Annotated in this window: 56 protein-coding genes, 1 pseudogene and 1 riboswitch (1 of these 58 running past the window's edge); of the genes and pseudogenes, 38 read left to right on the forward strand and 19 right to left on the reverse strand. The window is 73.6% G+C overall.

Translation table 11 applies throughout. The annotated features are described in order from the left end of the window. The first annotated feature begins 222 nt into the window (after positions 1-222). From AB0H83_RS15895 to AB0H83_RS15920, 6 genes are all read left to right on the forward strand, one after another. A complete protein-coding gene (locus tag AB0H83_RS15895) occupies positions 223-705 on the forward strand; it encodes a DsbA family protein (RefSeq protein ID WP_360093302.1) in 483 nt (160 codons plus the stop codon). Positions 706-835: 130 nt separating this feature from the next. Beyond that, a complete protein-coding gene (locus AB0H83_RS15900; protein ID WP_360093305.1) occupies positions 836-1,885 on the forward strand; it encodes an acyltransferase in 1,050 nt (349 codons plus the stop codon). A gap of 67 nt (positions 1,886-1,952) precedes the next feature. Beyond that, positions 1,953-2,756, forward strand: a complete 804-nt coding sequence (locus AB0H83_RS15905) for a hypothetical protein (protein WP_360093308.1) — start codon at positions 1,953-1,955, stop codon at positions 2,754-2,756. A 46-nt stretch (positions 2,757-2,802) separates the two neighbouring features. After that, positions 2,803-3,930, forward strand: a complete 1,128-nt coding sequence (locus tag AB0H83_RS15910; RefSeq protein WP_360093311.1) for a hypothetical protein — start codon at positions 2,803-2,805, stop codon at positions 3,928-3,930. A 71-nt stretch (positions 3,931-4,001) separates the two neighbouring features. Further along, positions 4,002-5,489, forward strand: coding sequence for a hypothetical protein (locus AB0H83_RS15915; protein WP_360093314.1), 1,488 nt, complete (start codon positions 4,002-4,004; stop codon positions 5,487-5,489). After that, complete coding sequence (locus AB0H83_RS15920) at positions 5,486-6,784, forward strand: AAA domain-containing protein (protein ID WP_360093317.1); 1,299 nt, start codon at positions 5,486-5,488, stop codon at positions 6,782-6,784. Before AB0H83_RS15915 ends, AB0H83_RS15920 begins: the two co-directional genes overlap by 4 nt. 469 nt (positions 6,785-7,253) lie before the next feature. Here AB0H83_RS15920 and AB0H83_RS15925 read toward each other — a convergent pair whose 3' ends face one another. After that, on the reverse strand, positions 7,254-7,571 hold the full coding sequence (locus AB0H83_RS15925) for a GGDEF domain-containing protein (protein ID WP_360093748.1): 318 nt from the start codon (positions 7,569-7,571) through the stop codon (positions 7,254-7,256). Here AB0H83_RS15925 and AB0H83_RS15930 point away from each other — a divergent pair. From AB0H83_RS15930 to AB0H83_RS15950, 5 genes are all read left to right on the forward strand, one after another. Next, on the forward strand, positions 7,476-7,718 hold the full coding sequence (locus AB0H83_RS15930) for a hypothetical protein (protein WP_360093320.1): 243 nt from the start codon (positions 7,476-7,478) through the stop codon (positions 7,716-7,718). The genes AB0H83_RS15925 and AB0H83_RS15930 overlap by 96 nt on opposite strands. Further along, complete coding sequence (locus AB0H83_RS15935) at positions 7,691-8,107, forward strand: hypothetical protein (RefSeq protein WP_360093323.1); 417 nt, start codon at positions 7,691-7,693, stop codon at positions 8,105-8,107. Before AB0H83_RS15930 ends, AB0H83_RS15935 begins: the two co-directional genes overlap by 28 nt. Positions 8,108-8,481: 374 nt before the next feature. Beyond that, entirely contained in the window at positions 8,482-9,132 is a 651-nt protein-coding gene (locus AB0H83_RS15940) for a winged helix-turn-helix domain-containing protein (protein WP_360093326.1), read from the forward strand. Continuing rightward, on the forward strand, positions 9,095-10,963 hold the full coding sequence (locus AB0H83_RS15945; protein WP_360093329.1) for an endonuclease/exonuclease/phosphatase family protein: 1,869 nt from the start codon (positions 9,095-9,097) through the stop codon (positions 10,961-10,963). The genes AB0H83_RS15940 and AB0H83_RS15945 overlap by 38 nt, the downstream gene beginning before the upstream one ends. A gap of 52 nt (positions 10,964-11,015) precedes the next feature. Continuing rightward, a complete protein-coding gene (locus AB0H83_RS15950; protein ID WP_360093332.1) occupies positions 11,016-11,324 on the forward strand; it encodes a hypothetical protein in 309 nt (102 codons plus the stop codon). A gap of 371 nt (positions 11,325-11,695) precedes the next feature. Here AB0H83_RS15950 and AB0H83_RS15955 read toward each other — a convergent pair whose 3' ends face one another. Next, positions 11,696-12,484, reverse strand: a complete 789-nt coding sequence (locus tag AB0H83_RS15955) for a thioesterase family protein (RefSeq protein WP_360093335.1) — start codon at positions 12,482-12,484, stop codon at positions 11,696-11,698. Between the two features lie 28 nt (positions 12,485-12,512). Here AB0H83_RS15955 and AB0H83_RS15960 point away from each other — a divergent pair, with 28 nt between their 5' ends. From AB0H83_RS15960 to AB0H83_RS15975, 4 genes are all read left to right on the forward strand, one after another. Next, on the forward strand, positions 12,513-13,478 hold the full coding sequence (locus tag AB0H83_RS15960) for a magnesium transporter CorA family protein (RefSeq protein ID WP_360093338.1): 966 nt from the start codon (positions 12,513-12,515) through the stop codon (positions 13,476-13,478). After that, positions 13,475-14,866 carry a dihydrolipoyl dehydrogenase gene (gene lpdA, locus AB0H83_RS15965; RefSeq protein WP_360093341.1) on the forward strand — a complete coding sequence of 464 codons (1,392 nt, stop codon included), beginning with the start codon at positions 13,475-13,477 and terminating at the stop codon, positions 14,864-14,866. Before AB0H83_RS15960 ends, lpdA begins: the two co-directional genes overlap by 4 nt. 67 nt (positions 14,867-14,933) lie before the next feature. Continuing rightward, entirely contained in the window at positions 14,934-16,328 is a 1,395-nt protein-coding gene (locus tag AB0H83_RS15970) for a class II 3-deoxy-7-phosphoheptulonate synthase (RefSeq protein ID WP_360093344.1), read from the forward strand. Beyond that, the gene (locus AB0H83_RS15975) at positions 16,321-17,355 is read left to right on the forward strand and encodes a GntG family PLP-dependent aldolase (RefSeq protein WP_360093347.1); all 1,035 of its coding nucleotides are present in this window, start codon (positions 16,321-16,323) and stop codon (positions 17,353-17,355) included. The genes AB0H83_RS15970 and AB0H83_RS15975 overlap by 8 nt, the downstream gene beginning before the upstream one ends. A gap of 147 nt (positions 17,356-17,502) precedes the next feature. Here AB0H83_RS15975 and AB0H83_RS15980 read toward each other — a convergent pair whose 3' ends face one another. Next, positions 17,503-18,348 (reverse strand): deoxyribonuclease IV, encoded by an 846-nt coding sequence (locus AB0H83_RS15980; protein WP_360093751.1) that lies wholly within the window; start codon positions 18,346-18,348, stop codon positions 17,503-17,505. A gap of 137 nt (positions 18,349-18,485) precedes the next feature. After that, complete coding sequence (locus AB0H83_RS15985) at positions 18,486-20,462, reverse strand: PASTA domain-containing protein (RefSeq protein ID WP_360093350.1); 1,977 nt, start codon at positions 20,460-20,462, stop codon at positions 18,486-18,488. A gap of 95 nt (positions 20,463-20,557) precedes the next feature. Between AB0H83_RS15985 and AB0H83_RS15990 the strand changes: the two genes are divergently transcribed. The 4 genes from AB0H83_RS15990 (at position 20,558) to AB0H83_RS16005 (ending at position 22,163) form a co-directional block, all read left to right on the forward strand. Then, entirely contained in the window at positions 20,558-21,037 is a 480-nt protein-coding gene (locus AB0H83_RS15990; protein WP_360093353.1) for a hypothetical protein, read from the forward strand. Positions 21,038-21,136: 99 nt separating this feature from the next. After that, a complete protein-coding gene (locus AB0H83_RS15995; protein WP_360093356.1) occupies positions 21,137-21,493 on the forward strand; it encodes an Rv2175c family DNA-binding protein in 357 nt (118 codons plus the stop codon). A gap of 2 nt (positions 21,494-21,495) precedes the next feature. Continuing rightward, positions 21,496-21,831 carry a lycopene cyclase domain-containing protein gene (locus tag AB0H83_RS16000; protein ID WP_360093359.1) on the forward strand — a complete coding sequence of 112 codons (336 nt, stop codon included), beginning with the start codon at positions 21,496-21,498 and terminating at the stop codon, positions 21,829-21,831. Next, positions 21,828-22,163, forward strand: a complete 336-nt coding sequence (locus AB0H83_RS16005; RefSeq protein WP_360093362.1) for a lycopene cyclase domain-containing protein — start codon at positions 21,828-21,830, stop codon at positions 22,161-22,163. Before AB0H83_RS16000 ends, AB0H83_RS16005 begins: the two co-directional genes overlap by 4 nt. Here the strand turns inward: AB0H83_RS16005 and AB0H83_RS16010 are convergent. Both AB0H83_RS16010 and AB0H83_RS16015 read right to left on the reverse strand, forming a co-directional pair. Further along, positions 22,099-23,166 (reverse strand): polyprenyl synthetase family protein, encoded by a 1,068-nt coding sequence (locus AB0H83_RS16010; protein ID WP_360093365.1) that lies wholly within the window; start codon positions 23,164-23,166, stop codon positions 22,099-22,101. The two genes, AB0H83_RS16005 and AB0H83_RS16010, sit on opposite strands and share 65 nt — an antisense overlap. A gap of 281 nt (positions 23,167-23,447) precedes the next feature. Continuing rightward, positions 23,448-25,220 (reverse strand): helix-turn-helix transcriptional regulator, encoded by a 1,773-nt coding sequence (locus AB0H83_RS16015; RefSeq protein WP_360093368.1) that lies wholly within the window; start codon positions 25,218-25,220, stop codon positions 23,448-23,450. Positions 25,221-25,405: 185 nt separating this feature from the next. Between AB0H83_RS16015 and metF the strand changes: the two genes are divergently transcribed. Both metF and AB0H83_RS16025 read left to right on the forward strand, forming a co-directional pair. Next, positions 25,406-26,323: a methylenetetrahydrofolate reductase [NAD(P)H] gene (gene metF / locus AB0H83_RS16020; RefSeq protein ID WP_360093371.1), complete on the forward strand. Its 918-nt coding sequence runs from the start codon at positions 25,406-25,408 to the stop codon at positions 26,321-26,323. Next, entirely contained in the window at positions 26,304-26,993 is a 690-nt protein-coding gene (locus AB0H83_RS16025; protein ID WP_360093374.1) for a CDP-alcohol phosphatidyltransferase family protein, read from the forward strand. The genes metF and AB0H83_RS16025 overlap by 20 nt, the downstream gene beginning before the upstream one ends. Before the next feature lie 63 nt (positions 26,994-27,056). On the opposite strand, the gene crtI is transcribed toward AB0H83_RS16025, so the two are convergent. The 8 genes from crtI to AB0H83_RS16065 all read right to left on the reverse strand — a co-directional run bounded on the left by crtI (position 27,057) and on the right by AB0H83_RS16065 (position 34,085). Beyond that, positions 27,057-28,517, reverse strand: a complete 1,461-nt coding sequence (gene crtI / locus AB0H83_RS16030; protein WP_360093377.1) for a phytoene desaturase family protein — start codon at positions 28,515-28,517, stop codon at positions 27,057-27,059. Between the two features lie 34 nt (positions 28,518-28,551). After that, positions 28,552-29,772, reverse strand: coding sequence for a glycosyltransferase (locus AB0H83_RS16035; protein ID WP_360093380.1), 1,221 nt, complete (start codon positions 29,770-29,772; stop codon positions 28,552-28,554). Then, a complete protein-coding gene (locus AB0H83_RS16040; RefSeq protein WP_360093383.1) occupies positions 29,754-30,491 on the reverse strand; it encodes a carotenoid biosynthesis protein in 738 nt (245 codons plus the stop codon). The genes AB0H83_RS16035 and AB0H83_RS16040 overlap by 19 nt, the downstream gene beginning before the upstream one ends. Next, positions 30,488-31,024: a GNAT family N-acetyltransferase gene (locus tag AB0H83_RS16045; protein ID WP_360093386.1), complete on the reverse strand. Its 537-nt coding sequence runs from the start codon at positions 31,022-31,024 to the stop codon at positions 30,488-30,490. The genes AB0H83_RS16040 and AB0H83_RS16045 overlap by 4 nt, the downstream gene beginning before the upstream one ends. Beyond that, entirely contained in the window at positions 31,021-31,620 is a 600-nt protein-coding gene (locus tag AB0H83_RS16050) for a monooxygenase (protein ID WP_360093754.1), read from the reverse strand. The genes AB0H83_RS16045 and AB0H83_RS16050 overlap by 4 nt, the downstream gene beginning before the upstream one ends. A 50-nt stretch (positions 31,621-31,670) precedes the next feature. Next, positions 31,671-32,165 (reverse strand): YbaK/EbsC family protein, encoded by a 495-nt coding sequence (locus tag AB0H83_RS16055; RefSeq protein ID WP_360093390.1) that lies wholly within the window; start codon positions 32,163-32,165, stop codon positions 31,671-31,673. 10 nt (positions 32,166-32,175) lie between these two features. Next, positions 32,176-33,120: an EamA family transporter gene (locus AB0H83_RS16060; protein ID WP_360093393.1), complete on the reverse strand. Its 945-nt coding sequence runs from the start codon at positions 33,118-33,120 to the stop codon at positions 32,176-32,178. 65 nt (positions 33,121-33,185) lie between these two features. Beyond that, positions 33,186-34,085, reverse strand: a complete 900-nt coding sequence (locus AB0H83_RS16065) for a class I SAM-dependent methyltransferase (RefSeq protein ID WP_360093396.1) — start codon at positions 34,083-34,085, stop codon at positions 33,186-33,188. 47 nt (positions 34,086-34,132) lie between these two features. Here AB0H83_RS16065 and AB0H83_RS16070 point away from each other — a divergent pair, with 47 nt between their 5' ends. From AB0H83_RS16070 to AB0H83_RS16090, 5 genes are all read left to right on the forward strand, one after another. Continuing rightward, the gene (locus AB0H83_RS16070) at positions 34,133-34,717 is read left to right on the forward strand and encodes an XRE family transcriptional regulator (protein WP_360093399.1); all 585 of its coding nucleotides are present in this window, start codon (positions 34,133-34,135) and stop codon (positions 34,715-34,717) included. 409 nt (positions 34,718-35,126) lie between these two features. Then, on the forward strand, positions 35,127-35,660 hold the full coding sequence (locus tag AB0H83_RS16075; RefSeq protein ID WP_360093402.1) for an SAV_6107 family HEPN domain-containing protein: 534 nt from the start codon (positions 35,127-35,129) through the stop codon (positions 35,658-35,660). An 886-nt stretch (positions 35,661-36,546) separates the two neighbouring features. Continuing rightward, on the forward strand, positions 36,547-37,206 hold the full coding sequence (locus AB0H83_RS16080) for a hypothetical protein (RefSeq protein ID WP_360093757.1): 660 nt from the start codon (positions 36,547-36,549) through the stop codon (positions 37,204-37,206). Positions 37,207-37,590: 384 nt separating this feature from the next. After that, complete coding sequence (locus tag AB0H83_RS16085; protein ID WP_360093405.1) at positions 37,591-39,210, forward strand: DNA polymerase Y family protein; 1,620 nt, start codon at positions 37,591-37,593, stop codon at positions 39,208-39,210. Beyond that, positions 39,210-42,530 carry an error-prone DNA polymerase gene (locus AB0H83_RS16090; RefSeq protein ID WP_360093408.1) on the forward strand — a complete coding sequence of 1,107 codons (3,321 nt, stop codon included), beginning with the start codon at positions 39,210-39,212 and terminating at the stop codon, positions 42,528-42,530. Before AB0H83_RS16085 ends, AB0H83_RS16090 begins: the two co-directional genes overlap by 1 nt. Here AB0H83_RS16090 and AB0H83_RS16095 read toward each other — a convergent pair. Continuing rightward, positions 42,527-42,940, reverse strand: a complete 414-nt coding sequence (locus AB0H83_RS16095; RefSeq protein WP_360093411.1) for a hypothetical protein — start codon at positions 42,938-42,940, stop codon at positions 42,527-42,529. The genes AB0H83_RS16090 and AB0H83_RS16095 overlap by 4 nt on opposite strands. Next, on the reverse strand, positions 42,933-43,298 hold the full coding sequence (locus AB0H83_RS16100) for a hypothetical protein (RefSeq protein ID WP_360093414.1): 366 nt from the start codon (positions 43,296-43,298) through the stop codon (positions 42,933-42,935). The genes AB0H83_RS16095 and AB0H83_RS16100 overlap by 8 nt, the downstream gene beginning before the upstream one ends. A 290-nt stretch (positions 43,299-43,588) precedes the next feature. Here AB0H83_RS16100 and AB0H83_RS16105 point away from each other — a divergent pair, with 290 nt between their 5' ends. Then, on the forward strand, positions 43,589-44,017 hold the full coding sequence (locus tag AB0H83_RS16105; protein ID WP_360093417.1) for a hypothetical protein: 429 nt from the start codon (positions 43,589-43,591) through the stop codon (positions 44,015-44,017). Positions 44,018-44,068: 51 nt separating this feature from the next. Here the strand turns inward: AB0H83_RS16105 and AB0H83_RS16110 are convergent, their stop codons facing one another. Further along, complete coding sequence (locus tag AB0H83_RS16110; RefSeq protein ID WP_360093420.1) at positions 44,069-45,043, reverse strand: aldo/keto reductase; 975 nt, start codon at positions 45,041-45,043, stop codon at positions 44,069-44,071. Between the two features lie 18 nt (positions 45,044-45,061). Here AB0H83_RS16110 and thiE point away from each other — a divergent pair. From thiE to AB0H83_RS16155, 9 genes and pseudogenes are all read left to right on the forward strand, one after another. Beyond that, positions 45,062-45,658: pseudogene (gene thiE, locus AB0H83_RS16115) on the forward strand (thiamine phosphate synthase); the annotation flags it as partial. Positions 45,659-45,879: 221 nt separating this feature from the next. Continuing rightward, positions 45,880-46,914 carry a glycine oxidase ThiO gene (gene thiO / locus AB0H83_RS16120; RefSeq protein ID WP_360093423.1) on the forward strand — a complete coding sequence of 345 codons (1,035 nt, stop codon included), beginning with the start codon at positions 45,880-45,882 and terminating at the stop codon, positions 46,912-46,914. Between the two features lie 24 nt (positions 46,915-46,938). After that, positions 46,939-47,049: riboswitch (TPP riboswitch) on the forward strand. Further along, positions 47,048-47,254 (forward strand): sulfur carrier protein ThiS, encoded by a 207-nt coding sequence (gene thiS / locus AB0H83_RS16125; RefSeq protein ID WP_360093760.1) that lies wholly within the window; start codon positions 47,048-47,050, stop codon positions 47,252-47,254. Its footprint overlaps the riboswitch before it by 2 nt. A gap of 31 nt (positions 47,255-47,285) precedes the next feature. Continuing rightward, complete coding sequence (locus AB0H83_RS16130; RefSeq protein WP_360093763.1) at positions 47,286-48,038, forward strand: thiazole synthase; 753 nt, start codon at positions 47,286-47,288, stop codon at positions 48,036-48,038. Continuing rightward, positions 48,032-48,550, forward strand: a complete 519-nt coding sequence (locus AB0H83_RS16135) for a thiamine phosphate synthase (protein WP_360093426.1) — start codon at positions 48,032-48,034, stop codon at positions 48,548-48,550. Before AB0H83_RS16130 ends, AB0H83_RS16135 begins: the two co-directional genes overlap by 7 nt. Beyond that, a complete protein-coding gene (gene thiD, locus AB0H83_RS16140) occupies positions 48,547-49,347 on the forward strand; it encodes a bifunctional hydroxymethylpyrimidine kinase/phosphomethylpyrimidine kinase (protein ID WP_360093429.1) in 801 nt (266 codons plus the stop codon). Before AB0H83_RS16135 ends, thiD begins: the two co-directional genes overlap by 4 nt. Before the next feature lie 66 nt (positions 49,348-49,413). Further along, complete coding sequence (gene thiC / locus AB0H83_RS16145) at positions 49,414-50,985, forward strand: phosphomethylpyrimidine synthase ThiC (RefSeq protein ID WP_360093766.1); 1,572 nt, start codon at positions 49,414-49,416, stop codon at positions 50,983-50,985. A 21-nt stretch (positions 50,986-51,006) separates the two neighbouring features. After that, positions 51,007-51,729, forward strand: coding sequence for a methyltransferase domain-containing protein (locus AB0H83_RS16150; RefSeq protein ID WP_360093432.1), 723 nt, complete (start codon positions 51,007-51,009; stop codon positions 51,727-51,729). Continuing rightward, entirely contained in the window at positions 51,729-52,877 is a 1,149-nt protein-coding gene (locus AB0H83_RS16155; protein ID WP_360093435.1) for a nucleotide pyrophosphatase/phosphodiesterase family protein, read from the forward strand. Before AB0H83_RS16150 ends, AB0H83_RS16155 begins: the two co-directional genes overlap by 1 nt. A 22-nt stretch (positions 52,878-52,899) precedes the next feature. On the opposite strand, the gene AB0H83_RS16160 is transcribed toward AB0H83_RS16155, so the two are convergent. Beyond that, on the reverse strand, positions 52,900-53,334 hold the full coding sequence (locus AB0H83_RS16160; RefSeq protein ID WP_360093438.1) for a hypothetical protein: 435 nt from the start codon (positions 53,332-53,334) through the stop codon (positions 52,900-52,902). A gap of 164 nt (positions 53,335-53,498) precedes the next feature. Here AB0H83_RS16160 and AB0H83_RS16165 point away from each other — a divergent pair, with 164 nt between their 5' ends. Then, positions 53,499-54,812, forward strand: coding sequence for a DNA polymerase IV (locus AB0H83_RS16165; protein WP_360093441.1), 1,314 nt, complete (start codon positions 53,499-53,501; stop codon positions 54,810-54,812). 151 nt (positions 54,813-54,963) lie between these two features. Then, a complete protein-coding gene (locus AB0H83_RS16170; protein ID WP_033356576.1) occupies positions 54,964-55,347 on the forward strand; it encodes a DUF3040 domain-containing protein in 384 nt (127 codons plus the stop codon). 1,531 nt (positions 55,348-56,878) lie between these two features. Here AB0H83_RS16170 and AB0H83_RS16175 read toward each other — a convergent pair. Beyond that, a protein-coding gene (locus AB0H83_RS16175) for a DUF3488 and transglutaminase-like domain-containing protein (protein WP_360093444.1) crosses the window boundary here: on the reverse strand, positions 56,879-57,002 show its 3' end. It continues 2,375 nt past the right edge of the window; only the last 124 of its 2,499 coding nucleotides appear in the window; the start codon falls outside the window, past its right edge; the stop codon is at positions 56,879-56,881.

Genomic DNA, 57,002 nt, shown 5'->3' on the forward strand with positions numbered 1-57,002 from the left:
AGTCGGGGCGTCTCGAAGGTGCGACCGCAGGGAGCATGGGGGCCGCGGGTGGGAACCCCCGCCGCCGCGCCGGAGGCGCGGCAGCTAGCTCAGCAACCCCCGCCGCCGCGCCGGAGGCGCGGCAGCTGGCACAGCAACCCCCGCCCCGCGCCGCAGGCGCGGCAGCTTGCTCAGCATGAACAGCCCGCTGCCGGGCAACTGGTGCTGATGGACAACGACCACGTGCAAGGGCCCGCTGACGCACCGCTCACCTTGCTTGAGTACGGCGACTACCAATGCCCGTACTCCGGCCGGGCGTTCGGCGTGGTGGAGCGGCTGCAGCTGCACTTCGCCGGGCGGCTGCGGTTCGCGTTCCGGCACTTCCCGCTCGTCGACCAGCACCCCCGCGCGATGCCCGCGGCCCTGCTCGCCGAGGCCGCCGCCGACGCGGGCTCCTTCTGGGGGATGCACGCGCTGCTGCTGTCGCACCAGGACAGCCTGGAGGACACGGACCTGTCCCGGTACGCCGAACAGTTCGGCCTCCCCGGCACCGGCGGCACCCGCGCGCATTACCAGCGCGTCGACGAGGACCTGGCCGCGGGCCGGTCGGCCGGGGTGCGGGGCACCCCCGCGTTCTTCGTCAACGGCGTCCCCCACGAGGGCGGCTTCGACTTCGAGTCGCTCCGGGAGACGCTTGAGAACGCCGATAAAGGGGTAATCGGGTGAGATCAGGGTGAACAGCGTCGATTGCCGGGAGGGTTACGGCTTGCCCTTCCTAGAATCTTTGAGAAGAAACACAGCCAATTTTGAGCTGTACGAAGGTTGCCGCTAAGACGGCCGGGGCAACCTGTAGGGGATGCGGAACCGGTACGTAGACCTCCTGCGAGCCGTCGCGATCGTCCGGGTGGTGACCTACCACACCCTCGGCTTCGCGTGGCTGACCGTCGCGTTCCCGGCGATGGGCCTCATGTTCGCGCTCGGCGGCTCGCTCATGGCCGCCTCCCTCGACCGCGGCGGCGACGGCCTGGGCCTCAAGGCGATCGGGCGCCGCATGCGCCGCATCGTCGTGCCGTTCTGGGTGCTCGGCGTGTTCGCCGTGGTGCTCATGTCCCTGATGGGCGGGCTGGAGCACACCTGGCGGCTCGTGCTGTGGCTCCTGCCGCTCGACGACCCGCCGACGTCGGAGAAGGGCGGGGTCTGGTTCAGCCAGATCTGGTACGTCCGCTCCTACCTCTGGTTCATCATCCTGTCGCCGGCCATGCTGTGGCTGTTCCGCAAGGCGCCGATCCCGACGCTGCTGGTGCCGTTCGGGATCCTCGTCGCCATGTGGGAGACCGGTCACGGCGCCGGCGGCATGGTCCGCGACTTCTTCATGTACGCGCCGATGTGGATGCTGGGCTTCGCCCACCACGACGGCACCCTGCAGCGCATCTCGCGCAAGGTGCTCTGGCCCGCGTGCCTGGTGATGGGCGGCATCGGCCTGGCCATCCTCTACAGCCACCCCGGCCCGCGCGGGTACGACATGAACGACGCGCCGGTCGCCGACGCCCTGTGGTCGACCGCGTTCCTGCTGGTGATGCTGCACGCGGCCCCGGCGGCGCTGAGCCTCGGCGCGGCCGAGCCGGCGGTGGAGGCGATCAACCGGCGGGCGCTGACGATCTACCTGTGGCACGAGGCGGTGATCATCGCGGTCCGGCTCGCGGCGGTCGCGGCCGGCGTGTCGCTGCTCGGCCCGTACGGCGGCATGCTGCAGCTCGTGCTGGTGTTCGGCCTGGTCGCGCTGGTGGTGCTGGCGCTGGGCTGGGTCGAGGACCTGGCCGCCAGGCGCCGGCCGAGGCTCATCCCGCTGCCCTCCCGGACGTCTGCCGGCAGGCTCAAGGACCGCCCGCAACCCGTACCGGTGTAAAAAAGCAAGGCGACACGCCGACACTGGTCTTTGCTGGAACTTGCTGGAACCAGCTACCGTGCCGTTCGTGTCCGAACCGATCACCATCGAGATGCTCGAGCGGCGGATCGACCGGTTGCGTGGCGAGCTGCGGCGGGCCGCCACCACCGGTGACCGGATGCAGGCCCGTGCCCTGCGGGCTGAGCTGCGCCAGGCCGAGCACGCCTGGGACGACGCCCTCGCCGACCTGGAGGACCAGGCCCGGCCCGCGCCGCAGCCCGTACACAAGCCGATGCTGTCGATCCGTGAGCAGGTCCATCACGCGCTGACCCTGCTCACGGTGCCGGCCGCGCCGAAGCTCATCATCGCCGTCCACGACGCCTTCTTCCCGGGCGAACTGGTCGCGGCGCGCCTGACCAGCCTGCGCCGCGACGAGGAACGCTCGTTCCGCGTCCAGCCGTTCGGCCGGCCGTACTACCTGTGCCCCGCGCTCACCGCCGACCTGCTGTCGCCGGCGCGCGGGCTGCTCGCGCTGTCCACCTGGCCCCTGCAGACGCGGGTCGTCGGCCCGCTCAGCGCCCGCGTCGACTTCCTCACCGCCGCGATCAAGGTGGCCCAGCGGGTGGCGCAGCTGCCCGAGGACGCCCACGACGCGCGGCGGCTGCTGTGGCGGTTCGCCGCGAGCATCCCCGGTGCCGGCGGCGTCGGCGGTGCCGGGATCACCCCCGAGACCGTCGCCGGCCTCGCCCAGGCCGAGCTCGACGTGCACCTGGAGGCCGACACCGCGGACCGCGCCGCGGCGGCGGCCAGGGCCGAGGAACGCCTCGACGGATCCGAGGCGCTGTTCGGAGCCAGGTTGCAGCGCATCCGCCGTACGGCGGGCGCCACATGAACACGAGCACCACACCGCGAACCGCTTCCCCGAAAGAAGACCGCTCATGGACCCACTGGTCGACCGGTTGGACCGCATCCGCGGCACGGTGGCGCCGCGCAACCACAACGCGCGCACCATCGCGGCGCTCACCAGCAACCCGGGGTGCGGCCGCCGCGGGCTGATGGACGCCGCCGGGGTCAACAAGGGCGCCGTCGCCGGGCAGCTCGGCTTCCCCGCCGGCTTCGGCCAGTCCCGGTTCGCGATCGCCCGCGGCAACGCGTTCGAGGCGCAGGTCAAGGCCGACGGCGCGGCGGAGCTGCTGCAGCTGCTGCGCGAGCGGCTCGGCCTGGCGATCCCCGAGGTCGCCTACGACGACCTGTCCAACGTCGGCGGCAACGCCAGCCGCGAGGTCCGGTACGCCCGCACGAAGGCGCTCCTGGCCCGGGCGGCGGCGGACCGTGACGACGCCGGGACGCTGTTCGACCATCCGATGCTGCGGCTGGAGATCGCCGGGTACTACGCGTACCTGGAGCCGGACCTGATCGCGTTCCGGGCCGGCGGCAAGTTCCACGTCGTGGAGATCAAGTCGTTCGCGGTGATCGACGGGCAGGCCGACCCGGGCAAGACCGCCGCGGCCGCGACCCAGTCCGCGGTGTACGTCATGGCCATGCGCGAGCTGCTCGCCGAGCTCGGCCACCCGCCGGAGACGGTGTCGCACGAGGTGGTGCTGGTCTGCCCGGAGAACTTCGCGAACCGGCCGACCGCCACCCTCGTCGACGTGCGCAAGCAGCTGACCGTGCTGCGGCGGCAGCTGTCGCGGCTGACCCGGCTGGAGGCGATCCTCGACGCGCTGCCCGCCGGGCTGTCCTTCGACCTCGCCTACGACGCCGACCAGCAGCCGACCCGCCCCGCCGACGAGCTGCGCAAGGCGGTGAGCACGATCGACGCCCGGTACAGCCCGGACTGCCTCGGCACCTGCGAGATGGCGTTCTTCTGCCGCGACGAGGCCGCCGGGTCGACGTCGGCGCTGGGTCGTTCGGTGCGTGACGACCTCGGCGGCGTCGAGAGCATCGGCACCGTCCTCGGCCTGGCTCGGGGCACGCTCACCCCGGGCGCCGGCCAGGAGGAGATCGCGGGGCTGCTGCGCTTCGCGCACAAGCTGCGCACCGAGTGCCTCGACGGCATCGGGTAGACCGTGAGCGAGCGAACCATGTTGCAGCGCGTGGTGCCTCATGGTGCCGGTGTGCGAAGCGAGCCGGCACCGTGAGCATTTTGACCGCACTGGCGCGGGCCGAGGCGGTGGAGTCGGGCCGGGCGCAGCCGCTGACCACGGTCCGGCACACGCACATCGCCGAGCGGCCCCTCGTGCTCGTGCCGCTCAGCCTCGCCGGTGAGGCCGCCGCGCCCCTGGCCGCGATCGTCGGCACCGAGCCGGACCAGCCGCGGCTGCTCGTCGTGGCCAACCCGCGCGACCGTACCCAGCGCTTCGACTTCGTCGCCGAGCTCGCCAGGGTCGTACTGTCCTACGTGGACGGCTGCGCCCGCAGCGTCGACACCGGCGCCGGCGGCACGAAGCTGCGCTACGCCGAGGCGCCGCAGGTCATCGTGCCCAACCGGGGCGGGATCGAGTTCGTGCGGCTGCTGGGCCGCTCCACCCGGTTCCGCCGGCCGTTCGGGCCGTACCCGGTGCACCGCACCGTGCCGATCCTCGGGCAGTGGCTGACGTTCCTGCGGGAACGCGCCGACCACCCGGGCTCCTCGATGCTGCTGGCCATGACCGAGGTCCTCGGCAACCACTGGGCCACCGGCCAGAGCGGCCTGGAGGACGCGAACCTCGCCGCGCTGCTCGGCTGGATCGACCCGCCCGGCGGCCTCGACGGCGCCGCCGCGGCCGCGCTCGCCGAGGACCCGCTGCGCTCCCCGCCGGCCGGACCGAGCACCGACCCGACCTTCGACAACGAGATCCTGGCGCCGGCCCTGGCCGCCGTCGCCCGCTCCGACAGCGACGACTTCGCCCGGGAGCGGGCCCTGGCCGCGCTCACCGCCGCCGTCGCCGACCAGATGCGCCCCACCTGGGACCTCACCTGGCAGGCCGTCCGGCTCCTGCGGGGCCGCCCCGCCGGCGCGTCCGTCGAGGCCCGGTGGGCGATGGACCGCGACGTGTTCACGATGTACCACATGGCCCTCGCCGAGGGGACCGCACTGCCGCAGCCCCGGCGGGACAGCGCGGTCGCCGCCGCCGGCCGTCTCGACCGGCTGGAGCGGGAGCAGGCCCGCTACGACGCCCAGCGCGCCCTCGACGACCCGCTCGTCATGGCGGAGTTCCGCCTGTCCGGGGAGGCGTTCACCGGTACCGTCGTCGCCGCGTCACCGAACCGGGTCGACACCTCGGGCAAGAAGGCGGCGCTGCGGCCCCACATCACGGTGCAGACCGAGGATCCGGTGCGCCTGGAGCCGGGGGCGCTGCTGGTGAGCCCGGCGCGCCTCGCCCAGCAGGCGATGGTCGTGTCGGTGTCCAGCGTGGACGTGGTCCTGGAGCTGAGCAAGGGCATGGGCCGCTCCACGAAGCAGCCGGCGCCGGGGTCGGTGCCCGAGGTGGGGGAGCGCGTCACGTACGGCCCGGTCACCGACGCCTACCAGCCGCCGGGCCGGTTCCCGAGCCGCGACGACACCCCGTGGACGCACGGCGGCCCGCCACCGGCAGTCGAGTACGGCCCCAGCGACAACGACGCCGCGGAGGACTGGTCGTGACGAACGTGATCGACGGCATCCTGCGGGACTTCGGCTCCGCCGCCGGGCGCGGCGTGGTCGTCGACTCCCCGCCCGGCGCCGGCAAGTCGACCCTCGTGGTGCGGGCCGCCCGGACCCTCGCCGAGGCCGGCGAGCGGCTCATGGTGGTCGCCCAGACCAACGAGCAGGTCGACGACCTCATCGACCGGCTCGCCACCGCCGCACCCACGCTCGCCATCGGCCGGCTGTCGGCGTCGACGTACGTACCAGCGCAACGCGTCATCAAACACGGCACCGTCACGGTCAGCGGCGCGGTCGGCGACATGGCCGCGAGCGCGGTCACCATCGGCACCGCCGCGAAGTGGGCGACCGTCACCGACGGCAGCTGGGAGCGGGCGATCGTCGACGAGGCGTACCAGATGCGCTCCGACATGCTGCTGCGCGTCGCCGGCCGGTTCTCCCGCGCGCTGTTCGTCGGCGACCCGGGCCAGCTCGACCCGTTCTCGGTCGTCGCCGTGGAGCGCTGGGCGGGCCTGTCCTGGGACCCGATGCAGAGCGCCGTCGCCGTCCTGCTGCGGCACAACCCGGACCTGCCCGTGCACCGGCTGCCGGTGTCGTGGCGGCTCCCGCCGTCGGCGGCCGAGGTGGTGTCCTCGGCGTTCTACCCGTTCACCCCGTTCGAGGCGGGCACGAAACCCGCCGACCGGCGCCTGGAGTTCTCCGCCCGAGCCCTCGGCGGCGGCGCCCGCCACGACGCGGCCCTCGACGAGACCCTGGAGACGGCCCGGCGCACCGGCTGGGCGCTGCACGAGCTGCCCGCCCGCCACACCGTGCGCACCGACCGCGAGGCGGTGGCCGCGATCGCCGACCTCGTGACCCGGCTGTTGCAGCTCGGCCCCGTCGCCTACTCCGAGCACGCCCCCGACGGCCGCCCCGTCACCGTCGACCGGGTCGCCGTCGGCGCCGCCCACCGCGACCAGGTCGCCGCGATCCGCCAGGCCCTGGCCGGCACCGTCGCCGCCGACGTCACCGTCGACACCGCGAACCGCCTGCAGGGCCGCGAGTACGACGTCACCGTCATCCTGCACCCCCTGTCCGGCCGCCGCGACGCGAGCGCCTTCCACCTGGAGGCCGGCCGGCTGTGCGTGCTCGCGTCCCGCCACCGGCACGCCTGCGTCGTCGTGGCCAGGGCCGGCATCGCCGAGCTCCTCGACACCCACCCGTCCGCCGAACCGGTCCACCTCAACGTCCCGGTCCGCTTCCCCGACGGCTGGGAGGCGAACCAGGCCATGCTCGCCCACCTGAGCAGTTCCTAGCTTCGGGCGGCTGCCGCCGCGGGCCGGCCGGGGGTTCCCACCCCGGAGCCCTCCATGCTCGCTGGCGCTCGCACTGCCTGCGCTGGCGCGCGGCAGCCTCACGCGCGTGCGCGCAGCATCGCCGGTGGCCGCCTCCATCCCGCTCGCCGATCCATGCGTTGGCGACTTATCCAGCCGCCGGTCAACGCGAGGCGGTCGTTCACGCGCGTGAGCCCCACCGCCCCGGCTGACCCCGCCCGCCGATCTTGTGGTGCTTTCCCGGTGGTTCGCGGCAACCCGGTGGATCCCTGTTGGCCCGGGGACAGGGATCCACCGGGTTGCAGTGATCCACCGGGTTGGCGACCCAGCCGCTGATCAATGCGACGATGGCCGGCCACCGGGATGCGGCGCGCACGCGCGTGAGCTGCCGCGCGCAGCGCAGGCAGTGCGAGCGCAGCGAGCATGGGGGGCTGCCCGAAGCAAAGAACGGTCAGGGGCAGGCCGGTATGCGTTTGGCCTCGTACATGGCGGTGTCGGCGCGGTGCAGGACGCGCCGGGGTTGTTCGCCGGCGTGGAAGCGGGTGCCGCCGACGCTGGCCCTGGCGGTGACCATGCGGGGGGCGGCGCCGGCGCCGGTCAGGGTGATCGGCTCGGTGAACGACCGCCGGATCCGTCCGGCGAGCTCCGGCAGGCCGTTGGCGCCGAGGGCGCCGTGGGTGAGCACGACGAACTCGTCGCCGCCGAGGCGGGCGACCAGGTCGCCGGTGCGGGACTCGGCGGTGAGCCGGGCGGCGACCGCGGTGAGCAGCTCGTCGCCGGCGGCGTGGCCGAGGGTGCCGTCTCGCGGATCTGTTCCATGGCGCCTCCGGTGCTCGTCATCGGCGCGGTACGGCAGCTGATGAGCATTCGGCGGGTAAGACTGCTCACATGGATACCGCGCGGGCCGAGCCGTTGATCGTGGTGGACGGCGCCAACGTCGTCGGCTCCGTGCCGGACGGCTGGTGGCGCGACCGGCGTGGCGCGGCGATCCGGCTGCGCGACGCCCTGGCCGCGCGCGACGCCGGCGCCCTGCCGGCCGCGCTGATCGGCGCGTTCACCCTGGTCGTGGAGGGCGCGGCCCGTGGCGTGCCGCCGGTCGCGGGAGTGCATGTGGAGGGCGCGCCGCGATCCGGGGATGATCACATCGTCGCGCTCGTCGCCGCCAATGTGGGGCAGCGTCCGGTCGTGGTGGTGACCGCAGACAGGGACCTCCGCCGGCGGGTGCGCGATCTCGGGGCGAGTATTGTCAGCCCTGGCGAGCTTCTGACATCGATCCCATATGATGGGCGATCTGATGCTACCTAGCGGATAGGATTTGTCGGCAACATGTGCGCACCTTGGCATGGGTTTGTCAGTCCCTAGTTAGCGGATCTTCCCGCGATGTGGGAAAAGATTGACCGGCCGTCGTAGGGTGACAAAGCTGGACTCGTAGACGTGTCGTGAATGGCCGGTGAATGTCGGCCGAAAACATCAGACGAATTGTCATCGATCTATTATGTGCGGCAGGTAACAGCACTGTCGCGGGGCGTGACGATGCTGGTAAGGTCGGTGCCATGTGCCATGAGGTACTCCATGACTCCCTGTGGGTCTCGCGGCGTGCACACCATTTCGACGGCCTTTGTAGAGCGGCTGACCGTTGATTCGGCGTCATTCCAAAGGCTTTTCGAGAGGAATTGAAAATGGCCATTTCGGTCGTCGGCGCTCCTGAGGTGACGCCGTCGGTGGTCACCATCACCGTGCAGATCACCCTCAACGGCGACGAACTCCCACCGGAGGCGTCCCGCCTGATCAGCGACCTCGAGGCGCTCGCCGCCAGCCAGGCCAAGCAGCAGATCCAGCGCGCCCCGCAGGCCGCCGCGGCGCTGCCGCGCACCCCGGCGACGGCGCACACGCTGCAGCACGGGCCGTCCCAGCACACGGGGCGCAACCTGCGGCTGGTCGAGACCTCCGAGGCCACCGGTTCCGGGGGCACGGCCGAGGCCACCCGGGTCAAGCGGATCGGTGCGGCCACGCCCGACGCGCCGTCGTTGTACCTGTGCACCGGCTCCCGCCTCGTCCTGCGCGACGGCGCGCCCGTGCCGCTGACCCGCCGCGAGTACGACCTGTTCCTGTTCCTGTGCGAGCACCCGCGCCGCGTGTTCAGCCGCGCGCAGCTGCTGCGCCAGGTGTGGGGCTACGACATGGTCGGCACCGAGCGCACCGTCGACGTCCACGTGCGGCGCCTGCGGGTCAAGCTCGGTGAGGCCGCCCGGATCATCGCCACCGTGCGCGGCGTCGGCTATCGTCTCGACGATGACGCCGCCGTCCAGGTTGTCGTTCGCGAGGACTGACCCCCGCGTCCTCGCCCTCGCCGCGGGGACCCTGCTCCTGACCGACCTGCTCCGGGTCTGGCTCCCGTCGATCATTACGATCTTCGGGCAGGCGGCCTCCACGCCAGCGGAGCTCATGGGCGCGTTCGCGCTGCTGTGGTTCCTCGTGCCGTTCGCGGTCGTGCCGCTCGCCGCCCGGTGGGACGCGGCGAAGGTCGCGCTCGCCGGCGCCGCCGGTCTCGCCGCCGCCCGGCTCGCCCTGGTGTTCGTCCACGGTGGACAGCCGCAGCTGTACGTCGCCTCCGCAGGGCTGCTCGCCGGGCTCTGCTGGCTCGCCGCGAGCGCCGTGCGCGGCGGGCCCGCCGCCGTCGGGGTGCCGTTGGGCCTGGCCGCCGCCGCCCTGCAGCACGCCGTCCTGCGCACCGTCGACCTCAGCTGGCAGCCGCGCTGGTGGGCCGCGCCGATCGTGGTGCTCGAGTGCCTGGTGCTGCTGTGGTACCAGCGCCGCACCGCACCCGGGCGCAGCTCCGCGGCGACCTGGTTCCTGACCGGCCCGGCGATGCTGCTCGCGGGCATGTTCGCGCTGTCGCCGGCCGTGGCCACCACCGCGCTGTCGTACCGGTTCGCGCCAGTCGCCGCCACCGCCCCGGCCGCGCTGCCGGAGCTGCTGCTCGGCCTGGCCGTGGCCGGGTTCCTGGCCGGCGCCACCGGCCGGCTCGGCGGCCGCCTCGACCGGGTCGTCGCCGGGGTGCTGCTGCTCGCCGCCGCGGCCCTGTTCGGGTACGGCGGACCCGACGGGCTGTTCCTCGCCCTGCTGCTCGGCTGCGGCGCCCTCGGCCGGGCGTTCCGGGCCGCCGGGGCCGACACCGCGCCCGACCCGGACGCCGGGCCCGGCCCTCGGGCCGGGTATGCCGCGGTCGCCGGGATGGTGGTGTTCGCCGTCGCCGCGGTGGCGTACTACGCGGCCTACGACCTCGGTTACCCCAACCAGTGGGTGCCGCTCGCGGTCGCCGCCGGGCCCGCCGTGGTCCTGCTGCGGGCCGGCGGTGGCGCTCCCGCGGTCGGGCTGACCTGGCGCTCCGGGCTCGCCGCCCTCGCCGTGTGCCTGCTCGTGCCGCTGCTCGGGGTCACCACGACGCCGGCGGTCTCCTCCGTCACCGAATCCCGCGGGTTGCGGCTCGTCGCGTACAACATCCGCATGGGCTTCGGGCTCGACGGCACCTACCGGCCCGTCGACACCGCCCGTGCCATCGCCGCGTCGGACCCGGACGTGGTGGTCCTGTCCGAGGTCGACCGGGCCTGGCTGCTCAACGGCGGCCACGACGACCTGCGGGTGCTCGCCGCCGAGCTCGGCATGCGGTACTGGTTCGCCCCCGCCGCCGACGCCGTCTGGGGCGACGCGGTCCTGACGAACCTGCCCGTCGGCGCCGTGGAGACGGTGCCGCTGACCGCGGTCGGCGCGCCCACCGGCGCCCAGGCCCTCGGCGTCGTGGTGCGCTTCGGCGGCCGCGAGATCGCGGTCGTGTCCACCCACATCCAGCCGCCGCCGGACGCCGAACCCCTCGTCCAGGTGGGCGAGATCGCCGCGTTCGCGACCCGCTTCGGCGCCGGCCGGCCCACCCTCATCGCCGGCGACCTCAACATCGAACCGGGCGACGCGTCGATGCGGGCCTTCGCCGACGCCGGGTACGCCGACGGGTTCGCCGCGTTCCGCCCCGTCCGCACCTTCCCCGCCGACCGCCCCGTCAAGCAGATCGACCACGTCCTCGTCCGCGGCCTGACCTGCACCGATGTCAGCGTCGGCAGCGCAGTGACGTCCGACCATGCGCCGATCGTCACAACATTGGCCTGATTGAGCAGGCGCGTACCTGGGCAACCTGACGCTCAGAGAGAAAGGGGCAGCGATGAGCGTCACACATGCGAACGGGAGCACGATCGGTGGCACCACCACCGACACGCGCAACGACCTTGGCAACACGGTCGACACGATGTCCGCCAAGACCAAGCAGCGCGCGGCCGACCTGGCCGAGCAGGGCAAGGACGTGGCACGCCGTCGGCCCGTTCCACTGGTGACCGCCGCCGCGGGCGTGGCCACCGTGATTGTGGCGGTGGTGACGGTCGTGCGGCGCCGCCGGAAGCCGACGCCGCGCCAGCGCGCCGTCAACGCCTGGCGGACCGCCAGCAGGACGGTGCGCAAGCGCGTCAAGCACTAATTTCTCTGAGTCAGGACCCTCGCGCCGCCAGCGGCGCGGGGGCCCTGCGCTGCGCTGAGCTGGTGCGGTTCCTTGCCGTTCTGTGCTGGTGGGGCGGGCCTCAGCCGGCGTGCGGCAGCCTCACGCGTGCGGCATCCGGTGTTCGCCGGCGCGCCGGCCGGACCACCGTGGTGATCCAAGTCGTGTTCCGGTCGCCTGGATGACCACGGCGTGACTTCGATCAACCGGGGCAAGGTCGCAGGTGGGCTGGTGCGGCGAAGGCGGCCGCTTGCCGGCCCCATGCTCGCGGTGCTCGCACTGCCTGCGTCGGGCGTGCGGCGGATTGGGCGTGTGTGCGCGGCATTCCGGTGGCCGGGGTTGGTGGACAGCGGTCAGGTCGGGGGCATGCGGTACGCGGCGAGCTGGGTGGCCTGGGCCACGACGTGGTCGTTGGCGTCCCAGATCTCGCAGACCTGGTCGACGAGGTGCTCGGTGAGCAGGCGGGCGCGCTGGCGGACGCGGAGCGGGCCCGGGGCGGGGCGGGCGCGGACGTACACGGTCAGCTCCAGCGTCGGGGTCCAGCCGTTGCTGCCCAGGGTGAACGTGGCCGGCGGGAAGGCATCGGCGGCGAACAGCAGGGAGATCGGGTCCCAGGGGGTGTCGGGGAGGCTGAGCCAGCCGCGCAGCTCGCCGGGTGGGTCGCCGACGGACTTCCAGTCGATGCGCTGGTCGATCTGGTCCAGCATGTCGATGTGCAGGCCGCTGCCGGGGGCGTGGGCGGGGGTGGGGGAGAGGGTGTCCGCGGCGGGGAGCGGTGGGGGTGCGGCGTCGACCCAGCGGGGGGCGGTCGCGGCGGCGAGGGTGCCGAGGGTGAAGAGGGCCTCGACGCAGGTGCGGTCCTTCTGGCTCAGGCGGGTCCGGACCTGGGTCGCGGAGCGGCCCGTGCGCAGCACCTCGGCGGTGACGGCGGCCGGGCCAGGATCGGGCGGGGACAGGTACACCGCGCTCGCCGACAGCGGGTCGGGGTGGGCGGCGGCGGAGTCGATCGCGGCGCGGGCGAGGACGGCCAGGAGGTAGCCGCCGTTGGGCTTGCCGCCGACCGTCCACACTGGATCCAGGTCGGCGTCGAAGCCGCCGTCGCCGGTGGTGCGGACCTGTGTCGCGTCGGTGAAGCCTGCCACACCTGCCTCCTTCTGGTTGGATGACGGCATGGCGCGCACGCGGCTCTACCGCAACGGTGACCTCGTGGCCGAGGATTTCCCGATCGACGATATCTCGGAGCACCTGCAGGACGAGGGCACGGTCGTGTGGCTGGATCTCGACTCGCCCACGCCTTCGGAGTACGAGCAGGTGCAGGACGAGTTCGGGCTGCACCAGCTGGCGATCGAGGACGCGTCGTCGCCGCGGGAGCGGCCGAAGCTCGGGCACTACCGGGGGCACCTGTTCCTCAGCGCGTACCAGGCCCGCTTCGACGGCAGGGCGGGCGAGCTGACCGTGTTCCCGGTGTCGGCCTTCATCACGCCACGGGCGCTGATCACGGTGCACGGCGAGGGCTTCGACGTCGACTCGGTGGTGCGGCGGTGGGACGCGACGAGCGAGCTTGCGCCGCACGGGGTCGCGTACCTGGTGCACGGGCTGCTCGACGTCGTCGTCGACGGGCACTTCGACGCGGTGCAGGAGCTCGACGACGCGCTCGAGGCGCTGGAGGACAAGCTCTTCGAGGAGACCCCGCAGGCGGTACGGGAGGTGCAGCAGCGCAGCTTCCGGCTCCGGCGCGGGCTCAGCCACCTGCGCAAGATCGTGCTGCCGATGCGCGAGGTGGTCAACGGGCTGACCCGGGTCAAGTTCGTCGACGAGGAGATCGCCCCCTACTACCAGGATCTGTACGACCATGTGTTGCGGGTCACGGAGTGGACCGAGAGCCTGCGCGACTTCGTGGCGACCATCCTGGAGTCGAACCTCGCGGTTCAGGGCAACCGGATGAACAACATCATGAAGAAGGTCACCAGCTGGGCCGCCATCATCGCGGTACCCACCGCTGTTACGGGTTACTACGGGCAGAATCTCCCGTTCCCGGGCTACGCGCACCGCTCAGGCTTCGTGACCTCCGCCGCGCTGATCGTGGTGCTGTCCGTGACGCTGTACCTCACCTTCAAACGCAAGGACTGGTTGTGACTACTGAACAGACCGAACACTTCGACGTCGTCGTGCTGGGCGCCGGTCCGGGCGGCTACACCGCCGCCGTGCGCGCCGCGCAGCTCGGCCTGCGCACCGCGATCGTGGAGGACAAGTACTGGGGCGGCGTGTGTCTCAACGTCGGCTGCATCCCCAGCAAGGCCCTGCTGCGCAACGCGGAGCTGGCGCACATCTTCACCGCCGAGGCCAAGACGTTCGGCATCCAGGGGTCGGTGACCTTCGACTACGGCGCGGCGTTCCAGCGCAGCCGCAAGGTTGCCGACGGCCGGGTCAAGGGCGTGCACTACCTGATGAAGAAGAACGAGATCCGCCAGTACCAGGGCAAGGGCGTCTTCGTCGACGACCACACGCTGCGCGTCGGCGACGAGACCGTCACGTTCGCCAACTGCATCATCGCCACCGGGGCCGCCACCAGGCTGCTGCCGGGCACCTCGCGGTCGGACAGGGTGGTGACGTACGAGGAGCAGATCCTCAGCGAGGAGCTGCCGTCCTCGATCATCATCGCCGGGGCGGGCGCGATCGGCGTCGAGTTCGCGTACGTGCTGCACAACTACGGCGTCAAGGTCACCATCGTGGAGTTCCTCGACCGGGTCGTCCCGCTCGAGGACGCCGAGGTCTCCGCCGAGCTGGCGAAGCGGTACAAGCGGCTCGGCATCCAGGTCCTGACCTCCACGCGGGTCGAGTCGGTGGAGGAGTCGTCCGACGGCGTCAAGGTCACCGTTTCGAACAAAGACAAGACGCAGGTGCTCGAGGCGGACAAGCTGCTGCAGGCGATCGGCTTCCAGCCGCGCGTCGAGGGGTACGGCCTGGAGAAGACCGGCGTGGCGCTCACCGAGCGCGGCGCGATCGCGGTCGACGGGCGGCTGCGTACCAACGTGCCGCACATCTACGCCATCGGCGACGTCACCGCGAAGCTGATGCTCGCGCACGCCGCCGAGTCCATGGGGATCATCGCCGCGGAGACGATCGCCGGCGCGGAGACCATGGAGCTCGACTACGTCATGATCCCCCGCGCCACGTACTGCCAGCCGCAGGTCGCGAGCTTCGGCTGGACCGAGGCGCAGGCCCGTGAGCAGGGCTTCGACGTGCAGGTGGTGAAGTTCCCGTACACCGCCAACGGCAAGGCACACGGTCTCGGCGACGCCACCGGCTTCGTGAAGATCATCAGCGACGCGAAGTACGGCGAGCTGCTCGGCGCGCACCTGATCGGCCCCGAGGTCACCGAGCTGCTGCCCGAGCTGACCCTCGCGCAGCAGTGGGATCTCACCGTGCACGAGGTCGCCCGCAACGTGCACGCCCACCCGACCCTCGGCGAGGCCGTCAAGGAGGCCATCCACGGCCTGGCCGGCCACATGATCAACATGTGACTCTCAGGTTCTAGGACCGGCGGATGGCGATAACCGCCGGTCCTGCGGGGTCGGTACGCTTCGAGGTATGCGGCAGGAGTGGCACCACTTCACATACCCCGGACCCGAGATCTCCCGAGTCGCCGTCGCCGGCAACTCCGAGGACGACGAGTTCGGCCTCGACCACTGGCGCACCCTGCCCAGGGCGCAGACCCCGCCGTGGCCGGACCAGCAGGCGGTCGACGAGGTCGGCCAGCTGCTGTCGTCGGTGCCGCCGATCGTCGCGCCCTACGAGGTCGACCAGCTGCGCGAGCGGCTCGCCCTGGTCGCCGACGGCAAGGCGTTCATGCTGCAGGGCGGCGACTGCGCCGAGACGTTCGCCGACAACACCGAGGCGCACGTCCTGGCCAACGCCCGCACTCTGCTGCAGATGGCCGTGGTGCTCACCTACGGCGCGTCCCTGCCGGTGATCAAGCTCGGCCGGGTCGCCGGCCAGTTCACCAAGCCCCGTTCGGCGGCACTGGACTCGCTCGGGCTCCCCGCGTACCGCGGCGACATGATCAACTCGCTGGACCAGGACCCGCAGGCGCGCATCGCCGACCCGCAGCGCATGGTCCGCGCCTACGCCAACTCCTCCAGCGCCATGAACATGCTGCGCGCATACCTGGGCGGCGGCATGGGCGACCTGCACGCCGTGCACGACTGGAACAAGGGCTTCGTCGTCACGTCGCCCGCCGGCCAGCGCTACGAGGCGATCGCCCGCGAGATCGACCGGGCGCTGCGCTTCATGCAGGCGTGCGGCGTCAACGACGACGAGGCGCTGCGCACCGTCACGCTGTACTGCTCGCACGAGGCCCTCGCGCTGGAGTACGAGCGGCCCCTGGCCCGCATCGCCGGCGGCCGCCCCTACGGGCTGTCCGGGCACTTCCTGTGGATCGGCGAGCGGACCCGCCAGATCGACGGCGCCCACGTGGACTTCATGTCCCGCATCGCCAACCCGATCGGCGTCAAGCTCGGCCCGACCACCTCCCCCGAGCAGGCGCTCGAGCTGTTCGAGAAGCTCAACCCCGACAACATCCCCGGCCGGCTCACGTTCGTGGCCCGCATGGGCAGCAACAAGGTCCGCGACGCGCTCCCGCCGATCGTGGAGAAGGTCACCGCGGCGGGCTGCCGCGTCGTGTGGCAGTGCGACCCCATGCACGGCAACACACACGAGTCGTCCAACGGGTACAAGACCCGGCATTTCGACCGGATCGTCGACGAGGTCCTCGGCTACTTCGAGGTCCACCGCGAGCTGGAGACGCACCCCGGCGGCCTGCACGTCGAGCTCACCGGCGAGGACGTCACCGAGTGCCTCGGCGGCGCCCAGGCGATCGTCGACGAGGACCTCCCCGGCCGGTACGAGACCGCCTGCGACCCGCGGCTCAACACGCAGCAGTCGCTGGAGCTGGCGTTCCTCGTCGCGGAGATGCTGCGTGGCTGAAGCCCGGGTCGCTGACCTGCGCTCGGACACGGTGACCCGGCCGACGCCGGCGATGCGCGCCGCCATGGCCGAGGCGCCGGTCGGCGACGACGTCTTCGACGAGGACCCGTCGCTGCACGAGCTGCAGGAGCACGCCGCGGCCCTGTTCGGGCACGAGGCGGCCCTGTTCACGCCGTCCGGCTGCATGGCCAACCAGATCGCGCTGCAGCTCGTCGTGCCCCGGGCCGAGGAGCTGCTGTGCGACGCCGACGCGCACGTCGTCACCTACGAGATGGGTGCGGCCGCGGCGTACGGCGGCATCTCCACCCGCACGTGGCCGGCCGTCGGCGGCGCGCTGGACCCCGAGGTCGTCGCCGGGATGATCCGCCCGCCGGGCGGTTACACGGTCCCGACCCGGGCCGTCGCGGTCGAGCAGACCCACAACCAGGGCGGCGGCACGATCATCCCGCTGCCGGCCCTGCGGCGGCTGCGCGCCGTCTGCGACGACGCCGGCCTGCTCCTGCACTGCGACGGCGCCCGCATCTGGCACGCGCACGTCGCCACGGGCGTCCCGCTCGTCGAGTACGGGCGGCTGTTCGACACCCTGTCCGTCTGCCTGTCCAAGGGGCTCGGCGCGCCCGTCGGGTCGCTCGTCATCGGCTCCGCCGCCCGTATCGCCGAGGCCCGGCTCATCCGCAAGCGCCTCGGCGGCGGCATGCGCCAGGCGGGCATCCTCGCCGCCGCCGGCCTGTACGCGCTGCGGCACCACATCGACCGGCTGGCCGACGACCACGCCAAGGCGCGCCACCTGGCCGCGGCCCTCGCCCCGCTCGGCGTCACCGACCCGGCCCGCACCGAGACGAACCTGGTGATGCTGGACCTGCGCGACGCCCCGCTCGACGCGGCGCAGCTGACCGCGGCGGCCCGCGAGCTGGGCGTGCTCGTGTCGCAGTTCGGGCCGCGGACGGTGCGCCTGGTCACGCACCTGGACCTCACCGACGACGATGTCGCCACGACCGCTTCGGTGCTCACCAAGCTGCTGAGCTGAGCCGGCCGCTCGCGCGGGGGCGGGGTCAGCCGGCTCGGCCCGCGACGCCATCGAGACGCTCGGCCGCCGCCCGCGCGGGGGCGGGGTCAGTCGGCTCGGCCCGCGACGCCATCGAGACGCTCGGCCGCCGCCCGCGCGGGGGCGGGGTCAGCGCAGGCCGGCGCGGAGCAGGGCGATGTCGGCGGCGTGGTCGGCGGACAGCTCACCGCTCGGGGTCTCCACGATCAGCGGTACTCCCGCCGCCACCGGATGGCGGGCCAGCTCCGCGAACGCGGCCGCGCCGATCGTGCCCTTGCCGAGCGACTCGTGGCGGTCGCGGGTCGAGCCGCACGCGTCCTTCGAGTCGTTGGCGTGGATGAGCCGCAGCCGGCCGGGGCCGGTCGCGCGCAGCAGCGCGTCGAGGGTCGCGGTCATGCCGCCCGGGGCGGCGAGGTCGTGGCCGGCCGCCCAGGCGTGGCAGGTGTCGAAGCAGACCCCGAGGTGCGGGTGGTGGTCGACGGCGGCGAGGTACGCCTCCAGGTGCTCCACCCGCGACGCCAGCGAACGGCCGCCGCCGGCGCTCGGCTCGACCAGCAGCGGCGGCCAGCCCTCCAGCACCGCGCGGTCGAGCAGCGGGCGCAGCACGGCACGGACCACGCCCAGGGCCTTCCCGGCGTGCGCGGCGTCGACCGCCGACCCGGCGTGGAACACCACACCACGGGCGCCGATCGCCTTGCCGCGCCGCAGCGCGTGCTCGAGCGACGCGACGGACCGCTCGACGGTCGCCTCGGTGGGGGAGCCGAGGTTGACCAGCAGCGCGGCGTGGACGTAGGCGGCGACGCCGCGTTCGCCGCAGCCGTCGAGGAACGCCGCGTCCTGGCCGGGGTCGCCGTCGGTGACCGCCCAGCCGCGCGGGTTGGACACGTACACCTGGACCGCGGTCGCGCCGGTCTGCTCCACGTAGCGCAGCGACGCCTTGGCCAGGCCGCCGGCGGCGGGCGCGTGCCCGCCCACGGGCGTCAGGCCGGCGCCGGACCGCGCGGCAGGCTTGCCGGTCGCGTGCTGTGTGGTCGCGGCGGTTGCGCACTTGCCGGCGACGCGGGACTGACCGGCGGCGGGCCTGCGCCCGCCGGCCGGTGCCTTCGTGACCACTAGAAGTACGCCAGCAGACGGATCCGGGTGCCCGGCGGGACCTGCGTGCCCGGCTGCGGGTCCATCTGGCGCACGGTGCCGAAGCCCTGTGGGTCGACGGCGAAGCCCATCGCCTCCAGGTTCCGCTTGGCCTCGTCGAGCTGCATGCCCCGGACCTCGGGGACGGTGAGCAGCGCCGGGCCCTTCGAGATCTGCAGGTCGATGACCATGCCGTCGGTGACGCTGTTGCCGTCGCCGATGCTCTGGGAGATGACCTCGTCCCTGGGCTTGTCGCTGTCGACGGCCTCGACCTTGCCGACGGTGATCTTCACCTTGGCGAGGGCTTGCTTGGCGTCCTCGATGTTCTTGCCGATGACGAGCGGCACCTTGACCGGGTTGGGGCCCTTGCTGACGAACACCTTGATCGTCTGGCCGGGCTGGACCTCGGTGCCGATCCTCGGTTCGGTCTCGATCACGTACCCCGCCGGGACCGCGTCGTCGAATTTCTCGGCGCGGGTCGCCAGCAGCCCGGTCGCCTGCACGTCGACGAGGGCGAGGTCGTACTCCTTGCCGGCGATGTCCGGGACCTTGTGGATCTCGGGCCCGAGCGACAGCGTCAGCGTGATCGTGCCGCCGTCGAGGATGCGCGAGTGCGCTGCGGGGTTCTGCGCGAGCACCTTGTCCTTGGGGATCTTCGTGTCGAACCGCGGCGGCCCGAACTTGACCTTGAACCCGGCGGCCCGCGCCTGCTGGCCAGCCATGTCGCTGGTCATCGTGGTGAGGTCGGGGGTGTCGGTGTAGCGACCGACGCCGATCCAGTATCCGCCGACCGCGACGAGCAGGCCCACCGCGAGCATCGCCGCGATCACCGTCAGGCGGGTCCGCGGGTTGGCGTTGATCTGTGCGAGCAGCTCGCTGAGCCGGGCGGCGGGACCGGCCGGCTCCTCCTGCGCCCGGCGACGCCGCGCCACCTGCTGCGACGGTGCCGGGCTGGGCAGCCGTGACCAGGACGGGCGGGCCGGCTCGACCGTGCCGGTGCGGTACACGTTCTGCGGGACCGACTCGACCTGCGGCACGATCACCGTCGGCTGCGCCAGGGGCCGCGAGCGGGTGGCGATCTCCACGCCGATGTTCTCGCGGGCCGCCTGCACCTCGGCGAGCATCGCGCCGGCGTCGGTCGGGCGGGCGCCGGGGTCGCGGCGGGTCGCCCTGATCACCAGGTCGTCGACCGCCGAGGGCAGCCCCGGGGTGTACCGCGAGGGGAACGGCACGTCGCGGTCCACGTGCTGCCACGCGACCTCGACGGGACGGTCCGCCTCGTAGGGCACCCGCCCGGTGAGCATCTCGAACAGCACGATGCCGGCCGAGTACACGTCGGTGCGCGGGTCGGCGTGGCCGTCGGTGACGAGCTCCGGCGCGACATAGGCAACGGTGGCCATGAGGTGCGAGCCGGTCTCGTCGGCACTCGCCTCGACCGCGCGGGCCAGGCCGAAGTCGGCGACCTTGACCACGCCGTCGATGAGGTTGTGGGTGTCCCCGGGCGCCTCGGCGACCAGGACGTTCTCCGGCTTCACGTCGCGGTGCACGAGGCCGGCGCGGTGCGCGGCGGCGATCGCGGCCAGCATCTGCTCCATGATCGCGAGGGCTTCCTGCGGCTGCAGGCGGCGGCGCTCGGCGAGCACCTCGCGCAGCGTGCGGCCCCGCACGAACTCCATCACCAGGTACGGCAGGCCGTGGTGGGTGCCCTGGTCGTACACGGCGACGACGTTGGGATGGGTCAGCCGGGCGATCGTCTTCGCCTCGTCGGTGAACCGGTTGACGAACTGCGAATCGTGCGACTGTGCCGGATGGATGATCTTGAGGGCGACGGTGCGCTCGAGCCGCTCGTCGAGTGCGGTGTAGACCGTCGCCATGCCGCCTTTGGCGACACGGGAGCGAACGCGGTAGCGCCCGTCTACAAGCGCCCCGAGAAGAGGATCGGCGACCGTGGTATCCATTGGCTGCGAGTGTACGGCTGGTGAACCGGTTTCCTCAGCGCCCTGCCATACCGACACTGCTTTGTCCCTGTTTCGGGGTCTTTGAGGCCGTACGTGTGGGCGACGGTACCGATGCGGACGGTGACGCACTGGCGGACGCGCTCGGGCTGGGGCTGGCCGACGGCGTCGGCGTGCTCTCCGGGGTGTTCGTCGTGGGCTGCCCCGCGGACGGCGGCACCGCCGGCATCGCCAGCACCGGCGGCGGCGCGGACCGGCGCACCTGCGGCCGGGCGTGCGTCGGCTGCGGCTGCGCCGGCGCGCCCTCGGTCACGTCCGCGCCGGTGACCTCCGGCCCGCCCGCGGCGGCGACCGGCGCCGGCGGCGGTGGCGTGCGCAGCGCGGTCAGGCTGCCCGCGACCGCCAGGTACGTCCCGGCCGCCCCGCCGGCGACGAGCAGCGCGACGCCGCTGGTCGCCGCCACCCGCCGGGGCCGGCGCGGCGCGTCCGGGGCCCGGTGCCGCGGCGCGAACTCGGCCGTCTCCTGCGTCAGCAGCTGGGCCAGCTTCCGGCGGCTCACCTGCCGGTACACGTCGTAGCACGCGGAGCGCCAGGCACCGGTGACCTCACGGTGGACCTTGAGCCAGAGCCCCACAGCCGTTCCCCTCCGTCAGTTGTCGTCGCAGCGACATGGCACTGTGTTCCCTGTGACCGAACAACCTGTGGGCCCAACCGAGTGGCTGACCATGCCGGACGTCGCTGAGCGCCTCGGCATCCCGGTCAACCGGGTGCACCAGCTCGTCCGGGAGCGCAAGATCATCGCCGTCCGTACCGACGGTGTGCTGCGCGTGCCGGCCGACTTCATCAACGACGACGGCGTGGTGAAGCACCTGCCCGGCGTCCTCACGGTGTTGCACGACGCTGGGTACAACGACGAAGAGGCGCTGCGGTGGCTGTACACGCCCGACGACACCCTGCCGGGCACCCCCGCCGAGGCGCTGCGCGGTAACCGCGCGACCGAGGTCAAGCGCCGCGCGCAGGCGCTGGGCTTCTGACGGTGCTCACGCACCTGACGTATCTGCTGGTGCTCGCCGGCTGTCTCTTCGGCGCGCTGTGGCTCGAGCCGCTGCTGAAGGTCGGCGTGCTCCGGCAGGTGCGGCGCCTCGCCCTGACCATCGCGCCCGTCGCGGCCGTGTTCGTCGTGTGGGACCTCCTGGCGATCCGCGCCGGGCACTGGACGTTCGACCCGGCCCAGATGCTCGGCGTCGTGTTCCCGGGCGGCCTGCCGCTCGAGGAGGTCCTGTTCTTCCTCGTCGTGCCGGTCTGCGCGATCCTCGGCTTCGAGGCGACCCGGCAGACCCTGCTGCGCCTCGCCGCCCGGCGGCGGCCGTGACGTACACGGCGGCGGCCGTCCTGGGCGTGCTCGTCGCGGTGCTGATCGACGTGTTCGTGCTGCGCAGCCGCATCGTGCTCGGGCGCGTGTTCTGGTGCACGTACCCGATCATCTTCGGCTTCCAGCTGCTGTCCAACGGCGTGCTCACCGGGCGGGGCGTGGTCCTCTACAACTCCGACGACATCCTCGGCATCAGGCTCGTGTACGCCCCTGTCGAGGACCTCGCGTTCGGCTTCGCCCTGATCGTGGTGACGCTGTCGCTGTGGGTCAGACTGTCCGCTGCGTCGCAGCCTGGGCCAGACCGGCCAGGACCTCCCGCGCCTCCTCGGTGACCTGCGCCCCGTCCAGCGCCCCCAGCGCCTCCGCGGTCAGGTGCCCGATCCTGTCCTCGGTGCGCCGCAGCGCCCCGCTGTCCACGATCACCTCCCGCAACCGGGCCACCCCATCGGCGTCCAGGTCGGGGTTGCCGAGCAGCTCGGTGAACACCCCGGCCGGCGCCCCGTTCTCCAGGGCCGCCGCGATCAGGTAGGTGCGCTTGCCCTCCCGCAGGTCGTCGCCGGCGGGCTTGCCCGTCACCGCCGGGTCGCCGAACACGCCGAGCACGTCGTCGCGCAGCTGGAACGCCTCGCCGAGCGGCAACCCGTACCCCTCGTAGGCCTTCACCAAGGTCTGCGACGCCCCGGCGAGCGCCGCCCCGAGCAGCAACGGCCGCTCGATCGTGTACTTCGCCGACTTGTACCGCGCCACCAGGCTCGCCCGCGCCGTCGACGTGTCCCCGGTCGCCTGCGTCTGCACGTCCAGGTACTGCCCGATCGTCACCTCGGTGCGCATCTCGTCGAACACCGGCCGCGCCCGGCCCAGCGCCTCCGGCGCCACCCCGCTGGCGTGCAGCATCTCGTCGGACCACACCAGGCACAGGTCGCCGAGCAGGATCGCCGCCGCCGTGCCGAACCCCGCGGGGTCACCCCGCCAGCCCGCCTCCGCGTGCAGCTTCGCGAACCTGCGGTGCACCGCCGGCTCCCCGCGCCGCGTCTCCGACCCGTCCATGACGTCGTCGTGGATCAGCGCGCTGGCCTGCACCAGCTCCAGCGCCGCCACCGCCGCCACCACCGCGTCGTCGTCGGCGCCGCCGGCCCCGCGGTGCCCCCAGTACGCGAACGCCGGCCGCAGCCGCTTGCCGCCCTGCAGCACGAGCGCCTCGATCGCGTCCGCGACCGGGGCCAGGGCCTCCAGCTCGATCTCGGCCAGCCGGGTCCGCCGCCGGCGCAGGAAGTCACCGAGCGCCTGCCGCACCCGCGTGCGAAGGTCGGCCCGGTCGAGGAAAGGGTGGCTCACGGCAGAGACGCTAGCCCGAAACAGCCGCGCCTGCCGCTCCGGTCCCCACTCTGTGACCGGTCGGGCCACCAGCGGGCCACCAGCGGGCCACCAGCGGGGCGGATAGCGGGCCGCCAGCGGGCCGCCAGCGGGCCGCCAGCGGGGCGGGCCGGTGGACACGGACCCGCCTGCGGCAACGGAGCGAATCGGACTCTTTGCGGAACGTCACGGCAGAACGCCCCTTCCCGTGGTCGCCGGCGACCCGGGTCGAGGTGGCGAGCCTGACAGGTGGGGAGCCGTGGTCAGCTTGCCGCCCTTCTCCGCAGGTCTGCCGGCCCGGCAGGATCGGTCCGGCCGAGCGCACCCACCCGGTCGGTCGGGCTTGCCTGGCTTGCCGGACTTCTCGTGCGCCCGGTCGGCGCGGCCTGGCTGACCGGCGTCAGCGCCGGCACCGGCTGGACGGCGGCCGGGGCACCCGGCGGGTGCGCGGCGGCTGGGGTGGCGCCTGACGGGTAAGCGGCGCCCGGGGCGGCGGCTGGGGTGGCGCCCGGCAGGCGAGCGGCGTCCGGCAGGCAGGCGGCGCCCGGCGTCGGCGCCGGCTGGACGGCGGCCGGGGCGGCGGCGGCCGGGGCGGCGGCGGCCGGGGCGGCGCCCGGTAGGTAGGCGGCGGCCGAGTGCGCCAGGTCCGCGTATGCCCGCAACGCGGCGGGTGGCCTCCCCGGCCCGGCGGCAGCGTGCAGGGCAGGCCCGAGGCGCCGCAGCCGGTCCAGCACCCGGAACGACCCCGAGTCCACACACATGAGCAGCGCCATGGTCGCCGCGGCGCAGGCGGCGTCGAGGTCGCCGGTGGCAAGGTGGGCCTCGGCGGTGGCGGCACTCACCAGGCCGGCGGCGCGCAGGCGGACTGTCGGGCCCTGCGCCGCGGCCGCGAGGCGGGACAGCGCCGCTTCGGGACGCCCCGAAGCGGCGAGGCACAGCCCGGCCAGGGCGTCCACGTGGGCGGTGTCCAGCCAGTACAGCCACGGCGGGTCGAGCCCGGGCACCCTGCGGGCGTGCGCGTCCTGCGCCCGGGCGAGGGCCGCATCGCAGGTGTGCCGGTCACCGGCCCGCGCGGCGGCGAACGCGACCCGCAGCGGCAGCACCGTGGCGGTCGCCGGGTCGCTGCCGGCCGCGACCCGCTCGGCTGTGCCGGCGAAGCGCAGGGCCGCCGGACCGTCGCCGCGCTCCGCGACCAGATGGGCGTGGCAGCCGAGCAGGTGCCCGGCGAGGGCCCGGTCACCGGCGGCGAGCGCCGCTCGCACCCCTTGACGCTGCACGCCGTCCTGCGGGCGCCGGCCCGCGTCGGCGGCCACCCACGCGTGCAGCTGGGTCAGCTCCGCCACGTCCGCCGCGGACCTCGCCCCGGCGGCCGTGTCACGGGCGGCGGAGCGCAGCTCGCCGAGCACCAGCGCAAGTAGCTCGGGCCCGGCGAGCAGGTCGTCCATGCGCCGCAGCTCGGCGATGCGCTCCCGCCGGTCCGGGGCAGCATCAGTTTCCCGCCGGTCCTGCCGGCGATCTGTGGCAGGACTGGTCCCGGGCCGGGCAGGTCCGCTGTCTGTGGCAGGACCAGTCCCGTCGGCCGTGCCGGGACCCGCCACGATCCGATCCGGCCGGCCGGGTCCGCTCCGCGCTGTGTCACCCGCCGGCGCCGCCGAGCCCGCCGGCGCCGTGGCGTCCGGCTGTGCCGCGGTGCCCGTCGCAGCCGTCGCACCCGGCGGGCTGGTCGTCGCGGTCAACGTCAACGTCATGATCATGGTTGGCTCCCTCCGCCGGCGGGTCAGCGCCGCGGCGCGCTCCAGGTCGTCGAGCGGGGTGTCGAGCACGAGCGCGAGCCAGCCCAGCCAGACCCGGCTCGGGATGCGCTCCTCCCGCTCCCACCTGGAGATCTCGTGGCGGGTCAGCGTCGGCAGCCCGGACGCGGCGCACAGCAGCCCGGCAAGCCGCACCTGCGACTTGCCCTGCGCCTGGCGCAGCCGGGTCAGCAGCACGCCGAGCGAGTCGCCCGGGCGTGCCGGCGGGTCGATCCACTGGGACATCGGTCACGACCTCCTGGAACCAGCGACCCCCGTCCGCTCGCGGCCCAGCAGGACGCCCGCCGGCCGCAGGCTTCGCGTGGCCCGCGGACGTCGAACCGTCCAACATCTTTCTACCCCACGGGTACGACATGATTCGGCGCCCACGGAGCTCCCGGCAGCGGCGCCGGTGGCACTACAGTCGGGACGTGGCTTCTGGACTTCCTTCTGTGATGGGTGGCGGACCCGCGGCGATCGGTGACCTGGTCGCCGGGCCGGCGCCGACGTTCTCGTTCGAGTTCTTCCCGCCGAAGACCCCTGAGGGCGAGCGTCAGCTCTGGCAGGCGATCCGGGAGCTGGAGCCGCTGCGGCCGTCGTTCGTCTCCATCACGTACGGTGCCGGCGGCACCACCCGGGACACCACGGTCGCCGTGACGGAGCGGGTGGCGACGGAGACGACGTTGCTGCCGATGGCGCACCTGACCGCCGTCAACCACTCCGTGGCCGAGCTGCGCAACGTCATCGGCCAGCTGGCCGGCGCCGGCATCCGCAACTTCCTGCTGGTGCGCGGCGACCCGCCGGGCGACCCGATGGGGGAGTGGGTCCAGCACCCGCAAGGGGTGCTCTACGCGGAGGAGCTGGTGCGGCTCGTCCGCGAGTCCGGCGACTTCAGCGTCGGGGTGGCGGCGTTTCCGTACAAGCATCCGCGGTCGGCCGACATCGAGTCCGACACCGCCAACTTCGTCCGCAAATGCCGGGCCGGCGCCGACTTCGCGATCACCCAGATGTTCTTCGACGCCGACGACTACCTGCGGCTGCGGGACCGGGTCGCGGCGGCCGGCTGCGAGACCCCGATCGTGGCCGGGGTCATGCCGGTCACCGCGATGGGCACCATCGCCCGCTCCCAGCAGCTGTCCGGTGCGCCGTTCCCGCCCGCGCTGGCCGAGCGGTTCGACCGCATCGCCGACGACCCGCAGGCGGTCCGCCGCCTGGGCATCGACCTGGCCAGCGAGATGTGCGAGCGGCTCCTCGACGAGGGCGTGCCGGGCATCCACTTCATCACGCTCAACCGGTCGACGGCCACGCGAGAGGTCTGGCAGCAACTCGGTGTCGGCGCACGCGTCTGACGTCCGCGACTGGGACGGCTACGCCGAGCGGTGGGCGGCGGCGCACGGCGGATATGACCCCAGATCCGCGTCGCCGCTCGTGCGAGGTTGGCTGCGCATGTCGTACGAGCTGGGCGCCGCCGTCATAAAGATCGGCGTCCGCAGCCCGAACTCGGTCACCGTCCTCGGGCTCCTGCTGTCGGCGGCGGTGCCCGTCGCGGTGGCCGGCGGCCGCGGCTGGGTGCTCGCGGGTGCGGTGCTGGTGCTGCTCTCCGCGGTCGCGGACACCGTCGACGGCGTCCTGGCCGTGGTCACCGGCCGGGCGAGCCGTCTCGGCCAGGTCTACGATTCCGCCGCCGACCGGGTCGCCGAGGCCTGCTGGCTCGTGGCACTGGTCATCCTCGGCGGGCCGGCCTGGCTCGCCGCCGGTTGCTGCGGGTTGATGTGGCTGCATGAGTACGTGCGAGCCCGCGCCACCGTCGCCGGCATGTCCGACATCGGCACGGTCACCGTGGCGGAGCGGCCGACGCGCGTGCTCGTCACGATCTTCGGGCTGCTCGCCCTGGCGGGTGCGGGTCTTGTGGGGCGCTGGCAGGACGCGACGGCCCTCACGGTGCTCGTCGTCATGGCCGGGCTGGGCGTCGCCGGCTTCGTCCAGCTCGTCGCCGGCGTCCGCCGCGCCCTGTCCTGACACCGTCCCAGGGCCGGGAGTCGTGCCAGGGCCGGGCGTCGTACCAGGGCCGAGCGGCCTGAGCTACGCGGCGCCGATCCGGTCGGCGACGATCTTCGCGGACAGCATCACCAGCGGCAGGCCGCCGCCGGGGTGGACCGACCCGCCGACCAGGAACAGGTCCCGGACCGTGCCCCGGTTCGGCGGGCGGAGCAGCCCGGTGAGGCCGTGGCTGGCGGTGCCGTAGATCGCGCCGCCGGGGGAGCGGGTCGCGGTCTCCAGGTCGGCCGGGGTCAGCACGTCGCGGAACAGCAGCCGGTCCCGGACGTCGACCCCGCGGGCCGCGAGGACGGCGAGGACCCGGTCGGCGTACCCGTCGGCGACGCCGGGCGCGCGCCAGTCGAAGGCACCCTGCGGCGGGGCGTTGACCAGCACGAACCACGCCTCGTGGCCGTCGGGGCGGGCAGCTGGGTCGGCGGCCGACGTGACGAACACCGTCGGGTCCGCGGGCGGCCGGGCCGGGCGGCCGAAGATGGCGTCGAACTCGGCGTCGTAGTCGTCGGGGAAGAACACCGTGTGGTGCGCCAGCTGCGGCGTCGTGCCGCGGACGCCGAGCAGCAGGACGAAACCGCCGAGGCTGCGCTGCGTGAGAGCGGCCGCGCGGCGCGGTGACGGCAGCAGGTCGCGGTAGACGTGCAGGGCGTCGGCGTTGGCGACCACCAGGTCGCTGCGGACCGTTGTGCCGCCGGCGAGGACGACCCCCGCCGCCCGGGAACCCTCCACCAGGACGGACTCGACGGGCGTACCGAGGTGGACGGTGACGCCGAGCGCCGCGCACCGGGCGAGCAGTGCGTCGGCGAGCGTGCCGAGGCCGCCGCGCAGGTACCAGCCGCCGAACTCGAGCTCCGCGTACGGGATCGCGAGCAGCGCGGCCGGCGCCCGGCGCGGGTCGGCGCCGGTGTAGGTGGCGTACCGGTCCAGCAGCATCCGCAGCCGCGGGTCGCGCAGGTGGCGGCGGCCCAGGCCGCGCAGGGTCCGGCCGGGAGCGATCGCGGCGAGGTCGCGCAGCCGCCACGCCAGCCCCGCCAGCTGCAGCGGACCGTCGACCGGGGCGGTCAGCACGTGCCGCCACGAGGTGTCCCAGACGCGCCCGGCGCGCCGCCACAGCCGCCGCCAGTCCTGCGCGGCCGTGGCGCCGAACGCGTCGCCGATCCGGTCGGCGAAGCCGGCCCCTGCGCACGAGTCCAGGGTCGTGCCGTCGGGGAAGCGGTGCCGTACCAGCGGATCCAGCGCGACCAGGTCCAGCTCCGGGGCGGGGCCGCCGGTGTGCGCGAACAGCTCCGCCGCGACCTGTGGCAGCGTGAACAGGCTCGGGCCGGTGTCGAAGCGGAACGTGCCGGCGCCGGTGACCCGCTCGTGCCGGCCGAGCTTGCCGCCGGCCACGGCCGCCTGCTCGAACACGGTGACGCGGTGCCCGGCGGCGGCGAGCCGGGCCGCCGTGGCGAGCCCGCCGACCCCGGCACCGATGACGGTCACGGTCGCCATGCCGGGCGCCCCTTCCGGATGAGAGGGGCACCGGTCACGGTTGCCATGTCGGGCGCCCCTTCCAGGTGACCCGGCCGCGTCGGCGGAACGAGCGGGCGACCAGCCAGGCGAACAGCAGCACGGACACGGGATGGGCGAGCGCGTCGGGCCAGGCCCGGCCGCCGGTCGTCCGGGCGCTGACGACCCGGCCCGCCACGCCCAGCAGGTAGCCGGCCGCACCCCACCACTGGCCGGCTAGGACGGTGAGGGGGAGCACGACGTACAGGCTGAGCAGCAGCGACACGACGGCCGCGGCGCCGGCGGGGGAGCCGAACGACGCCCACAGCGACTTGCTGTAGCCGTCGACGACCTCCCGCCACGACGTGTACATCCGGCAGGTCGCGAGGCTGGAGCCGTTGGCGAGCGCGATCCGGCCGCCGGTGCGTTTCACCGCCCGGGCCAGCTCGATGTCCTCCAGGACCTTGTCGCGCACCGCCGCGTGGCCGCCGGCCCGGTCGTAGGCGGCCCGGCGCACCAGCAGGAACTGCCCGCCGGCTGCGGCGAGCGACGGCCTCGGGGAGCGTTCCATCGCCCGCAGCGGCAGGAACGTCAGCCACGACCACTGCAGCAGCGGCTGGACGAGCCGCTCACCGGCGCTGCCCGCCGTGATGCGCGGGTACGGGCTGAGCAGATCCGCCCCCGCATCGTCGAGTACGACGGCAGCCGCCCGGACGGCGTCCTCCCGCAGTACCACGTCGGCGTCGAGGAAGACCAGCAGGTCGGCGTCCCCGGCGGCGTCGGCGAGCTGCTGGCAGGCGTGCGGCTTGCCGAGCCACCCCGGCGGCAGCGGCCCGCCGGTCAGCAGCGTGACCCTGTCCCCGCCGACCGCCCTGACCAGGTCGGCGGTGCCGTCGGTGGAGCCGTCGTCGAGGACGACCAGCCGGGGCGCGCCGCGCAGGGCCAGCAGCGCCCGCAGGCACGGCTCGACCCGCGCCGCCTCGTCCCGCAGCGGCAGCAGCACCGCGACCTGGCCGGCGGCCGCCACAGCGCCGGCGGCGCTGCCCAAAACCGAGTCCCTCGAAGCAGCCGCATCCGTCGAGTCCCCCGAAACAGCCGCCTCCGCCGAGTCCCCCGAAGCAGCCGCATCCGTCGAGCCTCCCGAGGCAGCCGCGCCCGCCGATGGCGGACGGCGCAGCAGCCGGGCGTTGACCAGCGTGTGCACCGTCAGCGCCAGCACCACCCCGGTCAGCACCAGGGTCAGGACCGCGAGCGCCACAGCGTCACCGCCAACGGCACCGCGACCAGTCCCATGCCCAGCGCCCCCCACGCCGCCGAGGCCGGCATGTCCAGGAACACCGCGTGCGCGAGGACGCTGGAGCCGTACGTCCACAGGTACAGCGCGTACATCACCCCATCGTCCCCGCGTACCGGGCCGGTGACGGTGAAGGTGAGGGCGGCCGCCAGTACCAATGCCACCAGGAGCCAACCGAGATAGTTGGTCAGCGGGATGTCCGGCACGCCGGGCAGGGTCGCGCCGGGGGAGTCCCAGCGCCAGTAGCCCTCGCCGACCATCTGCGGGTCGAGGAAGAGGTCCCAGGCGGCCAGGCCCAGCCCGGCGGCGCCGACCCGCAGCCAGCGCCGCTCGGTGAGGCGGGCGGCGGCCACCCACGCCGGCCACGCCATCCAGGTCCACGCCAGTGGGATCACCAGCGGTACGCCCATCAGGCGCGGCCCGAGCGCTCCGGTGTAGTCGTAGTCGCCGAAGGGGTACCCGGTCTCCCGGCCGACCGCCTCGACCGCGAACCCGCCACCGGTGGTGACGGCCACGAGCAGTGCCGCGGCGCGCGGACCGCGGGACCACCAGGCGTGCCCGACGGACAGCAGGTAGCCGGCGACGACGGTGGCGACGGTCAGCGCGGCGCGGGTGCTGCCGTGCACGAGCGGGTACGCGATCTCGACGAGGACGAGCACGCCGAGCAGCGGCCAGAGCTTCACAGCGGCAGTTGCCGGCCGAGGACGGCGAACGGGCGGTCGTCGCCCGGGAAGTTGAAGTGCCGCAGCACGTCGACGAAGCCGAAGCGCCGGTAGAGCCGCCACGCGCGGGACGTGTCCTCCGGCGCCTCCGGCGTGGACAGCAGCGCGGTCTGCTGCGGCGCGTTGGTGAGCAGGTCGTGCAGCTGCCGGGCGCCGATGCCGTGGCCCTGCGCGTGCGGGCGGACGTGCAGCTCGACGATCTCGAAGCAGTTGCTGAGCCAGTACTTGCGGTGCTCGCGGCGCAGCGCGTTGCGCACCTGGTCGTGCCACCACTGCCCGGACGTGCCGCGGTAGCCGTAGCCGAAGCCGAGCAGGGTGTCCTCGTCGTCGAGGGTCGCGACCGCCTGGAACGACTCGCGCCGGGTGTGACCGGCCACGTAGCCGCGGCGGGTCTGCAGCAGCTGGACCGAGTAGCCCATCGCCTCCCCGTAGACGGCGATGACGTCGTCGAGCCGCGCGAGGAGGTCCTCCCCGCGCCACCGCACGAGCCTCACGGGCGGTCCCTCCAACCGATCACCTCACGGTCGCCGGTGACGTCCAGCACGCGGAACCGGGCGAACAACTCCTCCGCATACCAGCCCTCGCGGGGTGTGCGGTCCACGACGGCGGCATGCTCGGGCTGACGGTACGCGAAACGGACGACATCCGCCGCACCGCGCCAGAGGCTGACGGTGCCCTGGAATCCTACGGGTGCCTCGCCGATGCCGAACGCGCAGATCAGGCCCTCGGCGTTTTGCAACGCCCGGGAGACCGGATCGATGGCCCTCCAGAACGCGGGCGCCCTGCGGGCCTTCAGCCTGGCCCTGGTCAGGACAGCGATCATGTCGGTTTTTCCGGCTCTGGTACGTGCATCGAACGGCTCCCGCCCCGCCCACGTGCCGCGACTGGCGATCGGATCCAGGGTGAGGACGCACTTCGCCACGGCGCCGCGCATCGGCGGGCTCACCGCGGTGTCGCCGACGACGAGCGCGGCCCAGCGGGTCAGGTCGGCCTTGTCCGCGCCGAACTCGCTGCCCTTGCCGGTGCCGAGCAGCTTCACGAAGTCCGCGTCGCGGCGCAGCCGCCGCCGGTCGACCGCCATGCCCCACATCGCCGCGGGCACGGCCGCGGGCCGCACCCGCCACACGTGCAGCCGGACCGTCACGCAACCTCGGCCGGCGTGCCGTCGGTGATGCGGACCAGCTCGGCGTACGTGATCGGGAACACGGCCTGCGGGATGCCGCCGGCGGCCCAGATCTCCGCGTACTGCTGTAAATCGACGTCGACGAGCGTGTGTACCGGCTTCGGGTGGCCCAGCGGCGACACCCCGCCGATGACCTGGCCGGTGTGCTCCCGCACGAACTCGGCGCTGGCGCGCTTCACCCGGCTCTTGCCGATGCCGAGCAGCGCGGCGACCTTCGCGGTGTCGACGCGGTGTGCGCCGGACGTGAGGACCAGCAGCGGGTCGCCGCCGGTGTCGAAAATCAGCGAGTTGGCGATCTGGCCGACCTCGACCCCGACCGCCTCCGCGGCGGCCACGGCGGTGTGCACCGGCTCGGTGAGGACCCGGACCTGGCAAGGGCTGCCATCGGTGGCGCGGGCCCCGGCGGCGTCGAGTGCGTCTTGGACCGCCTGCACGTTGGGATGTACCTGCATGCGGTCGACTCTAGTTGGGGGCACCGACAGTTTCCGGCTCGCGCTGCGCCGGCTGCGGTTTGACCCGGGCGGTCTCGGCGAGCGCGACCCCGGCCAGGATCAGCACACCGCCGCAGATCTGCGCGACGTTGAGGTGCTCGTGCAGGACCAGCCAGGCCACCGCGGTCGCGATCACCGGCTCCGACATGCCGATGATGCCGACGCTGGTCGGCGGCAGGTGCCGCATCGCTCCGGCGAGCAGCAGGTACGACGCGATCGACCCGCCGAGCACCATGTACGTCAGCAGCAGCCACACCGGGACGCCGCGCGTGGTGACCGTGGTGCGGGCGAAGTCGAAGTCCCACCAGGGCCGCACCACCGACCCGGCCAGGGCGGACACCCCGAACGCGTACGCGGTCAGCGACAGCGTGTCGCGGCTCGTCACGCCGCGGGCGCTGAGCAGGTAGTAGGCGGCCAGCAGCACGGCGGCGCCGAGCGCGGCGGCCACCCCGACCGCGTCGAGGCGCAGCTCGCCCCAGATCTCCGCCACGCAGGCCAGGCCGGCGAGGCTCGCGGCGAGCCCAGCCCACAGCCTGGGCCGCACCGCGTGCCCCTGCACGAACCGCGCCCACAGCGCGACCAGGACCGGCGCCGTGTACTCGAACAGCAGGCTGATGCCGACGGGCAGCCGCCCGATGCCCACGAAGTAGAGCATGGGGACGAAGAAGAAGCCGGCGAGGCCGTACGCGACGAGCATCGGCACCTCGCGGCGGCTGACCCGCAGTCCGGCCGGGCGGAACACCAGCGCCAGCGCGAACAGCCCCAGCGCGGCGCCGCCGGCCCGCAGCGTGGTGAGCTGCGGCGCGTCGATCCCGGTCCCGGCGGCGAGCTTGGAGACGGTGCCGTTGACGGCGAACAGGGCGCTGCCGGCGAGGACCATCGCGACACCGGTGGCGGGGCGGGGCTGGTGAGTCACCCGCAGAGGGTACAGGTCAGGGGTAGGGAGTGCTCCACTCCTTACCCCTTCCGGAGGCTGCGTGCTTACGGCCGGGCGGACCAGGCGGTGCGGCGGGCCTGGACGGCGAGGTCCCCGCGGTGCGGTACGTCTTCGGCCAGGACCTCCAGCGCGGCCAGGTCGGCCGGGTTCAGCCGGTCCTGGAGTCCCTGCCGGAGGCGGCGGAGGGTCGTCTGCGCGTACCGAACGGCGGCCTCGGGCAGCGGGGGGCGCAGGTCGATCTCGAAGCGGTGCGTGGCCTCGACCGTGAACCCGGCCGCCCGCAGCAGCGGCGCCCAGTCGGCACCGAGGTGCGGCATGTCGCCGGCCCGCGCCTCGGCGACCAGGGCGTGGCAGCGCTCCTCGATCGGGTCGCCGGGCAGGAACCGCGGGAACGCGTCCATCTCCAGCACCACGAGGCGCCCGCCGGGACGGATCACGCCGCGGATGCCGCGCAGCGTGGCGACGGGGTCGGCCAGGTGGTGCAGCGAGTTGGCGGCCCACACCAGATCGGCCGTGGGCAGCGTGCCGGGCGGGGTGGTGTCGAGGTCGGCCTCGATCGTCCGGATCCGCTCGGGTACGCCCATCGCCTCCGCCTTGCGCCGGATGTGCTCCAGCATCTGCGGGGACACGTCGACGGCGGTGACCTGCGCCTCGGGGAAGCGTCGGGCCAGGGCGAACGTGCCGGCGCCGGTGCCGGCACCCAGGTCCAGGACGGTGGCGGCGGGGCCGGCGTGCTCGTGCACCCAGGCCATGGCCTCGGTCAGGTGCTCGTGCAGCACCTCGGCGTCGAGGTCGAGGATGTCGGCGAGCTCCTGGTGGTCGCCGTGGTCCCCGTGTCCGTGGTCCCCGTGTCCGTGGTGCTCGTGTCCGTGGTGCTCGTGTCCGTAGTGCTCGTGTCCGTGGTGCTCGTGTCCGTGTGCTTCGTGCTGGTGATCGTGTGCCATGGTGCCAAGGTAGCCGCTGATTGCGTCACCGACATATGCTCTTGCGTATGACGCAAGACGGTGCGCTCGACGAGCTGGTTCGCAAGCGGATCCGCGGGCTGCGGGTGGCCAGGGGCTGGTCGCTGGACGACCTCGCCTCCCGGTGCTACCTGAGCCCCTCCACGCTGAGCCGGATCGAGACGGGCCACCGGCGCATCGCCCTGGACCAACTCGCCCCGATCGCCCGGGCGCTGGGGACCACCCTCGACCAGCTGGTGGAGTCCCCGGACGACGAGGACGTGGTGATCCGGCCGCGGCGGGACACGGTGCACGGGATGACCACCTGGATGCTGACCCCCGAGCCCGGGCCGCACGGCGTGTTCGTGGCCAAGATGCGCATCACCCGCCCAGTCCCCGGCGACCTGCGGGTGCACCCCGGCAAGGACTGGTTCACGGTGCTGTCGGGGACGGTCGTGCTGCGGCTGGGGGAGCGGACCATCCTGGTCGAGGCCGGCCAGGCGGCGGCGTTCTCCACCATGACGCCGCACGCCATCGGTGCCCACGGCGGCCCGGCGGAGATCCTCTGCGTCTTCGACCACGACGGCCAGCGCACCCACCTGCACCCCTCGGCGGAGACTGACACGACCGGATGATCGTGCGAACGGATGTTCGAAAAATCTCCCCGCGCCGTTGCACCTCCCCCACCCCCCGGGTGTAGTCTTATCCCAGTCGAACGAGTGTTCGAACTGCTTCGGGAAGGCGATTCGCGGCGCTCTTCCCGAGCGCGGTCCGCGACACCGCGGAGGCCGGATTTTCGCGGGTCTGGCCTCAGGTGGGGTCGCTGCCCGCCGCCCACGACCCCCGGGCGGCGGGCAGCGACCCAGCCGGCCCGCCGGCCGGGGGTGGTGTGGGGAAGCTCCACGCCCGGCCGGCGACGTCGCCGTTCGACCGCTGTCCGAGCTGTTCCGACCCGCGCGTCGCCGCTACTCCCCCAGCGGCGGCCCGCACGCACCACGGGCACCCATGGCGGGTCCCGCCGACGCACCACAGAGGGAGACACCGATGCCGGCGAACCGTTCGACCCACTCGTCCAACATCAGTCGATTCCCGGGCGCCCCGGCCACCCCCGCGGTCGCCGGTCCGGCCGGCGGTGTGTCCCGGCAGCAGCTTCCGGTTCCCGCGCATGCGCTTCCCCACCGCACGCCACGGGAGCTCTTGACCCTCGCCCGCCGCGGCCTCGAGGAGGCGGCGGAGATCCGCACCGACGGCATGCGCTATGCCACTGCCCACCTCGCCGCGCTGCGCGCCGCCGCGGCCGTCCTCGCCGCCCGGGCCGTGCCCGCCGCGCCGGGCCGCCGCAGCCGGGTGACGAGCGTGTGGTCGCTGCTGGTGCTCGTCGCACCCGAGCTGACCGAGTGGGCGGCCTATTTCGCCGCCGGCGCCAGCAAGCGTTCCGCCGCGGAGGCGGGCATCCCGCGGGTGGTCACCGCCCGGGAGGCCGACGACCTGATGCGCTCCGCGGAGCAGTTCATCGCCGTGGTCGAGGTCGGCCTCGGCCTTTCCTATCAGCCCAGGCTCGAGGGCCTGGCGAGCTGACTCGGCACTCAGCCCTCACCCGTCCAGTCCGGCACCGCCTCGCGCCGTGCGTCGCCCGCTCGGGGCGCTATTCCGCCGGGCGCTGACGTCGGCGGCGGTCGGCGCGGGCGGCTGAGGCTGTCACGCATTCCTGGTCCCAGATCGGCAACGGCCGTTCACCACCGTTTGTGGTGCCCGATTTGCCATGGTTGGACCTGATTAACGCTTTCGTGGGTCTCGGGGTTTCCGCTGGAGTCGACCTCAGGCGGGTGGGCTGAGCCGGGGGCAGGACAGCTGGGTCGGAAGAGCCCGCCGTGGCAGGAAGCGCGGCGGGAGGACAGCACAGACAGTGGGGGAGCAGGGTGCCGTGGCTGGCATGTCGGCTTCGGCGGCCGCCGAGTCCTACGACACACCCGTCGACACCGACGTCGACGCCGATGTCGACGCCGCGGTCAGGACTACCGGCGTGAGCAACGCTGCCCAGCCCCCGGCCACTCCGCCGGTTCTGCCTGCTTCCGTTCCGGGCTCGTCGTCCCGCGATCCGGGCCATCCGAGGCGGCTCGCCTCGGTCCCCGGCGGACCTCCCGCGAGGCAGCCAGCCGCCGGGTCCGGTCGAGCCGGCCGTCGTCAGGAGCTGGGAGCGGGCGCCGGAGGTGGGCGGCTGCGGGCGGTCGGCGGTCGACCGGCGGTCGTGGAGCAGCAAGCGGGCGGCGAGCGGTCCGCGGGCGTGGAGCAGCAAGCGGGCGTCGAGCAGTCGGCGGGCGTCGAGCGGTCTGCGAGCGTCGAGCGGTCTGCGAGCGTCGAGCGGCCGGCGGTCGTGGAGCGGTGGGGTGGGAGTAAGGCGGGCCGGCCGGCGGCGGGTGGGGTTGCCGGGGTCGCAGGGCTGGCTGGGCTGGTCGGGGCGGGGATGGTGCGGCCGGCGAGCGAGCACGCCGGTGGGGCGGGCCTCGGGGCGGGGAAGGTGCTGCCGGTGCTCGCGGGGCTGCGGGCGTTGCTGCCCGGAGGTGGGCTGCGGCGGGGTGCGACGATCGCGGTGCAGACGTCGTCGGTGCTGCTGGCGTTGCTGGCGGCGGCGAGCCGGGCCGGGTCGTGGTGTGCGGTGGTGGGGATGCCGGCGTTGAGTCCGGTGGCGGCGGCGGAGATGGGGATCGCGCTCGAGCGGCTGGCGTTGGTGCCGCATCCGGGGACCGAGTGGGCGGGCACCGTCGCGGCGTTGCTCGACGGGGTGGACATCGTGGTGGCGGCGGTGCCGGGGACGGTGGCGCCGTCGGTGGCGGGGCGGCTGGCGGCGCGGGCCCGGCAACGGGGCAGCGTCCTCATGCCGGCCGGGACGTGGGCGGGCGCGGACGTGACGGTGACCCCGGTCCAGCAGAGCTGGGGCGGGCTCGGCGAGGGGCGGGGGCGGCTGCGCTGCCGGGAGCTGACCATCCAGGCCCGCGGCCGGGGCGCGGCGAGCGCCGCGCGTGAGGTGACGCTGTGGCTGCCTGCGCTGGAAGGGCCGCTGCCGCCGGTCCACGACGCACGGATGCCGCGCAAGGCGGCCGCCGCGCTGCGGAGGGTCGGCTGACATGCGACCGCCCGCCGCCGCCCGGCACCCGGAACGACCCGCGCCCGCGGCCCGGCGCCCGGAGTGGCTGGCGCCCGCGGCCCGGCGCCCGGAGAGGCCGGCGCCCGCGACCCGCGTCCCCGGCCGGCGAGGTTCGGTGATCGAAGTCGTTCTGTGGTCGTCCGGGCGGCCGATCTGTGCCGTTGATCATGAGGGGCTGCGGGCGGGTGGTGGTGTGGCGCGGGTTGGCGGGACGTTGGCGCCCGCGACCCGCGTCCCCGGCCGGCGGGGTGTGGTGATCGAAGTCGTTCTGTGGTCGTCCGGGCGGCCGATCTGTGCCGTTGATCATGAGGGGATGTCAGCGGCTGGCGGGATGGGGGGCGGTGGCGGGGTGGGGGAGCGGCTGTGGTGATGCTGCGCACGATCGTGGTGTGGTGCCCCGACTGGCCGGTGATCGCGGCCGAGATCGTGGACGGGTACCCGGCGGGCGAGCCGGTGGCGGTGCTGCACGCCAACCGGGTGCTGGCCACGTCGCCCGCGGCGCGGGCCGAAGGGGTACGGCGAGGGCTGCGCAAACGGGAGGCGCAGGGGCGCTGCCCGCACCTCATCGTGCTCGAGCACGACCCGGGCCGGGACATGCGAGCGTTCGAGCCGGTCCTCGCGGCGGTCGAGGAGCTCGCGCCGGGGGTGGAGACGCTGCGGCCCGGGGCGTGCGCGCTCGCGGCCCGCGGGCCCGCGCGGTACTACGGCGGCGAGGCCGTCGCCGCCGAGCGGATCGTCGAGCACATCGCGCAGCGGTGCGACGTGGAGGCGCAGGTCGGCGTCGCCGAGGGGACGTTCGCGGCGGGGCTCGCGGCGCGGGCCGGGGTGCTCGTGCCGCCGGGGGAGACCGCGGCGTTCCTGGCGGACCTCAGCATCACCGCGCTCGGCCGGCCGGCGCTCACCGATCTGCTGCGGCGGCTCGGGATCCACACCCTGGCGGAGTTCGCGGCGTTGCCGGCGCCGGACGTGCTGGCGCGGTTCGGGTTCGACGCGGCGCTCGCGCACCGGCTCGCCGGCGGCAACGACGAGCGGCCGCTCGCCCCGCGCCGCCCGCCGCCGGACCTCGACGTGACGGAGACGTTCGACGAGCCGGTGGAGCGGGTCGACGCCGCGGCGTTCGCGGCCAGGGCGCTCGCGGAGCGGCTGCACGAGCGGCTCGGCGCGCACGGGCTCGCCTGCACCCGGCTCGGCATCGAGGCGACCACCGTCACCGGGCAGGAGCTGCTGCGGACCTGGCGGCACGACGGGCTGCTGAGCGTCGCCGCGATCGCCGACCGCCTCCGCTGGCAGCTCGACGGCTGGCTCACCGGCAACCGCAAAAGCGGCAACACCAGCAACACCAGCACCAACAACACCAGCACCAGCAACACCAGCAACAGCAACAGCAACAACACCAGCAACAACACCAGGCCCAACAGCGCGATAGCGCGGCTGCGGCTGATCCCCGAAGGCATCGTCGAGCACCTCGGGCTCCAGCCCGGCCTGTGGGGCGAGGCCGGCGACGAACGCGACCGCGCCCACCGTGCCCTCACCCGCGTCCAGGGCCTGCTGGGACCCGACGCGGTCCTCACCGCCGTCCTCGACGGTGGGCGCGCCGACAGCAGCCGGATCCGGCTCGTGGCGTTCGGCGACGAACGGGTCGCGCAGGGCACCGAAGCGCCGTGGCCGGGGCGGTTGCCGGCCCCGTCGCCGGCGACCGTGTACCCGGAGCCGCTGCCCGCCGACGTGCTGGACAGGGACGGGCGCACGGTACGGGTCAGTGGGCGACTGGAGCTCAGCGGCGCGCCCGCGACGGTACGGATCGGCGACGGGCAGCCGGTGGGCGTGGTCGCGTGGGCCGGGCCGTGGCCGGTCGACGAACGCTGGTGGGACGGCGGCGAGGCCCGCCGCCGCGCCCGGTTCCAGCTCCAGCTCGCCGACGACCAGGCGATCCTGGCCGTCCTCGAGGAAGGCACCTGGCACGTGGAAGCGCTGTACGACTGATGGGATTCACCAACCCTGACATCCCGTGGCGGGAGCTGGAACGCCGGCTGAGCGGGCACGCCGACTACCACCCCGACGTCCTGGCCGCCGACGACGGCGACGGCGGGGACGCCCCCGCGTGGACCCGCAAGCGCGCCGCGTACACCGCACCGCCGGAGCTGGACCGCGACCGCGACGCCGCCGCGGTGCCGTACGCGGAACTGCACTGCCACACCAACTTCAGCTTCCTCGACGGGGCCAGCCACCCCGAGGAGCTCGCCGAGACCGCGGCCCGGCTCGGCCTGTCCGCGGTCGCGATCACCGACCACGACGGCTTCTACGGCGTGGTCCGCTTTGCCGAGGCGGCGAGGGAGCTGGACATCCGCACGGTGTTCGGCGCGGAGCTGTCGCTGGGGCTGCCCGGGCCGCAGCAGGGCGAGCCCGACCCGCAGGGCCGGCACCTGCTCGTGCTCGCCAGGGGGCCAGAGGGGTACGCGCGGCTGTCGCGCACCATCAGCGAGGCCCACCTGCGCGGCGGTGAGAAGGGCCGGCCGGTGTACGACCTGGACGAGGTCGCCGCGACCCTGCGCGACCACGCACTGATCCTCACCGGCTGCCGCAAGGGGCACGTGCCCGCGGCGCTGCTGGCGCACGGCCCGGACGCGGCGGGCCGGGAGCTGGACCGCCTCACGCACCTGTTCGGCCCCGGGTCGGTGGCGGTGGAGCTGACCTCGCACGGCGGCCCGGACGACGACGAACGCAACGACGCCCTCGCCGACCTGGCGCAGGCCAGGGGGCTGCCGGTCGTCGCCACGAACAACGTGCACTACGCGACCCCGGGCCGCCGGCGGCTGGCGACCGCCCTCGCCGCCGTGCGGTCCCGGCGCAGCCTCGACGACATCGACGGCTGGCTGCCCGCGGCCGGCACCGCCCACCTGCGCTCCGGCGCGGAGATGGCGGCCCGGTTCGCGGTCTGGCCGGGGGCCGTCGCGAACGCCGCGCGGTTCGGTGCGGAGCTCGCGTTCGACCTGCAGCTCGTCGCGCCCCGGCTGCCGGACTACCCGGTGCCGGTGCCGGGCATGTCGGAGATGGACTGGCTGCGGCACCTGACGATGACGAAGGCCGCCGAGCGGTACCGGGGCAACGAGCGGGCGCACGCGCAGCTGGCGCACGAGCTGGCGCTCATCGAGGAGCTGAACTTCCCCGGCTACTTCCTCGTCGTGTACGACATCGTCACGTTCTGCCGGGAGAACAACATCTACTGCCAGGGGCGCGGCTCCGCGGCGAACTCAGCGGTCTGCTTCGCGCTCGGCATCACCAATGTCGACGCCGTCAAGTGGGGGCTGCTGTTCGAGCGGTTCCTGTCCCCGGAGCGCGACGGGCCGCCCGACATCGACATCGACATCGAGTCCGACCAGCGCGAGAAGGTCATCCAGCACGTCTACGCGAAGTACGGCCGCCGGTACACCGCCCAGGTCGCCAACGTCATCTCGTACCGGCCGAAATCCGCGGTGCGGGACATGGCCAAGGCGTTCGGGCACTCGCCGGGGCAGCAGGACGCGTGGAGCAAGCAGGTCGAGCGGTGGGGCGCGCTGGAGGAGGCCGACCACGACGACATCCCGCGGCAGGTGGTCGAGCACGCCAACGCGCTGCTCACGTTCCCCCGGCACCTGGGCATCCACTCCGGCGGCATGGTCATCTGCGACCGGCCGGTGATCGAGGTGTGCCCCGTCGAGCACGCCAGGATGCCGGGCCGCACGGTCCTGCAGTGGGACAAGGACGACTGCGCCTCCGTCGGGCTGGTCAAGTTCGACCTGCTGGGGCTGGGGATGCTGTCGGCGCTGCGGTACGCGTTCGAGATGATCGGCGGCGAGCTCGACATCTCCACGATGCCGCTGGACGACCCGGAGGTGTACGACATGCTGTGCCGGGCCGACTCCGTCGGGGTGTTCCAGGTGGAGAGCCGCGCGCAGATGGCGACCCTGCCCCGGCTGAAGCCCCGCGAGTTCTACGACCTGGTCGTCGAGGTCGCGCTGATCCGGCCCGGCCCGATCCAGGGCGGCTCGGTGCATCCGTACATCCGCCGCAAGAACGGACAGGAGAAGGTCACCTACCCGCATCCCCTGCTGGAACGGTCGCTGGAGAAGACGAAGGGGGTGCCGCTGTTCCAGGAGCAGCTGATGCAGATGGCGATCGACGTGGCCGGCTTCACCCCCGCCGAGTCCGATGAGCTGCGCCGCGCCATGGGCTCGAAGCGGTCGATGGAGCGCATGGGTCGCATCCGGCGGCGCCTGTACGAGGGAATGGCGGCCAACGGGATCACCGGCGCCCTCGCCGACGACCTGTTCGACAAGCTCGCCGCGTTCGCCAACTACGGGTTCCCGGAGAGCCACGCGATGAGCTTCGCGTACCTGGTGTACGCGAGCGCCTGGCTGAAGCGGTACCACCCGGCGGCGTTCTGCGCGGCGCTGCTCAACGCCCAGCCGATGGGGTTCTACTCGCCGCAGTCGCTGGTCGACGACGCCCGCCGGCACGGCGTCACCGTCCGGCGCCCGGACGTCAACCTGAGCGCGGCGAAGGCGACCCTGGAGGACCCGGTCCCCGGGGAGACGCCGGGCACCGGGCCGTCCGGGTGGGGGCGCGGCGGGCCGGTCGTGCGGCTCGGGCTGTCCGCGGTCCGCTCCCTGGGTGACGAGGTCGCGGAACGCATCGCGGCGGGGCGCGGCACGTACACCTCGATGAGCGACGTGGCCCGCCGGGCCCGGCTGAGCACCGCCCACCTGGAGGCCCTGGCCACGGCGGACGCGTTCGCGAGCCTCGGGCTCAGCCGGCGGGAGGCGCTGTGGGCGGCGGGCGCCGCGGCGCAGGAGACGGCGGGCCGGCTGCCGGGCACGACCGGTGGCCTGGAGGCGCCGATGCTGCCGGGCATGGACGCCGTGGAACGCATGGTCGCCGACGTGTGGGCGACCGGCCTGGCGCCCGACGCGCACCCGGCGCAGTTCGCCCGGGAGTACCTCGACCGGATCGGCGCGCTGCCCGTGCAGCGGCTGCACGACGTCGACCCCGGCCGCAGGGTGTCCGTCGGCGGGATCGTCACGCACCGGCAGCGCCCGGCGACCGCGGGTGGGGTCACGTTCATCAACCTGGAGGACGAGACCGGCATGCTCAACGTCACCTGCACGCCCGGCCTGTGGCAGCGGTACCGCCGGGTCGCCCGTACCGCCGGCGCGATGGTGGTGCGCGGTGTGCTGGAGAAGGCCGAGGGCGTGCTCAACCTGCGCGCCGACCACCTGGCGGTGCTGAGCCTGCCGGTCCGCTCGGCGTCCCGCGACTTCCGCTAACCGTCGCGGCGCTCGTCCCGGGCGCCGGTGCGCAGCAGCCACCACAGGCCGACGACGGGCAGGACGAGCGGGACGTAGCCGTACCCCTGGCCGTAGTCGGACCAGACGGTGGCGTCCGGGAACGCGGCGGCGTCCACGACGCTGAGCGTGCCGATGGTGAGCACGCCGAGCAGCTCGAACCCGCAGGCGGCCAGGGCGAGCCGCCGGGCACCGCGGGCCAGGGCGACGGTCGCCACGACGTAGACGGCGGCGGCGAGCGCCGACAGCGTGTACGCCAGGGGCGCCTCGCCGAACTTCGTGGCGATCTGCACGCTCGCGCGGGCGGTGGCGGCGAGGGCGAAGACCCCGTAGATCGCGACCAGGACCCGGCCGGGCCCGCGGTGCAGGCGGCCGTCGTTGCGTTCAGCCATTCCAGATCTGTCCCAGTCGCAGGATGAGCACGGGCACGATGACCGCGGCGCTGCCGATGAGCAGCGAACCCCACCGGGTCGGTTCCATCCGGGCGAGGACCGCGCCGGCCGGCGGCAGCAGCAGCGCGGTCAGCATGTACCCGATGAGGGTGACGACGAGCCCGCTGTCGTCGGGTCCGCCGCCACGGGCGAGGCCGACGACGAGCGCGACCACCTGCACCAGCACGAGGACCCCGACGACGGCGAGGCCCTGGAAGAGCGGCCGGGTCGGCGCGCGGTGCCGGAAGAACTCCACGAACGCCCAGGCCGCGAGGGCGAGCGACAGCACGGAAATGGCGACTGCCAGAGGCCCGATCACGGCCGACAGCGTAATGCGGCGGGCCCGGAGCTCCTGCCCCGGGCCCGTCCCGCTGTATGTTCCGGGCTGGTTACCGGCCTCGTGAGGGGTTGACGACACCGGGAACATCGGGTTCGAACGGTGCCCCCAGCTACCCGTGACACGACCGGCGGGGTCGCGGCGGTTCGTGAGTGTCGACTACCTTGCACTGCGCTGGGCCGTGGCACGTTTCGGGGATTCAATGCTTCCCGGGATTGCCTAACGTCTACGACAACAGCAACGAGATCACACCAATTGAGCTGGGGGATGCAATGAGCGAGTGGGACAGCGGCGACACGGGCCACGGCGGCCTCGACTACGAGCACGCTGAGGCCGGTCACGAGCAGGAGGGTCTGGACCAGCTGCACCAGGTGCACGCGGATCAGAACGACTACGACTCGCAGTTCGGCGTGTACGAGCAGGACCACGCGTCGGCCGAGTCCACGTCGTTCGACCAGGGTCACCAGGTGGAGTTCACGGGTGCGGACGGCTCGCACTACGCCGAGCAGGACTTCACCTCCTACGACCACGCCGAGGCCGAGCAGGACCACGTCTTCGCCGCCGAGGGTGAGGAGCACGCGTCCTCCTCGGAGTACGACCAGCTCGACGCCCTGCAGGCCCGCATGGAGAGCGCGTTCGCCGAGACCACCCAGCTGCACACCGACGGTGGCAGCGCCGCGCTGGGTGTCGCCTCCAACTAAGGCGTTGCGTGCAACGGCCGGCCCCCTTCGGGGCCGGCCGTTGCCGTGTGCTCAGTGCCCGAGGACCGGGTGCGGTACGTACGGCGCCTCGAGGCGCTCGATCTCCTTGTCGTCCAGGGTGAGCTCGGTCGCGGCGATCGCGTCCTCCAGGTGCGACAGCTTCGTCGCGCCGACGATCGGCGCCGTCACCACCGGCCTGGACAGCAGCCACGCGAGCGCGACCTGCGCCGGGGCGACCCCGCGCTCGCCGGCGACCTCGGCGTTGACGTCGACCACGGCGAAGTCGTCGTCGGTGTACATGGAGCTGAAGACGTCGCTGGCGGCCCGCGTCGTGCGCCGCTCACCGCCCCGGCCCCGGTTGCCGGCGAGCAGCCCCCGCGCGAGAGGGCTCCACGGGATGACGCCGATGCCCTGGTCGGCGCAGAGCGGCAGCATCTCCCGCTCCTCCTCCCGGTACACCAGGTTGTAGTGGTTCTGCATCGACACGAACTCGGTCCAGCCGTTGGCCCTGGCCGTGTACTGCAGCTTCGCGAACTGCCACGCGTACATGCTGGACGCGCCGATGTACCGGGCCTTGCCGGCCCGCACGACGTCGTGCAGCGCCTCCATCGTCTCCTCGACCGGAGTCTCCGGGTCGAAGCGGTGGATCTGGTACAGGTCGACGTGGTCGACGCCGAGCCGCCGCAGCGAGTTGTCGATGCCGGCGAGGATGTGCTTGCGCGACAGCCCGCTGTCGTTGGGCCGGTCGCTCATCACGCTGAACACCTTCGTGGCCAGCACGTAGTCGTCGCGCCGCGGGAAGTACTTCGCCAGCAGCCGGCCGGTGACGGTCTCGCTGGCGCCGAGGGAGTACACGTCGGCGGTGTCGAAGAACGTGATCCCGGCCTCGACAGCCCGCCGCACGAACGGGTCCGCGGCCTCCTCGTCGAGCACCCAGTCCCGCCACGCGGGATCGCCATAGCTCATCATGCCGAGACAGAGCTCGGAGACCTTCAGCCCAGTCCGGCCAAGTCGCACCTGCTTCATGTCTGAAAAACTAGCGCGGTGCACACGCTCGGACGACTCCATCTCATCACCGACACCCGCCCGGGGCGGGACGTGCTCGGCGTGGTCGGGCACGCCCTCGCCGCCGGGTTCGGCGTCGTGCAGGTCCGCCCCGAGGACGCCGTCACCGACCGGGAGGCGTACGAGCTGACCGTCCGCGTCCTCGCCCTGTGCCGCGCCGCCGGCGCGACCTGCCTGGTCAACGACCGGCTGCACGTCGCGCTCGCCGCCGGCGCCGACGGGGCGCACGTCGGCGCGGACGACCTGCCCGTCGCCGCGGCCCGCCGGGTCCTGGGCCCGCACGCGATCCTCGGCGCCACCGCCCGTAACCCCGTGACGGCCCGGCAGGCGGTCGCCGACGGTGCCACGTACCTGGGCGTCGGCCCGGCGTACGCGACGACCACGAAGACCGGCCTGCCCGACGCGATCGGCCCTGAGGGGGTCCGCGCCGTGGCCGAGGCGGTCGCGGTGCCGGTCGTCGCGATCGGCGGCGTCACCCCTTCGCGGGCGGCGGAGCTGTTCGCCGCCGGCGCCCACGCGGTCGCCGTGGTCGGCGCGATGAGCGGCGCCTCCGACCCGGCTGCGGCGGCGGCCGCCTTCGCGGCGGCGGCTCGCTTCGCAGGGCTTCTTGGGCGGGCCGGCTCACCCGATAAATACGAAATGTCGGATGTATCCGGGCGCTTGCGCCTGGATACATCCGGGAGACCAGGTGCCGGGAGACCAGGTGCCGGGAGACCAGGTGCCGGGAGACCAGGTGCCGGGGGACCGGGCGCCGCGGGGCCGGGTGCCGAAGGATCGGGTGCCGAAGGAGGGGCGGCGTGAGGGCCGGGATCGTCGGCGGCGGGGTCATCGGGCTGTCCGTCGCGTGGGAGCTGCTGCGCCGGGGTGCGCAGGTCACCGTGTACGACGCCGACCCCACGCGCAGCGCCGGCCGGGTCGCCGCGGGCATGCTGGCGCCGACCGCCGAGGCGGGCTTCGGGGAGGAGGCGCTGCAGGGGCTGATGCTCGAGTCGATGCGGCGCTGGCCCGCGTTCGCCGCCGAGCTCGGCGCCGCGACCGGGATGCCGCTCGGGTACCGGACCGACGGCACGCTGCTCGTCGCGCTCACCGACGACGACCTCACCGAGGTGCGGCGGCTCGTCGACTACTACCGGCGGGCCGGCACGCCGATCGAGCCGCTCACCGGGCGCCGGCTGCGGGAGCTGGAGCCGCTGCTCAGCCCCCGGGTCCGCGGCGGGGCCCTGGCCGCCGGGGACCACCAGGTGGACCCGCGGCTGCTGCTGGCCGCGCTGCGGAGCCTGCCGCTGCGGCACGAGGCGCGCGACGTCACCGACCTGTCCAGTCTGCGGGACGATGTGATCATCGTCGCCAACGGGTGCGGGCTGGCCGCAGTGGCCGGGCTGCCGGTGCGGCCGGTGAAGGGCCAGCTGCTGCGGCTGCGGGGGCCGGAGCCGCTGCTCACGCACGTGGTGCGGGGCGTCGCGCTCGGGCGGCACGTGTACCTGGTGCCGCGCGCCGACGGGGAGCTGGTCGTCGGCGCGAGCGAGGAGGAGCGCGGCGCCGACACGACGGTGACCGCCGGCGGGGTGCTCGACCTGCTGCGGCCCGCCGCGGACCTGCTGCCCGGCGTCGCCGAGCTGGCGCTCGCCGAGACCCTCGCGGGGCTGCGGCCCGGCACCCCCGACAACGCCCCGGTCCTCGGTCACCTACACGGCAACGTGTACGTCGCCGGCGGCCACTACCGCAACGGGGTGCTCCTCGCGCCGGTCACCGCGCACGCCGTCGCCGACCTGGTCACCAGGGGATCGACCGACGTTGACGTGAGCGCGTACGGGGTGAGCCGCTTTACCTGAGCACCGTGGCGGGGTTACCCTCAGCGCGTACCCACGGGAGTCCGGTGTGACCGGGCTGAGAGGGGGGCTGTCAGCCCCCGACCGTCGAACCTGATCCGGATCATGCCGGCGCAGGGAGTGAGGAGTGAGCCGTATGCAGCTCGTGGTCAACGCCGTCGCAGCCGACGTCGCCGACACCGCCACCATCGCCGACGTGGTCCGTGGCCTCGCCGGGGTCGCCGACCCGCGCGGGGTCGCCGTCGCGCTCAACGGGGCCGTGGTGCCCCGCGCGCAGTGGGCCGCGACCAGGCCCGCCGACGGCGACACGGTCGACGTGCTCACGGCGGTGCAGGGTGGCTGACCAGGGCAACAGCGCCACGCCGGAGGACGCGCTGACGATCGCCGGGGAGGCGCTGCCGTCGCGGCTCATCCTCGGCACCGGCGGGGCCAGGAGCCACGCCGCCCTGGAGGCGGCGATCCGGGCCAGCGGCACCGGCCTCGTCACCGTCGCGCTGCGCCGGCTCGACCCGGGCGCGCCGTCGCTGCTGGACGTCGTGGAGCGGTGCGGGGTGCGGATCCTGCCCAACACCGCCGGCTGCTACACCGCGACCGAGGCGGTGAAGCTCGCCCACCTGGCCCGCGAGGCGTTCGCCACGAGCTGGGTGAAGCTGGAGGTCATCGGCGACGAGGAGACGCTGCTGCCCGACTCGGTCGAGCTGGTGACCGCCGCGGAGCGGCTCGTCGAGGACGGGTTCACGGTGCTGCCGTACACCGGCGACGACCCCATCGTCGCCCAGCGCCTCGCCGACGCCGGGTGCGCAGCCGTCATGCCGCTCGGCGCGCCGATCGGCTCCGGGCTGGGCATCCGCAACCCGCACAACATCGCCCTCATCCGGCAGAAGGTGACCGTGCCGGTGATCCTCGATGCCGGGATCGGCACCGCCTCCGACGCCGCGCTCGCGATGGAGCTCGGCTGCGACGGGGTGCTGCTCGCCTCCGCGGTCACCCGCGCCGAGCACCCCGAGCGGATGGCGGCGGCGATGCGCCTCGCCGTCGAGGGCGGCCGGCTCGCCCACACCGCCGGCAGGATCCCGCGCCGCCTGTACGCGACCGCCTCGAGCCCGACGGGAGGGCTGCCATGGTGACCCGGCTGGTGCTGTTCACCGACCGGCGGCAGGCGCACCGGCCGCTGGACGAGGTGGTCAACCGTGCGATCGACGGGGGCGTGCGGCTGGTCGTCCTCGGCGAGCAGGACCTGCCGGCGGGGGAGCGGGCCGACCTCGCCGACCGGCTGCGGGTCATGCTCGACGGGGTCAAGGGCCGCCTGGTCCTCGCCGAGGACACGACCGCGTTCCACAAGTGCCACAACCTCGACGACCTGGTCGCGGCCGCCGGCGCCGGCGTGGGGTTCGCGACCCTGTCACCGATCTACCCGACCCGCTCCAAGCCCGGCTACGGACCCCCGCTGGGGCTGGCCGCCCTGTCCAGGATGACCCGGGTCGTCCCGCTGCTGCCGGTGTACGCCCTGGGCGGCGTCGACACGCCGGGGCGGGTCCGGGACTGCCTCGACGAGGGCGCCACCGGGGTCGCGGTCATGGGCGCCGTCATGCGCGCCGAGGACCCCGGGCGGTTCGTCAAGGAGCTGATGACCATATGAACCCGGTCGTCGCGTTGACCATTGCCGGGTCGGACTCCGGCGGGGGTGCCGGGATCCAGGCGGACCTGAAGACGTTCGCCGCACACCGGGTCTTCGGCACCAGCGTGATCACGGCACTGACCGCGCAGAACACCATCGGCGTCAAGGGCATCTCCGCGGTCGACCCGGGGTTCGTGGGGGCGCAGCTGGACGCGGTCCTCGCCGACCTGCCCGTCGCCGCGGTCAAGACCGGCATGCTCGCCACGCCGCAGACCGTCGCCCTCGTCGCCGGGTACGCGCCGCGCCTGCCCGGGCTCGTCGTCGACCCCGTCCTCGTCGCCTCGTCCGGCGACCGGCTCTTCACCCGCGACGCCGAGCGGGCGTACCTGGACCTGCTCTTCCCGCACGCCGCCGTCGTCACCCCGAACCTGCGGGAGGCGTCGGTGCTGCTCGGCCGGGACGTCACCGACGTCGACGACGCGGTCAAGGCCGCCGAGGACCTCGCCGCGACCGGCCCCCGCTGCGTCGTGGTGAAGGGCGGCCACCTGCGCGGCAGCCGCGACGCCGTCGACGTCGTCTGGGCCGGCGGCACGGTCGAGCTGCTGACCGCGCCGTGGATCGACACGGCCAACAACCACGGGACCGGGTGCACGTTCGCGGCGGCGACCGCGGCCCGGCTCGCCCTCGGCCAGTCCGTCGCCGAGGCCCTCGCCGGGGCGAAGGCATACGTGCACGCGGCCCTCACCGCGTCGTCCGGCTGGCGGCTCGGCAGCGGGCACGGCCCCCTGGCCTGGGGCCCGTTCGAGCCGCTCACCTAGTACACCCGCCGAAAAACGCGAACAGGTGCGCCCGTGGCGTGCCGGCTTCGCCGTGCCCACGAAAGGATCGCCATGAAGCGCAAGGTCCACGTCCAGGGTTCGCGGGACGACATCCGCGTGCCGTTCGCCGAGATCGAGCTGAGCGGGGACAACCCGCCGGTGCGCCTGTACGACACCTCCGGGCCGCGCAACGACCCGCCGACCGGGCTGCCGCCGCTGCGCGCGCCGTGGATCGCCGAGCGCGGCGCCGAACGCACGCAGCTGTACTACGCGCGGCAGGGGATCGTGACCCCGGAGATGGAGTTCGCCGCGATCCGGGAGGGCGTCGAGCCGTCGGTCGTGCGGGAGGAGATCGCCGCCGGGCGGGCGATCCTGCCGAACAACGTCAACCACCCCGAGAGCGAGCCGATGGTCATCGGCAGCCGCTTCCTGGTCAAGGTCAACGCGAACATCGGCACGTCCGCGGTGTCCTCCGGGGTCGAGGAGGAGGTCGCGAAGCTGACCTGGGCGACCCGCTGGGGCGCCGACACCGTCATGGACCTGTCGACCGGCAAGCACATCCACGCCACCCGCGAGGCGATCGTGCGCAACTCGCCGGTGCCGATCGGGACCGTGCCGATCTACCAGGCCCTGGAGAAGGTCGGCGGCGACCCGCTGCGACTGACCTGGGAGGCGTACCGCGACACCGTCGTCGAGCAGGCCGAGCAGGGCGTCGACTACATGACCGTGCACGCCGGGGTGCTGCTGCGGTACGTGCCGATGACCGTCGGGCGGGTCACCGGCATCGTGTCGCGGGGCGGGTCGATCATGGCCGCGTGGTGCCTGGCCCGGCACGAGGAGAACTTCCTCTACACCCACTTCGCGGAGCTGTGCGAGATCTTCGCCCGGTACGACGTCGCGTTCTCCCTCGGCGACGGGCTGCGGCCCGGCTCGATCGCCGACGCCAACGACGAGGCGCAGCTGGCGGAGCTGCGCACGCTCGGCGAGCTCACGAAGATCGCGTGGGAGCACGACGTGCAGGTCATGATCGAGGGCCCCGGGCACGTGCCCATGCACAAGATCAAGGAGAACGTGGACCTGCAGAAGGAGTGGTGCCACGAGGCGCCGTTCTACACGCTCGGCCCGCTCACCACGGACGTCGCGCCCGCGTACGACCACATCACCAGCGCGATCGGTGCCGCCATGATCGCCATGTACGGCACGGCGATGCTCTGCTACGTCACCCCGAAGGAGCACCTCGGGCTGCCCGACCGCGACGACGTCAAGGCCGGCGTCATCGCGTACAAGATCGCCGCGCACGCCGCCGACCTGGCCAAGGGCCACCCCGGCGCGCAGGCGTGGGACGACGCGCTGTCCAAGGCGCGGTTCGAGTTCCGCTGGGAGGACCAGTTCAACCTCGCCATGGACCCGGACACCGCCCGCGCGTACCACGACGAGACCCTGCCGGCGCAGCCCGCCAAGACCGCCCACTTCTGCTCCATGTGCGGCCCCAAGTTCTGCTCCATGAAGATCAGCCAGGACCTGCACGAGTACGCGGCACTCGGCATGGCGGCCAAGTCGGCGGAGTTCTCGTCGTCCGGCGGGCAGGTGTACCTCCCCGTGGTGCCCGCTGCCGCTCCGGCGCCCGTGGTGTCGTAGCGGGGTACTAAGGTCGTGAGGGTGGAGTCCTCAGTGGCGTCGCCACGCACCGCGGTGGTCTGGCAGGTCCTGCGTCGCGAGCTCGCCGCGGCCGGCCACCCCCTGACCGCGCTCGACGTCGGCGGCGGCACCGGCGGGTTCGCCGTGCCGCTCGCCCGCGCCGGGCACTCGGTCACCGTCGTCGACCCGAGCCCCGACGCGCTCGCCGCGCTCACCCGGCGGGCCGCCGAGGCGGGCGTCGCCGAGCGGATCACCGCCCTGCAGGGCGACGGCGACGGCCTCGCCGACCTCGTCCCGCCCGGCAGCGTCGACTTGGTGCTGTGCCACAGCATGCTGGAGGTCGTCGACGACCCGCACAAGGTCGTCACCGCGCTCGCCGCGACCCTGCGCCCCGGCGGCACCGCCAGCGTCGTGGTCGCCAACCGGGCCGCCGCCGTCCTCGCCAAGGCCATCGGCGGGCACCTGGCCGCCGCGTCGCTGCTCGTGGCCAGCCCCGACGGGCGCGGCGACGCCCGCGACCGGCTCAGCCGGCGCTACGACGTCGGCACCGCCACGGCGCTGCTGTCCGGCTGCGGGCTCACCGTCGAGCAGATCCACGGCGTGCGGATCATCGCCGACCTCGTGCCCGGCACCGTCGCGGAGAGCGAGCCGGAGGCCCTGGAGGCGTTCGAGCTGGCGCTGGCCGGCACGTCGCCCTACCGGGACATCGCCACCCAGCTGCACCTGCTGGCCCGGAAGTCCTGATGGGGGCGCTGGACCCGGTCGCACCTCGCTACGGGCAGGCCAGCCTCGCCGAGGTCATGCCCAGCGTGCTCAGTGTGCTCGGGATGCCGTACGAGCGCGACGCCCTCGGCCTCGGCGCCGCCCTCGCCGGCGTCGACCGGGTCGCCGTGCTGCTGCTCGACGGCCTCGGCTGGCACCAGCTCGGCGTCGCCGCGCCGCACGCGCCGACCCTCACCGACATCCTCGGCGGCCGGCTCGGCACCGCCCGGTCGATCACCGCCGGCTTCCCGTCCACCACCCCGGTCAGCCTGGTCACCCTCGGCACCGGCGCGCCGCCCGGCGCGCACGGCATCGTCGGCATCGTGCTCAACGAGCCCGGCACCGACAAGCTCGTCAACCACCTGCACTGGGACGGCCATCCCGACCCGCAGCAGTGGCAGCCGCTGCCGACCGCGTTCACCCGGGCGGTCAACGCCGGGCTCGCCCCGACCGTGGTCAGCAACCCGCTGTTCGAGCGGACCGGGCTGTCCGTCTCCGCGTACCGGGGAGCCCGCTTCGGCGCCGGGGTCGTCGCCGACGAGGTCGCCACCGCGATGCTCGCCGCGCTGCCCACGTCCCGCCTGGTGTACGGCTACCTGCCCGACGTCGACCGGGCCGGGCATGACTACGGCATCGGCACCGGCGAGTGGCGCACCGCGGTCGGCAACGCCGACCGGCTCCTCACCCGCCTCGTCGACGGGCTGCCGGCCAACTCGGCGCTCGTCGTCACCGCCGACCACGGGCAGCTCGACGTCCCCGCCGGCCGGCGCATCGACCTCGACAAGGATCGCCGCCTGCAGGCCGGGGTCGCGGTGGTCGCCGGCGAGCCGCGGGTGCGCTACCTGCACACGATCCCCGGCGCGCGGGCCGACGTCATCGCCACCTGGCAGGGCGTCCTAGGTGCGGCGGCGACCGTGCTCAGCCGGGAGGAGGCGGTGGCGGCGGGCTGGTTCGGGCCGATCCCGCAGCAGCACCTCGCCCGGGTCGGCGACGTCGTGGTGATCTGCCAGGAGCGGTGGGTGGTGCTCGCGTCGGAGCACGAGCCGGCCAAGTTCACCCGGATGGTGGCGTTCCACGGGTCGAGCACGGCGGCGGAGATGCAGATTCCACTGCTGGTGGTGCGGAAGTAGCCGCCATCCTTCGTTGACTGTCTCACCCGGTCCGGGTGAGGCAGCGCATCGTCGCCTCCAGTTCGGGACCGGCGTCCAGCGCGTGCTCCAGCACGATCGCGAGCAGCTCCTCCCGGGTCGCGGCGACCACCACCCCCGGCGCTCCCGCCACCGGGTCGTCGCGCAGCACCGCGACCCGCGCCCGGCGCAGTCCGAGCTGGCCCGACCGGTTCAGGAACGTCTCACCCCGCGCCGGCAACGGCACCCGCCGGGCCCGGGTCCAGCCCGCGACCAGCAGCACCGCCACCGCGCACCGGTCGGTCCCGGGCCGCCAGCCGGCGCCGCCGTCGGTGATCAACCCCGGCGCGACGCAGCGGACCAGCTCCGGACGGTGCAGCCGCAGCCCTTCGACCGCCGCGACGACCGGCGCCAGCGGCGAGGTCAACGCGAGGAGGGCCATGCCAGGAAGGTAAGGCATGCCTAACTTCTCGTCAAACGCGCTCCCGTGTACGCCCGGTTCCGGTCGGTGGGCCTTTGCCGGCGGCGTTCTTGTCGGTGGGCCTTTTGTCGGTGGGCCTTTTGTCGGCGGGCCCTTTTTGTCGGCGGGCCCTTTTTGTCGGTGGGTCTGGCTAAGGTGCGGGCATGGGTCGCAGTCAGGTGGTGCCGAGGGACGGTTCGGGCGCGGGGGAGTTCGGCCCCGACGCCGACGACACCGGCTGCACGGTGCTGCACGTCGACATGGACGCGTTCTACGCCTCCGTCGAGATCCGCCGCCGCCCGGAGCTGCGCGGCAAGCCCGTCATCGTCGGCGGCGCCGGCCCGCGCGGCGTCGTATCCGCCGCCAGTTACGAGGCCCGCAAGTTCGGCGTGCACAGCGCCATGCCCGGCAGCCGCGCCCAGCGGCTCTGTCCGCACGGCATCTTCCTGCCACCCGACTTCGCCGCCTACACCGAGGCGTCCCGGGCGGTCATGGCGATCTTCCGCGACGTGACGCCCCTGGTCGAGCCGCTGTCGCTCGACGAGGCGTTCCTCGACGTGGCCGGCGCCCGCCGGCTGCTCGGCCGCCCGGCGCAGATCGCCGCCCTGATCCGCCACCGGGTCGCCACCGAGCAGCGGCTGACCTGCTCGGTCGGGGTCGCCTCGACCAAGTTCATGGCCAAGCTCGGCTCGACCCGCGCCAAGCCCGACGGCATGGTGGTCGTGCCGACTGCGGGCGCCCTGCGGTATCTGCACCCGATGCCCGTCAGCGCGCTGTGGGGCGTCGGCGACCGCACCACCGAGACCCTGCAGCGGCTCGGCCTCAAGACCGTCGGCGACCTCGCCGCCGCCCCGCTCGGCATGCTCCGCGCCGCCGTCGGCGACGCCGCCGCCCACCACCTGCACGAGCTGTCCTGGGCGAGGGACCCCCGGCGGGTGATTCCCGACCACGTGGAGAAGTCGATCGGTGCGGAGACCACGTTCGACGTCGACGTGAGCGACCTGTCAATCATCCGACGCACCATGCTCGCCCTGTCCAACAAGGTCGCCCAGCGTCTCCGCCACGCCGGCCAGGCCGGCCGCACCGTCTCGGTCAAGATCAGGCTCGCCGATTTCCAGACCCTGAGCCGGTCACGCACCGTTGATGTCCCCACCGACGTCGCCCGCGAGATCTTCGAGATCTCGTGGCCGCTGTTCACCGCCGCCCGCCCCGGCGAGCGCATCCGCCTCATCGGCGTGCGCGTCGAGGGCCTCACCACCGCCGACGGAGCGCCACGACAGATGACGCTCGGTGAGCGCGACCACGGCTGGCGCGACGCCGAACGCGCCGCCGACGCGGTCGCCGCCCGCTTCGGCAAGGGCCTCGTCCAACCTGCCAGTCTCCTGCGCGGCGACGGTCTGCGCCAGGACGGAAACGGCGCCGCACCGCCCCCCGCCCACCCGGAAGGAGCACCGACACGACACAATGGGGGCAGATAGAGCCCCCCTCGACGGAAAATCGGCACGGCCGGACCATCGTCCCGCTTTCCGACCCGGTGAGCCCCTCGTAAACTTGCCAGTACGCAGCCCGACGGGCTGTGCCGGACTGTCGGTCCATCAGGGTCGACCTTCGCGACCGGGGAGGAGTGCCGTGCCGCTCTCGGAACACGAGCAGCGGCTGTTCGAGCAGATCGAGCGGTCGCTAGCCGAGGACCCCAAGTTTGCCTCGGCGGTGCGTGCCACCGACCCGCGGTTCCATGCCAAGCGTCGGATGATCGCCGCCGCGGTGCTCCTACTCGCCGGCATGGCGCTACTGGTCTATGGCGTCGCCATCTCAATCCCACCCCTCGGCGTCGGCGGTTTCGTCGTCATGCTGGGCGCCCTCGTCTTCGGCGTCCAGGCTTACCGCCGCGGACAGAGCACCGACCTGCACGCCGTCGGCGGCACCGCCACCCGCCGCACGCGACAACGCAGAGCAGGCCTGGTCGACCGCCTGGAAGAACGCTGGCGCCGCCGCCCGGAAGGCGACGCCTGACCTACCAGGCCGATCGAGGGCGCGCCGACACCCGTTGTCGCCGCGCCCCACTGGTCTGCCCAGATCCGCCCGGCTGCCGCCTCGCGCAGACACCTGCCGCCCCGCGCTGACACCCGGCGCTGACACCCGGCGCTGACGCTGACACCCGGCGCTGACACCCGGCGCTGACGCTGACACCCGGCGCTGACGCTGACACCCGGCGCTGACGCTGACACCCGGCCTGACGCCCGGCTCGCTCGGCTTCGGTCAGCGCGGTAACGACCCCTCGAGATCGCCACGCCAGCCCCCGGATCCCGATCTTTCCGCCGCCGCTCATGATCGACGGAGGGATCCGGCCGCCCGGACGACCATCCCATGCCTTTGATCAACGGCCGCATGATCCAAGGCGCCCCGCGGCCGTGCCGATCGCCCCGCGGCCGTGCCTGTCGGTGCCTTCGGCGTCGGTCGGCGCGGCAACCATCCCTCGAGACTGTTACGCCAGCACTCGGATCCCGATCTTTCCGCCGCCGCTCATGATCGACGGAGGGATCCGGCCGCCCGGACGACCATCCCATGCCTTTGATCAACGGCCGCATGATCCAAGGCGCCCCGCGGCCGTGCCGATCGCCCCGCGGCCGTGCCTGTCGGTGCCTTCGGCGTCGGTCGGCGCGGTAACGACCCCTCAAGACTGTTACGCCAGCACTCGGACCCCGATCTTCCCGCCGCCGCTCATGATCGACGGACGGATCCGGTCGCTCAGATGGCCGGGACGCGACTTGGATCACACGGTGGTCCGGCTGGCGGCCCGGCGTCCGGCCCCGGCCAGCGCTCGGCTGCGCCCAGCGGCCAGCGTCCGGCCCGGCCAGCGTCCGGCCCGGCCAGCGCTCGGCCCGGCCAGCGCTCGGCCCGGCGAGCGTCCGGTCTGGCTGAGTGCCCTGACCGCTTGATGCGCTGCGAGTTCGAGTTCGGGCGCCCACCGCGGGCAGCGGCAAGGCCAGGCCTCTCGCCGAATCGGCGCTTCCCTCACGCACCGCGATGAGCGCTGGGAAGCCGATCCGCGTTGCTGCGGCATGCGCACGACCGGGCAGCACTACCCGGTGGATCCCTGTGCCCCGGCGAACAGGGATCCACCGGGTTGTACCCGTGGTCCAGACCGAGTGCACGCTCACCGGCATGCGGGCGTAGGGAGCCACCGTTCGTCGTCCACGGAGAGTGACGCAACGGCCTCTGTGCTGGTGTTCGGTCCGTGCCTCAAGCGATGCTCGCGAACGAAGTCACCACCGCAGTGTCCGCCCGGCATCGTGCGCACAACGGCCATGACCCGATACCCCGGCCCGCCGGCCGCTGCGCGCGGCGAGGCCGGGGCACGCGCGGCGAGGCTGGAGCAGTAGCCCGGATCAGGTGATTTTCGCCGGCTGGGGTGCCCGCGCTGCCGGCCCGACCAGCTCGGCGCGGGGCCGGCGTCCGCAGTGGACCCCACCCCCGAAACCACCCGCAGCGGGTGACCTGGGACGACGGGTCGGGATCGTCCAAGGTCACCCGCTGCGGGTGGTCAGCGGTCCGCGCGGCGGGCGATGAAGCGCCGGACGCTGATGGCTCGCATCAGGTTGTCCCAGCCGCGGCCGAGCCACAGCGACGCGGCGCTGGCGCGTTGGGCGCTGGCCGAGCGCCAGCGG

The sequence above is a fragment of the Dactylosporangium sp. NPDC050688 genome (assembly GCF_040654515.1).
Lineage (GTDB): Bacteria > Actinomycetota > Actinomycetes > Mycobacteriales > Micromonosporaceae > Dactylosporangium.

Coding starts and splice junctions, on each gene's coding strand:
- thiS (WP_360093760.1), top strand. CDS start 47,048: ATGCAGCTCGTGGTCAACGCCGTCGCAGCCGACGTCGCCGACACCGCC.
- AB0H83_RS16075 (WP_360093402.1), top strand. CDS start 35,127: ATGCCGGCGAACCGTTCGACCCACTCGTCCAACATCAGTCGATTCCCG.
- AB0H83_RS16050 (WP_360093754.1), bottom strand. CDS start 31,620: ATGTGGGGCATGGCGGTCGACCGGCGGCGGCTGCGCCGCGACGCGGAC.
- AB0H83_RS16095 (WP_360093411.1), bottom strand. CDS start 42,940: ATGGCTGAACGCAACGACGGCCGCCTGCACCGCGGGCCCGGCCGGGTC.
- AB0H83_RS16160 (WP_360093438.1), bottom strand. CDS start 53,334: ATGCCTTACCTTCCTGGCATGGCCCTCCTCGCGTTGACCTCGCCGCTG.
- AB0H83_RS16105 (WP_360093417.1), top strand. CDS start 43,589: ATGAGCGAGTGGGACAGCGGCGACACGGGCCACGGCGGCCTCGACTAC.
- AB0H83_RS16055 (WP_360093390.1), bottom strand. CDS start 32,165: ATGCAGGTACATCCCAACGTGCAGGCGGTCCAAGACGCACTCGACGCC.
- AB0H83_RS16090 (WP_360093408.1), top strand. CDS start 39,210: ATGGGATTCACCAACCCTGACATCCCGTGGCGGGAGCTGGAACGCCGG.
- AB0H83_RS16080 (WP_360093757.1), top strand. CDS start 36,547: ATGGTGCGGCCGGCGAGCGAGCACGCCGGTGGGGCGGGCCTCGGGGCG.
- AB0H83_RS15935 (WP_360093323.1), top strand. CDS start 7,691: ATGGATACCGCGCGGGCCGAGCCGTTGATCGTGGTGGACGGCGCCAAC.
- AB0H83_RS15900 (WP_360093305.1), top strand. CDS start 836: ATGCGGAACCGGTACGTAGACCTCCTGCGAGCCGTCGCGATCGTCCGG.
- thiD (WP_360093429.1), top strand. CDS start 48,547: ATGAACCCGGTCGTCGCGTTGACCATTGCCGGGTCGGACTCCGGCGGG.
- AB0H83_RS16070 (WP_360093399.1), top strand. CDS start 34,133: ATGACGCAAGACGGTGCGCTCGACGAGCTGGTTCGCAAGCGGATCCGC.
- AB0H83_RS16155 (WP_360093435.1), top strand. CDS start 51,729: ATGGGGGCGCTGGACCCGGTCGCACCTCGCTACGGGCAGGCCAGCCTC.
- AB0H83_RS16165 (WP_360093441.1), top strand. CDS start 53,499: ATGGGTCGCAGTCAGGTGGTGCCGAGGGACGGTTCGGGCGCGGGGGAG.
- AB0H83_RS15940 (WP_360093326.1), top strand. CDS start 8,482: ATGGCCATTTCGGTCGTCGGCGCTCCTGAGGTGACGCCGTCGGTGGTC.
- crtI (WP_360093377.1), bottom strand. CDS start 28,517: ATGGCGACCGTGACCGTCATCGGTGCCGGGGTCGGCGGGCTCGCCACG.
- AB0H83_RS16135 (WP_360093426.1), top strand. CDS start 48,032: ATGGTGACCCGGCTGGTGCTGTTCACCGACCGGCGGCAGGCGCACCGG.
- AB0H83_RS15950 (WP_360093332.1), top strand. CDS start 11,016: ATGAGCGTCACACATGCGAACGGGAGCACGATCGGTGGCACCACCACC.
- AB0H83_RS15985 (WP_360093350.1), bottom strand. CDS start 20,462: ATGGATACCACGGTCGCCGATCCTCTTCTCGGGGCGCTTGTAGACGGG.
- AB0H83_RS16110 (WP_360093420.1), bottom strand. CDS start 45,043: ATGAAGCAGGTGCGACTTGGCCGGACTGGGCTGAAGGTCTCCGAGCTC.
- AB0H83_RS16015 (WP_360093368.1), bottom strand. CDS start 25,220: ATGTCCCAGTGGATCGACCCGCCGGCACGCCCGGGCGACTCGCTCGGC.
- AB0H83_RS15960 (WP_360093338.1), top strand. CDS start 12,513: ATGGCGCGCACGCGGCTCTACCGCAACGGTGACCTCGTGGCCGAGGAT.
- AB0H83_RS15970 (WP_360093344.1), top strand. CDS start 14,934: ATGCGGCAGGAGTGGCACCACTTCACATACCCCGGACCCGAGATCTCC.
- AB0H83_RS15910 (WP_360093311.1), top strand. CDS start 2,803: ATGGACCCACTGGTCGACCGGTTGGACCGCATCCGCGGCACGGTGGCG.
- AB0H83_RS15945 (WP_360093329.1), top strand. CDS start 9,095: ATGACGCCGCCGTCCAGGTTGTCGTTCGCGAGGACTGACCCCCGCGTC.
- AB0H83_RS16065 (WP_360093396.1), bottom strand. CDS start 34,085: ATGGCACACGATCACCAGCACGAAGCACACGGACACGAGCACCACGGA.